The 46,434-nt window shown below is 73.5% G+C and carries 27 protein-coding genes (1 of these 27 cut by a window edge); 12 read left to right on the top strand and 15 right to left on the bottom strand.

Features of this window, described 5'->3' with window-relative positions:
• The 3 genes from rny to recA form a co-directional block, all read right to left on the bottom strand.
• Positions 1-1,021, bottom strand: partial view of a ribonuclease Y gene (rny, locus tag ACZ6RT_RS17260; protein ID WP_470154599.1) — the 5' portion only. The gene continues 542 nt to the left of window position 1, outside the view; 1,021 of the gene's 1,563 nt are visible here — the first part of the coding sequence; the start codon lies at positions 1,019-1,021; the stop codon falls past the left edge of the window.
• A gap of 340 nt (positions 1,022-1,361) precedes the next feature.
• Positions 1,362-1,991, bottom strand: a complete 630-nt coding sequence (locus ACZ6RT_RS17265) for a regulatory protein RecX (RefSeq protein WP_470154601.1) — start codon at positions 1,989-1,991, stop codon at positions 1,362-1,364.
• 611 nt (positions 1,992-2,602) lie between these two features.
• Positions 2,603-3,742: a recombinase RecA gene (gene recA / locus ACZ6RT_RS17270; protein WP_470154602.1), complete on the bottom strand. Its 1,140-nt coding sequence runs from the start codon at positions 3,740-3,742 to the stop codon at positions 2,603-2,605.
• Positions 3,743-4,282: 540 nt separating this feature from the next.
• Between recA and ACZ6RT_RS17275 the strand changes: the two genes are divergently transcribed.
• Positions 4,283-4,567 (top strand): hypothetical protein, encoded by a 285-nt coding sequence (locus ACZ6RT_RS17275; protein WP_399190699.1) that lies wholly within the window; start codon positions 4,283-4,285, stop codon positions 4,565-4,567.
• Positions 4,568-4,595: 28 nt separating this feature from the next.
• Here ACZ6RT_RS17275 and ACZ6RT_RS17280 read toward each other — a convergent pair whose 3' ends face one another.
• Positions 4,596-4,790: a DUF3046 domain-containing protein gene (locus ACZ6RT_RS17280; RefSeq protein ID WP_344905084.1), complete on the bottom strand. Its 195-nt coding sequence runs from the start codon at positions 4,788-4,790 to the stop codon at positions 4,596-4,598.
• 93 nt (positions 4,791-4,883) lie between these two features.
• Complete coding sequence (locus ACZ6RT_RS17285) at positions 4,884-5,372, bottom strand: VOC family protein (RefSeq protein ID WP_399190697.1); 489 nt, start codon at positions 5,370-5,372, stop codon at positions 4,884-4,886.
• A gap of 686 nt (positions 5,373-6,058) precedes the next feature.
• Between ACZ6RT_RS17285 and ACZ6RT_RS17290 the strand changes: the two genes are divergently transcribed.
• On the top strand, positions 6,059-11,422 hold the full coding sequence (locus tag ACZ6RT_RS17290) for an Lhr family helicase (RefSeq protein WP_470154604.1): 5,364 nt from the start codon (positions 6,059-6,061) through the stop codon (positions 11,420-11,422).
• A gap of 93 nt (positions 11,423-11,515) precedes the next feature.
• Here the strand turns inward: ACZ6RT_RS17290 and ACZ6RT_RS17295 are convergent, their stop codons facing one another.
• The 6 genes from ACZ6RT_RS17295 to ACZ6RT_RS17320 all read right to left on the bottom strand — a co-directional run bounded on the left by ACZ6RT_RS17295 (position 11,516) and on the right by ACZ6RT_RS17320 (position 23,550).
• Complete coding sequence (locus tag ACZ6RT_RS17295) at positions 11,516-17,098, bottom strand: amino acid adenylation domain-containing protein (RefSeq protein ID WP_470154606.1); 5,583 nt, start codon at positions 17,096-17,098, stop codon at positions 11,516-11,518.
• Entirely contained in the window at positions 17,095-18,522 is a 1,428-nt protein-coding gene (locus ACZ6RT_RS17300) for a 2-oxo acid dehydrogenase subunit E2 (protein ID WP_470154607.1), read from the bottom strand. Before ACZ6RT_RS17300 ends, ACZ6RT_RS17295 begins: the two co-directional genes overlap by 4 nt.
• Positions 18,515-19,498, bottom strand: a complete 984-nt coding sequence (locus ACZ6RT_RS17305; protein WP_470154608.1) for an alpha-ketoacid dehydrogenase subunit beta — start codon at positions 19,496-19,498, stop codon at positions 18,515-18,517. The genes ACZ6RT_RS17300 and ACZ6RT_RS17305 overlap by 8 nt, the downstream gene beginning before the upstream one ends.
• A complete protein-coding gene (locus ACZ6RT_RS17310) occupies positions 19,489-20,526 on the bottom strand; it encodes a thiamine pyrophosphate-dependent dehydrogenase E1 component subunit alpha (protein WP_470154610.1) in 1,038 nt (345 codons plus the stop codon). The genes ACZ6RT_RS17305 and ACZ6RT_RS17310 overlap by 10 nt, the downstream gene beginning before the upstream one ends.
• Entirely contained in the window at positions 20,519-21,973 is a 1,455-nt protein-coding gene (locus ACZ6RT_RS17315) for a condensation domain-containing protein (protein WP_470154612.1), read from the bottom strand. The genes ACZ6RT_RS17310 and ACZ6RT_RS17315 overlap by 8 nt, the downstream gene beginning before the upstream one ends.
• Before the next feature lie 122 nt (positions 21,974-22,095).
• Positions 22,096-23,550 carry a class I adenylate-forming enzyme family protein gene (locus ACZ6RT_RS17320; protein ID WP_399190683.1) on the bottom strand — a complete coding sequence of 485 codons (1,455 nt, stop codon included), beginning with the start codon at positions 23,548-23,550 and terminating at the stop codon, positions 22,096-22,098.
• 363 nt (positions 23,551-23,913) lie between these two features.
• Here ACZ6RT_RS17320 and ACZ6RT_RS17325 point away from each other — a divergent pair, with 363 nt between their 5' ends.
• The 7 genes from ACZ6RT_RS17325 to ACZ6RT_RS17355 all read left to right on the top strand — a co-directional run bounded on the left by ACZ6RT_RS17325 (position 23,914) and on the right by ACZ6RT_RS17355 (position 36,536).
• Positions 23,914-30,198: an amino acid adenylation domain-containing protein gene (locus ACZ6RT_RS17325; protein ID WP_470154614.1), complete on the top strand. Its 6,285-nt coding sequence runs from the start codon at positions 23,914-23,916 to the stop codon at positions 30,196-30,198.
• 114 nt (positions 30,199-30,312) lie between these two features.
• The gene (locus ACZ6RT_RS17330; RefSeq protein WP_399191266.1) at positions 30,313-30,573 is read left to right on the top strand and encodes an acyl carrier protein; all 261 of its coding nucleotides are present in this window, start codon (positions 30,313-30,315) and stop codon (positions 30,571-30,573) included.
• A gap of 26 nt (positions 30,574-30,599) precedes the next feature.
• Positions 30,600-31,979 (top strand): hypothetical protein, encoded by a 1,380-nt coding sequence (locus ACZ6RT_RS17335; RefSeq protein ID WP_399190679.1) that lies wholly within the window; start codon positions 30,600-30,602, stop codon positions 31,977-31,979.
• Between the two features lie 145 nt (positions 31,980-32,124).
• Complete coding sequence (locus ACZ6RT_RS17340; RefSeq protein WP_470154616.1) at positions 32,125-33,990, top strand: N,N-dimethylformamidase beta subunit family domain-containing protein; 1,866 nt, start codon at positions 32,125-32,127, stop codon at positions 33,988-33,990.
• Between the two features lie 122 nt (positions 33,991-34,112).
• On the top strand, positions 34,113-35,006 hold the full coding sequence (locus ACZ6RT_RS17345) for an aliphatic sulfonate ABC transporter substrate-binding protein (RefSeq protein WP_470154618.1): 894 nt from the start codon (positions 34,113-34,115) through the stop codon (positions 35,004-35,006).
• Between the two features lie 37 nt (positions 35,007-35,043).
• Positions 35,044-35,802, top strand: a complete 759-nt coding sequence (locus ACZ6RT_RS17350) for an ABC transporter permease (RefSeq protein WP_470154619.1) — start codon at positions 35,044-35,046, stop codon at positions 35,800-35,802.
• Positions 35,775-36,536 (top strand): ABC transporter ATP-binding protein, encoded by a 762-nt coding sequence (locus ACZ6RT_RS17355; protein ID WP_470154621.1) that lies wholly within the window; start codon positions 35,775-35,777, stop codon positions 36,534-36,536. Before ACZ6RT_RS17350 ends, ACZ6RT_RS17355 begins: the two co-directional genes overlap by 28 nt.
• Here the strand turns inward: ACZ6RT_RS17355 and ACZ6RT_RS17360 are convergent.
• The 4 genes from ACZ6RT_RS17360 to ACZ6RT_RS17375 all read right to left on the bottom strand — a co-directional run bounded on the left by ACZ6RT_RS17360 (position 36,500) and on the right by ACZ6RT_RS17375 (position 42,845).
• Positions 36,500-37,675, bottom strand: a complete 1,176-nt coding sequence (locus ACZ6RT_RS17360) for an FAD-dependent monooxygenase (RefSeq protein ID WP_470154622.1) — start codon at positions 37,673-37,675, stop codon at positions 36,500-36,502. The genes ACZ6RT_RS17355 and ACZ6RT_RS17360 overlap by 37 nt on opposite strands.
• 77 nt (positions 37,676-37,752) lie before the next feature.
• On the bottom strand, positions 37,753-40,968 hold the full coding sequence (locus tag ACZ6RT_RS17365) for an ATP-binding protein (protein ID WP_470154624.1): 3,216 nt from the start codon (positions 40,966-40,968) through the stop codon (positions 37,753-37,755).
• Between the two features lie 39 nt (positions 40,969-41,007).
• The gene (locus tag ACZ6RT_RS17370) at positions 41,008-41,652 is read right to left on the bottom strand and encodes a M15 family metallopeptidase (RefSeq protein WP_399190666.1); all 645 of its coding nucleotides are present in this window, start codon (positions 41,650-41,652) and stop codon (positions 41,008-41,010) included.
• Positions 41,653-41,663: 11 nt separating this feature from the next.
• On the bottom strand, positions 41,664-42,845 hold the full coding sequence (locus ACZ6RT_RS17375; RefSeq protein ID WP_399190664.1) for an ROK family transcriptional regulator: 1,182 nt from the start codon (positions 42,843-42,845) through the stop codon (positions 41,664-41,666).
• A 216-nt stretch (positions 42,846-43,061) separates the two neighbouring features.
• On the opposite strand from ACZ6RT_RS17375, the gene ACZ6RT_RS17380 reads away from it, so the two are divergent.
• From ACZ6RT_RS17380 to ACZ6RT_RS17390, 3 genes are read left to right on the top strand one after another with little or no spacing between them, the layout of a single operon-like run.
• Positions 43,062-44,399, top strand: a complete 1,338-nt coding sequence (locus ACZ6RT_RS17380; protein WP_470154626.1) for a sugar ABC transporter substrate-binding protein — start codon at positions 43,062-43,064, stop codon at positions 44,397-44,399.
• Positions 44,400-44,401: 2 nt separating this feature from the next.
• A complete protein-coding gene (locus ACZ6RT_RS17385; RefSeq protein ID WP_399190660.1) occupies positions 44,402-45,415 on the top strand; it encodes a carbohydrate ABC transporter permease in 1,014 nt (337 codons plus the stop codon).
• On the top strand, positions 45,412-46,308 hold the full coding sequence (locus tag ACZ6RT_RS17390) for a carbohydrate ABC transporter permease (RefSeq protein WP_470154628.1): 897 nt from the start codon (positions 45,412-45,414) through the stop codon (positions 46,306-46,308). The genes ACZ6RT_RS17385 and ACZ6RT_RS17390 overlap by 4 nt, the downstream gene beginning before the upstream one ends.
• The last annotated feature ends 126 nt before the right edge of the window (positions 46,309-46,434 follow it).

The following is a 46,434-nucleotide window of genomic DNA, read 5'->3' on the forward strand; positions in this document are numbered from 1 at the left end:
TGAGGTGGCCGAGGACGTTCTGCCCGTAGGAGGTGCGGTAGCGGAGCTGGCCGAGGAGGGTCACCAGCTCGGGATGCATGTCGGTGATGCCGAGCTCCACCAGGGCGTCCTCACCGGCGCGCACGCAGAGCTCCTGGACCTCGGCCTTGCTGCGCTCGTGCGCCTCCTCGATGCGCTGGGGGTGGATGCGGCCGTCGAGGACGAGCTTCTCGAGGGTGAGCCGCGCGGTCTCGCGGCGTACCGGGTCGAAGCAGGAGAGCAGCACGGCTTCCGGCGTGTCGTCGATGATCAGATTGACGCCCGTGGTCGACTCGAAGGCGCGGATGTTACGGCCCTCACGGCCGATGATGCGGCCCTTCATCTCGTCACCCGGCAGGTGCAGGACGCTCACCACGGACTCGGCGGTCTGCTCGGTGGCCACCCGCTGGACCGCCAGAGTGACGATCTTGGTGGCCCGCTTCTCGCCCTCCCTGCGGGCCTCCCCCTCGATCTCCCTGACGATCAGCGCGGCCTCGCGCTTCGCCTGGTTCTCGATCTCCCGAACCAGTTCGGCCCTGGCCTGCTCGCCGGTGAGCCCGGCCACCCGCTCCAGGACGGCCCTGCGTTCCTCGGCGACCCTTTCGAGGTCCTCACGCCGGTCGGCCAGCTCGGTCTCGGTCTCGGCGAGCTTGCGGGCCCGCTCGGCCTGCCGCCTGGCCTCCTCGTCGAGGCGCTGCTCCCGCTCGGCCAGCCGGTTCTCCCGGCGTTCGAGGTCGGCCCGGAGCTCCTTGAGCTCGTACTTCAGGACCTTGCCCTCGGCCTCGGCCTCCTTGCGCATCTCGGCCGCGGCCTCGACCGCCATCTCCGACCTGCGCAGCAGCTCTCCGGCGTCGTTCTCGGCCTTGGCCCGGATCCCGGCGGCCTGACGCCTGGCCTCCTCCAGCTCGGCCTCGACCTCGGCCTCCTGCTCGGGGGTGGGACGCTTCGGCGCGGCCCCGGCTCCACCGATGCGACGCAGCAACACGACAAGCACGGCTGTCATCACGGCAAGAGCCACAACCGCCACCGTCAACATGACGACCACGACCGGATCCATGCGCGCCTCACCTTCCTCGCGTCGCAAATATCAGGCACACGAGGCGTCACACGCACGGCACGGAAAGCTCAAGCCTCGGCGCCATCGAAACGACGATGAACCCGCGGAGAAACGGCACCCGGTTTTTCCCACCGGTTCCGTCGTCGCGTTCCCATCCGCCAAGCCTGCTCGTCCGTAATAAACCGCTATGACAATCCGTACTGCACGGAGTAACTCCTCACTGCGTTGAGATTAAGCGTCAGAGAGGTAACGAGCAAGCAAAGACAGGCTGTCAAGGCGCTTTGAACTAATCGAGGGGATAGTCCGGGTCCTCCGGGAACGAGGACGCCTCCGTCTCCGCCTCCTCCAGCACTTCGCGGATCACGCGGAACGCCAGCCCGGGACCGTACCCTTTTCGGGCGAGCATCCCCGCCAGCCTGCGGGTCCTCACCGCGGGCTCCAGGGAGCGCGTGGAGGAGAGCTTGCGCCGCACCAGGGCGCGGGCGGTCTCGGCCTCCTGCTCGGGGTCGAGCTGCTCCACCGCGTCCTTCACGGTCTCCTCGTCCACGCCCCGGTGGCGGAGCTCGGAGGCGAGCGCCTTGCGGGCCAGGCCGCGACCGGCATGGCGCGAACTCACCCAGGCCGCGGCGAACGCCTCGTCGTCGATGAGCCCGACCTCGGAGAAGCGGTCCAGCACGGCGTCCGCCGCCTCCTGGGGCACCTCACGCTTGCGCAGCGCCTCCGCGAGCTGTGCCCGGGTACGCGGCGCCATGGTCAGCAGCCGCAGGCAGATCCCCCGTGCCACCGCCTGCGGATCGGCGTCGGCCCTGCGGCTCGCCGGCGTCCTGCCGCCGAATCCCGCGGAGCCCGAACCCCAGGCGCCCGAACCCCCCGGGCCCGAACCAGCGGCACCCGGAAGCAGGTCGTCCGGACCCACCGCGCCCCATCCGGTGGCACCGGATCCACCGGTCGCGTCATCGCCCGCCCCACCGGCCTCACGAGCCGAGGTGTCCGGGAAAAGCCCCGAGGATCGGCCTCCCGAGGAGCGTCGTCCGCCCCACCCTCCGCCGCCCCGCCGGCCTTTTCCCCCACCGGTACGCTCACCGTCGCGTTCACCACGGCGCGAGGCACCGCGTGAACCGCGACGTTTCCCGCCCGACGAGCCGTTCTCGGAATCGCCGAAACCGCTGTCTCCTCCGAACATGGCCGGAGAAGGAGGAGAATCGGCCTCCCATCCGCTCGGGGAGGCGTCCGAGCCGTCCTGCCGATCGGTCTCCGAGCCGGACGAACCGGCCCGTCGCCCGCGCCCGGAGGCGGACGAGCCGCCGCCACGGCGCCCTCCCGGACGCCCCGGGCGTCCCGGGCGTCCTGAGGCGGACGGGTCACCGTCCCAGAGGTTCTCGGACGCGGGCGGGTCGCCGTCCCGCCCGCGTCCGCTCCCGGGCGACGAGTCGTCCCGGGTCACGTCGGGCCAGGCTCCCCAGTCTCTCGGCCCGGCCGCGTCGGCCGGACCGGAGTCAGGTCCCGTCGTCATCGGTCAGGCCCGGGTCAGGCGTCACCCGGCTTGGGGGCGGCGGCTGCCTTGGCCCCCCTGCCGGCTCCGGCCGCGACCGGGGTCGGAGCGGCACTCCGGCCGGAGGGAGCCGAAGCCGGAGCGGCGGCGGCCGGCGCCGGAGTCGCCGGGCTGTCGACGCGCGGGCCGACACCGAGCTTCTCCTTGATCTTCTTCTCGATCTCGTTGGACATGTCGGGGTGGGTCTTGAGGAAGTTCCGGGCGTTCTCCTTGCCCTGACCGAGCTGGTCACCCTCGTAGGTGTACCAAGCGCCGGACTTCCGGACGAAACCGTGCTCGACGCCCATGTCGATCAGGCCACCCTCGCGGGAGATGCCGACGCCGTACAGGATGTCGAAGTCGGCCACCCGGAAGGGCGGGGCCATCTTGTTCTTGACGACCTTCACCCGGGTGCGGTTGCCGACCGCCTCGGTGCCGTCCTTGAGCGTCTCGATGCGGCGGATGTCGAGACGGACCGAGGCGTAGAACTTCAGCGCCTTTCCACCGGTCGTGGTCTCGGGCGAGCCGAACATGACGCCGATCTTCTCGCGGAGCTGGTTGATGAAGATCGCGGTGGTGCCGGTGTTGTTGAGCGCGCCGGCGACCTTGCGCAGCGCCTGGGACATCAGGCGGGCCTGGAGGCCGACGTGGCTGTCGCCCATCTCGCCCTCGATCTCGGCCTTGGGCACCAGGGCCGCGACCGAGTCGATGACCAGCAGGTCGACGGCGCCGGACCGGATCAGCATGTCGGCGATCTCCAGCGCCTGCTCACCCGTGTCGGGCTGGGAGACGAGGAGAGCGTCGGTGTCGACGCCCAGCTTCTGGGCGTACTCCGGGTCGAGCGCGTGCTCGGCGTCGATGAACGCGGCGATGCCGCCGGCGCGCTGGGCGTTGGCCACCGCGTGCAGGGCGACGGTGGTCTTTCCCGAGGACTCGGGACCGTAGACCTCGACGATGCGGCCGCGCGGGAAGCCGCCGATGCCGAGGGCCACGTCCAGCGCGATGGAGCCGGTGGGGATCACCTCGATGGGCGCCCGGGTCTCGTCGCCCAGGCGCATGATGGAGCCCTTGCCGAACTGCCGCTCGATCTGAGCGAGCGCGGTCTCGAGCGCCTTCTCGCGGTCGTTAGCTGCCATGGGAGCCCCCCTGGAGGGTCGCGGGTTGGATCGGTTGCCAGCAAGCTACGGGGTGCCGCCGACAATTTCGGGAGGGCACGCCAGGAGTCTCGGCCTGTTCAATATAGCCGAACGATTGTTCGATCGCTGCCCGTCGGCAACACGCGTCGCGGAAGCCCCGGTACGCCCCGCGGCGGCCGTCGCGGGAAGCCCTGGACGACGGTTCGCGGCGGGCGCGGGACCCGCCGGACCGCTGTCCGTCGGGGCGACGTCCATCGGACCGGTGTCCGCAGGAGGGGGCCGAATCCCGGCCCCCGCCGTCGGCGTCCCCGCGGACGACGCCCCTCCTCCCGGTGGGAGCGGCATGGGCCCTCCCCGTACGTCCCGGGTCGTCTCCGGGCCCGGTGCCCGGGTAGCCGGACCTCGCCGTCAGGGTCTCACCGTCCCGACGGGGAGCGCCGCGCCCCCTCCTGGCGGAGACATTCACGGGAATTGCCATGGCCTTGTTGTCACCGGGCTGACCTGGAGTGATCCTGAGAGAAACGATCCGAGGTGCCCGACGTGCCCGACGCGTTCACGCAGCAACGCCTAGTCCATCTCGACTCCCTGGCCGCCGAGCTCAGGCGGCGAGGGCTGGCGAGCCGCACCCTGGGTGGCGCCACCCCGGTGCTGTGGGTGTGGCATCCGGACAACGGCAGGCAGACGATCGTCTTCGCCACCCCCGCCAGGGACGGCTGGCTGTTCGTGTGGTCGCCGGACGGTCAGCAGAGCGCCGACGACCCCTCGCGCACGGCCGAGGCGGTGGGAAGGCTTCTGGGCCCGCCCGCGGGGCCGGATGCGTCCTGAACGGGACCGGCACCCCGCCGGGCCCCCGTCAGCGCAGGCGCGGGGAGACGTCGGTGACCCCGCACACGGCGTGCCAGACCTCCTTGGCCCCGACACCCTCGGCCAGCGCCTGGATCACGGTCCGGCCCCCCAGGTCGGCGATGATGTAGTCCTGGGCCCACGACTCGGCGTACTGGTCACCGAAGTGCAGCTTCATCCGCTTCCAGAAATCCGACAGGCGCATGCCCCCAAGTATGCGTCCGGGCCGGGGATGCCGGGTCCCGTACCGGCGCGCCGGCGATGGGCACGGGCGCGGTCCGGCGCGGCGGGACCGGGCTCAGAGCACGCGGGAGCCGTACATCTCCCCCAGCGGGTCGGCGAGCAGTTCCAGCCGCGCCCCGTCGGGGTCGGCGAAGTAGACGGAGGCGCCGCTCTCGACCTGGTGCGGTACGCCCTCCGCCTCCAGCTTGCCGCACAGGCGTTCCCAGGTGGAGGGGTCCACCGAGATGGCGATGTGGTGGAGCCCGCCGAGAACCTCCCGGTAGGGCCCCAGGTCCAGGCCGGGAAAGTCGAAGAAGGCCAGGAGGTTGCCGTTGCCGATGTCGAAGAAGAAGTGGTTCGAGCCCGGGTAGTCACGGTTCTCGATGATCTCCGTGAGCGGGAACTCCAGGAGCTCCTGGTAGAACGCGATGGTCGCCTCGACGTCGGAGGAGATCAGCGCGAAGTGGTGCAGCCCCCTCGCGCTGCTCGGCGGCCGGTGCGCCCTGAGGTGCTCCGCCTTGATCCGCTCGCGTGCCGCCCGGACGGCCTGATGGTCGATGCTCACCGCTAGCTCACCACTCAATGCGTTGTACGTCCGTCAGGGTCATGTCCGTGACGACAGGGGGCCAACCTATCCCGGACGCCACGCGACCGGGACGACACCTCGGCCGGCGGACGGGATCAGGACGGTGCCTCGGCCGGCGGACGGGATCGGGACGGCGAACCGGCACGGGCACGGGCATCGCGGAGCCCGTACGGGTGTCACGGGACGCCGGGAGAGCCCGCCGCGCTCCCCCGCCGGGGTTGCCGGGCTTCACCGGGTCTCCGCGGGACGGGACCGCAGGAGCCCACGAGAGGCGCGCCGGAGACCCACCGGGATCCGCCGGGATTCGTCGCGAGCCCGGATCCGTCGCGAGCCCGCCGGGATCCGCCGAGGACGTACCGGGGGCCTGCCGGGGCTTCTTCAGGACCGGTCGGGACCAGTCGGGATTCGCGGGAACTCGGGGGACCTCGGGGGACCTCGGGGGACCTCGGGGGACCTCGAGGGGTCCGGGCCTCCGGGGATCCGCCGAGGTCCGGTGCGGCCTCACGGTGGGTCCATCGGATCGTGGCGTCCCTGCCCGCAGGTCGCGGACCGGCCCGCCGGCCACCTTTCCGGCCTGGTCGGCGGGGACGGATTCTGTCGGTGGGGCCGGGCAGTATGGATGACGGACCCGGCAGGTCGGCCGAGCCGGAGCTAGGGGGCAGTCGATGAGCGAGACCAGCGGGACGGACGGGGCGCTCGGGCGCTTCACCCCGATGACCAGGGAGTGGTTCACCGGGGCGTTCGCCGCGCCGACAGCCGCCCAGGAGGGGGCCTGGTCGGCGATCGCCCGGGGCGACAACACCCTGGTGGTCGCGCCGACCGGTTCCGGCAAGACGTTGGCCGCGTTCCTGTGGTCTCTCGACCGGCTGGCGGCCGAGCACTCGGCCACCGACGCCGGGCAGGCCGCCGCACGGACGGGTGACGGGCGGCCCCTCACCGGCAAGGTCGGCACCGGGCGGACGGGTGACGGGACCGCCGGTGACCCCACCGGTGGCGAGCGGGCGAGCGGCGTAAGGGCCGGTGGCGGGCGGCGCCCGCGCGGGGACGGCGAGCCTCCCAGGCTCTGCCGGGTCCTGTACGTGTCCCCGCTCAAGGCCCTCGCGGTCGACGTCGAGCGCAACCTCAGGGCGCCGCTGGCCGGGCTGGAGCAGACCGCGCGGAGGCTCGGTCTCCCGGTGCCGCGGATCTCGGTGTCGATCCGCTCCGGGGACACCCCGGCCGAGGAGCGGCGCCGGTTCGCGACCAAACCGTCCGACATCCTGATCACCACCCCCGAGTCGCTGTTCCTGCTGCTCACCAGCCAGGCTCGCGAGGCACTGCGCGGCGTGGAGACGGTCATCGTCGACGAGGTGCACGCGGTGGCGGCGACCAAGCGCGGCGCGCACCTGGCCCTCAGCCTGGAGCGGCTCGACGCCCTGCTCGAACGGCCCGCGCAGCGCATCGGCCTGTCGGCGACCGTGCGGCCGGTGAGCGAGGTGGCCGCCTTCCTGGGCGGTTCACGCCCGGCGACCGTGGTCCAGCCGCCCTCCGAGAAGCGGATCGAGGTCGAGGTGGTCGTCCCGATCGAGGACATGACCGAGCTCGACACCGCCCCCGCCCCACCACCCCAGGACGATGACCGCTGGCTGACCGAGACCCCCGCCAGGCGGTCGATCTGGCCGCACGTGGAGGAGCGGCTCCTCGACCTGATCGGAGCCCACCGCTCCACGATCGTGTTCGCCAACTCGCGCAGACTGGCCGAGCGGCTCTGCACCCGCCTCAACGAGCTGGCGTGGGAGCGACGGTCCGAGGGCACGGAAGGGGCCGCAGAGGACGCCGGGCAGGACCACACCGACCGGACCGGCCCCGGAGGAACCGGACCCGGAGGGGTCGGCTCCGGACGGGCCGGTCACGATCGGTCCGATCCCGAAGAGGCGGATCACACAAAGGCGGGCGGGACGGCGAGGCGGGCGCGTCCGGCCGCGGGGTCCCCTCCGGCGTCCACCTCCACCCCGGCGGCCATGATGGCGCAGGCAGGAGCGGCCAAGGGGGTCGTCCCGGAGATCGTCCGGGCTCACCACGGGTCGGTGTCGAAGGAGGAGCGCTCGCAGATCGAGGAGGCGCTCAAGTCCGGCCGGCTGCCCGCCGTGGTCGCGACCTCCAGCCTGGAGCTCGGCATCGACATGGGGGCGGTGGACCTGGTGGCCTGCGTGGGGGCCCCGCCGAGCGTGGCGAGCGGCCTGCAGCGGATCGGCCGGGCCGGGCACCAGGTGGGAGCCGTCTCACGCGGTGTGATCTTCCCCAAGTACCGGGGCGATCTGGTCCAGACGGCCGTGGTGGCCGAGCGGATGCGAAGCGGCGAGATCGAGGACCTCCGCTATCCGCGCAACCCGCTCGACGTCCTCGCCCAGCAGATCGTGGCGATGACCGCGCTGGACGAGTGGACGGTCGACGAGCTCGAGGAGGTCGTGCGCCGGGCCGCCCCCTACCGGACGCTGCCCAGGAGCGCGCTGGAGGCCACGCTCGACATGCTCGCGGGGCGCTACCCGAGCGAGGAGTTCGCCGAGCTGCGCCCGCGCATCGTCTGGGACAGGGTGACCGGCACCCTGCGGGGCCGTCCGGGGGCTCAGCGCCTGGCGGTCACCAACGGCGGCACGATCCCCGACCGCGGCCTGTTCGGTGTCTTCCTGGTCGGGGAGAAGTCCTCCCGGGTGGGCGAGCTGGACGAGGAGATGGTCTACGAGTCGCGCGCCGGGGACGTGTTCGTGCTGGGCGCGACCTCCTGGCGGATCGAGGAGATCACCGCCGACCGGGTGCTGGTCACGCCCGCTCCGGGACAGCCCGGCAAGCTCCCGTTCTGGCACGGTGACACCGCGGGCCGCCCGGCCGAGCTGGGCAGGGCCATCGGCGCGTTCCTCCGCGAGATGTCGACGGCGGGCGCGGACACGGCGGGCACCACGGGCACGGGCACAGCAGGCGCGAGCACCTCGGGCACGGGCACCTCGGGCACGGGCACCTCGGGCACGGGCACCGCGGGCTCCGGCACCGCGGGCTCCGGCACCGGAACCAAGACCGGGACCAGGACGAGCGGTGCGGCGGACGGCGCCACGGGTGGCGCGACGAGCATGGTGACGGGTGCCACGACGGACCCTGCCGAAGACGACGCCTCGACGGATCCCGCAGTCGGCACCGCGACCGGCACCACGACCGGCGGCGCGGCCACCACGGCCACCACGGCCACCACGGCCACCGCCGCGACGGGCGCCACCGCCGCGACCACCGCCGCGAGCACCGTCAAGGGCGGCTCCGGGAAGGCGCGGGCGGGGAAGCGCGGCGCCGAGGACCTCACCCGGGACGATGCCCTGGGCAGGATCAGGGCGGCGGGGCTGGACGAGTTCGCCGCGGCCAACCTGCTCGCCTACCTGGCCGAGCAGCGGCAGGCCACGGGGTACGTGCCCGACGACCGGACGCTGGTGGTCGAGCGGTTCCACGACGAGCTGGGTGACTGGCGGGTGGTGGTCCACTCCCCGTACGGGGCGCGGGTGCACGCGCCGTGGGCGCTGGCGATCGGGCGGAGGCTGCGCGAGCGTTACGGCGTCGACGTGCAGGCGGTGCACTCCGACGACGGGATCGTGCTGCGCATCCCCGACGCGCTCTCCGATCCCCCCTCGGACATCGCGATCTTCGACGCGGACGAGATCGAGCGGATCGTCACCGAGGAGCTGGGCGGCTCGGCGCTGTTCGCGGCGCGGTTCCGCGAGTGCGCCGGGCGCTCCCTGCTGCTGCCGCGTCGTACGCCGGGCAGGCGGTCGCCGCTCTGGCAGCAGCGGCAGCGCGCGTCCCACCTGCTCGGGGTGGCCGGCCGGTACGGGTCGTTCCCGGTGGTGCTGGAGACGATGCGCGAGTGCCTCCAGGACGTCTTCGACGTGCCGGGGCTGGTCCGGCTGATGCGCGACGTCGAGGCGCGGCGGATCCGGCTGGTGGAGGTCGAGACCGAGAAGGCCTCCCCGTTCGCCGCGTCGCTGCTGTTCAACTACATCGGCGCGTTCATGTACGAGGGGGACGCCCCGCTGGCCGAGCGTCGCGCCCAGGCGCTCGCGCTCGACACGAGCCTGCTGGCCGAGCTGCTGGGCCAGGCGGACCTGCGTGAGCTGCTCGACCCCGATGTGATCGCCGACACCGAACGGGAGCTGGCCCGGCTGGATCGCCCGCTGCGCGACGCAGAGGACCTGGCCGACCTGCTCCGCTCCCACGGGCCCCTGCTGGCCGAGGACGTGAGCGTGCGCGAGGGCGACCCCGCGTGGCTGGCCGAGCTGGAGGGCTCCCGCCGGGCGATCAGGGTGCGGGTGGCCGGGCAGGAGCGGTGGGCCGCGATCGAGGACGCGGCCCGGCTGCGCGACGCGCTCGGTGTGCCGCTGCCGGTGGGGGTGCCGCACGCCTTCCTGGAGCCGGTCGACGACCCGCTGGGCGACCTGCTCGCCCGGCACGCCCGCACCCGCGCCTCCTTCCCGGCGAGCACGGCGGCGACCCGGTTCGGCCTCGGCCCGGCGGTCGTCGTCGACGCGCTGCGCAGGCTGGCCGCCTCCGGGCGGGTGGTGAGCGGGGAGTTCCGGCCGGGTGGCCGGGGCGAGGAGTGGTGCGACGCCGGGGTGCTGCGGACGCTGCGCCGCAGGTCGCTGGCCAGGCTCCGCAAGGAGGTGGAGCCGGTTCCGGCGGAGACGCTGGCCGCCTTCTCCCCCGCCTGGCACGGCATCACCGGCTCCCCGCAGCGCGGCAGGCCGCCGATCGACGCGCTGGTGGGCGCGATCGAGCAGTTGCAGGGCGCGGCGGTACCCGCGTCGGCGCTGGAGACACTGATCCTGCCCGCGCGGGTGCCCGGCTACGATCCGTCGCTGCTGGACGAGCTGACCGCCTCCGGCGAGGTGATCTGGGCCGGGCAGGGGTCCCTGCCGGGCGGTGACGGGTGGGTGTCGCTCTACTTCGCCGACACCGCGCCGCTGCTGATGCCCGCTCCGGCCGACATCACGCTGACCCCGGTGCACGAGGCCGTGCTGGAGGTGCTGGGCGGCGGGGGCGCGCTGTTCTTCCGCGAGCTGACCAACCGGGTCGGCACGCTGCTCGACGGTTCCGTGCCGGACGACCGGACGCTCTCGGCCGCCGTGTGGGACCTGGTGTGGTCGGGCCGGATCACCGGGGACACCCTGGCCCCGCTGCGGTCCACGCTCGGGACGGGGCGTCCTGCGCATCGCCCGGCCCCGACCCGGCGCAGGCGCGCGGTGCTGCCGACCAGGAGCGGCCCGCCCACGGTGAGCGGGCGCTGGTGGGCACTGCCCGATCTCTCGCCGGAGAGCACCCAGCGTGCCCACGCCCAGGCGGAGGTGCTGCTGGAACGGCACGGTGTGGTGACCAGGGGCGCGGTGACGGCCGAGCGGCTGCCGGGTGGCTTCGCCGCCGTCTACCAGGTTCTCCGCGCCTTCGAGGAGAGCGGCAGGTGCCGCAGGGGGTACTTCGTGGAGGGTCTGGGCGGCGCCCAGTTCGCCCTTCCCGGTGCCGTGGACCGGATGCGCGCCGCCTCTCCCTCCGAGCAGCGGGGCCCGGCACCCGAGTCCGAGCCGTGGGGCGCGGCCCCGGCACCCGCCCCGTGGGAGACGCGGAGACCGGAGCGGCGGCACGCAGGGGACGTCCGGCGGGCGGTGGTGCTGGCGGCGGCCGATCCCGCCAACCCCTACGGGGCGGCCCTGGCGTGGCCGGCCCGGCCCGAGCAGGCGTCCCACAAGCCGGGCAGGAAGGCCGGGTCCCTGGTCGTGCTCGTCGACGGGCACCTGATCCTCTACGTCGAGCGCGGCGGCAAGACCCTGCTCTCCTTCTCCGCCGACGACCGCCTGCAACCGGCCGTGGACGCCCTCGCGCTCGCGGTGCGCGACGGCGCTCTCGGGAAGCTGACCGTCGAGCGCGCGGACGGCACCGCCATCAACGACTCCCCGCTGGGCGCGGCCCTGGAGTCGGCGGGCTTCCATCCGACCCCCAGGGGGCTGCGCCTTCGGGCATAGGGGGCAGGTGGTCACGGGACCACCTGCCCTCCCCGCCCCTTCGCCGTCCTCACGACCACCGTTCTCACGAGGGCCGTCCTCACGACGGTCGCCTCAGCTCCCGACGGTGACCACCTCGCCGTCCCGCTCCCGGCGCCTCTGGATGGCCTGGAAACCGACCAGGTCGTCCGGGAGCGCGTCGGGGACGTCCACGTCGAACCGGGACAGCGTGCGGGTCCGCATCGCGACCAGCGCGGTGACCGCGATGGCGACCGCGAACAGCACGTACATCAGGCCGACGCCCCGGCCCTCGCCGGTGCCGAGCACGAGGCCGACCGTGTCGGCCAGCGGCCCGCCGGGGACCAGCAGCGGCTCGAACATGGCGCTGCCGTACGGCGCGACCAGTCCGAAGCCGATGGGCAGGGTGGACCAGGCGACGAGCGTGTTGAGCGCGATGACCCGGCCGTGGAAGCGCTGCGGCACCTTGACCTGGATGATCGTGGCGTAGACGCCGTTGAGCATGGTCAGCCAGAACGACATCCCGAAGGCGCCGACCGCGATCAGGATCAGATTCTGCTGCAGTCCGGTGACCAGGCAGAACACGCTCAGGGCGAGGGTGGAGAGCATGACGCCGCGCAGCCTGCGCCGGCGCGGTCCTCCCCAGACGGTCATGGTCAGGCCGCCGAGGAAGACCCCCAGGCCGCCGAAGAAGGAGATCCGGCCGACGTCCTCCAGCGTGGCGAACCCCAGGACCAGCGGCGAGATGAGCAGGAACAGCGGGGACAGGAAGATGTTCAGCACCGCGAAGAAGAAGAGCATGCCGCGGAATCCGCGGTTGCCCCAGGAGAACCTCCAGCCCTCGACCATCTCGGCGACCAGCGACTCCCTGCGCTTCCACGCCATGGTCCGCGGGAAGCGGACGAACAGCAGCACCCCGATGGCGAAGGCGTACGAGACGACGTCCAGGACGAGGATACCCTCCAGCCCGATCACCGACATCAGGCCGACCGCGACCAGCGGGACGACCAGCTGGGCGGTGCCGGTGACCATCTGGACCACGCCGTTGGCGTGGCCGAGGAAGCGCTTGGGGACCAGCTGCGGGATGGCGGAGTTGTAGGCGAGGCGCTGGAAGGTCAGCGCGATCGACAGCACGACCAGGAGCGGGTAGACGTGCCAGATCTGCAGGTTGCCGGTCCACAGCAGGACGCCCAGCGCCAGCTGGGTGCCGAACGCGCCGACGTCCCCGGCGAGCATGACCCTGCGCCGGTCGTAGCGGTCGACGAGGGCTCCGGCCAGGGGGGACACCAGCATGCCGGGGACCAGCGCGAGCACGGAGAACAGGGCGAACCTGGCCAGCGAGTCGGTGGTGATGTAGATCCACAGCGGGATGGCGAACTCGGTCAGCGACGACCCGATGATCGAGACGAGCTGTCCGGCCGCCACGGCGGCGAACCGCTTCATGCTGGGCGGTGGGCCGGACCGCGCGGGGGGACCCGTCGTGACCGGGTGTCCCGTTCCCGGTGGCGCCCCGCCCGTGCCGGTGGAGGCGGACGCGGCCGGTCCCGTACCGGGGGGAGCGGCCGCGGGGGCGAGCGGTCCCGCGCCGGTGACCGCGGGTGCCATCGTCACCGGGGAGATCTCCGCGACGGCGTCCTGGGTGGAGACGCCGCCGAGCCACCAGGTGGACCTGTCGGTACGGGCCAGCTTCGCCGTGTCGCCGGAGGCGATGGCCCGGTGGGTGCCGGTGACGATGTCGGCCAGCTCCTCCGCCCGATATTTCAGGAAAAAGTGTCCGGCTTCGTCGAGGACGACCACGGCCGTCGCGTCGGTCAGCAGGTGCCACTCGCGGTAGCGCTCCTGGTAGAACTCGGTGGCCGGGTCGCGGTCACCCGCCACGGAGATGATCGGCGCCTTGAGCGGCTCGACCCCCTCCTCGAAGAGGCGGGTGAAGTAGCGCTCGGCCTCCTTCGTCCCCTTGCGGCGGTTGTCGATCATCAGCTTGAGCTGGTCGCGTTCCAGGTCCTCCACGTCGAGACCGGCGGCCTGCAGGGCGTTGGCCCAGACCTGGTCGCTGCGGAGGCGGTCGGTCAGGTTCGACAGCCTGGCCAATACCGACGAGGGTCGCGCGAACGGGAAGATGCCGCCCAGGTAGATGGCCTCGACCGGCCGTCCCGCGGCCTCCAGGCGCCGGGCGATCTCCACGGTCAGCATGACGCCGAGCCCGCAGTGCCCGTACAGGGTCAGCGGTCCCCGGACGTCCTTGAGGATCTCCTCGACGCACCCCTGCGCGACCTCCGCCACCGGCCGGGTCTCCTCGATCAGGCCCATCTCCTGACCGGGGACGGCGACCGCGTGCAGCGCCCAGTTCTTCGGCAGCGTGTCGGCCAGCGGCTGGTAGATGGCCGCGCTGCCTCCCCCGTACGGGACGCAGACCAGGGTCGAGGTGGCGGCGCGGGTGGGGGTGAGCCGGTGCAGGAGCATGCGCGGGCCGTCGTCGCCCGCCTCGACGAGCCGCGCGAGCGCGCGGACGGTGCGGTGCTTGAACAGGTCCAGGATGGTGACCTGGCGCCCGCCGGCGGGGATGACCTTCCGCAGGCGGGCGACCACCTGCGCGGCGAGCAGCGAGTGCCCGCCCAGGTCGAAGAAGTCGTCCAGCACGCCGACCTGGACCAGTCCGAGGACCGTCGCCCACACCTCGGCGACGGCCTCCTCCAGGGGCGTCTCCGGCGGGACGAAACCGGCCTCCTGGTCGGGGCGCGCCTCGTCGGGTTCGGGCAGGCTCGCCCGGTCGACCTTGCCGTGCGACTTCAGGGGCAGCTCGTCCAGCCAGACGAACCGTCCCGGGATCATGTACTCGGGCAGGTGCTCGCCGAGCCGGGCCCGCAGCTCGCCCACGGCGACCTGCTCCCCGGCGTGCTCGGCGACGACGTAGGCGACCAGCCGGTCGGCGCGCAGCTCGACGACGGCCTGGGCGATCTCCGGCTGGCCGGCGAGCACCGACTCGATCTCCGGCAGCTCGACCCGGTAGCCCCTGACCTTCACCTGCAGGTCGCGGCGGCCGAGGAAGCACAGGTCACCGGAGGGCAGCCAGCGGCCGAGGTCACCGGTCCGGTACATGCGGGCGCCGGGCCCGCCGTAGGGATCGGGCAGGAACCGCTCGGCCGTCAGGCCGGGCCGTCCGAGGTACCCGCGGGCGAGCCGGTCGCCGCCGAGGTAGATCTCCCCGGTCATGCCGGGCGGGACCGGCCGCCGGTGCTCGTCGAGCACGTAGACCGCGGCTCCCGGCAGCGGCCTGCCGATCGGCAGGTTCGACGACCGCTCGTCCTCGCCGGTGACGACGTGGGTGGAGATGCCGACCGTGGCCTCGGTGGGGCCGTAGTGGTTGACCACCGGGGTGTACGCGGCCAGCTCGCGGGCCCAGCCCCACCGGGAGGCCTCGCCGCCGAGGATGAGCAGCCTGCGCGGGAGCACCTCGGCCGGCTCGTCCACCCCGGCCAGCAGCGAGGCCAGGTGGGAAGGGGTCATCTTCAGGTAGTCGGTGCGGTTCAGCAGCCCGGCGAGCTCCTCGACGGGGGCCTGCGGATCGGCCAGGTGCAGCTCGCCGCCGGTCATGAGCGACAGGTAGAAGATCGTCACCCCGAAGTCGAACGAGAGCGACTGCAGCAGCGTGTACACCGCGCCGGGCTCGACCGCGAAGCGCTCCCCGACCCCGGCGAGGTAGGTGAGCACCTGCCGGTGCTGCACGCCGACGCCCTTCGGCCGCCCGGTGGTCCCCGAGGTGTAGATCACGTACGCCAGGTGGTCCGGCGAGAGGCCGGGGGGCGCGAACCCGGTCTCCTCCAGCGGCTCGGCGTCCAGCAGGACGGCTCGCACCCCGGGCACGTCGGACACGACGTCGCGCAGGGCCGAGGTGGTCAGGACGGCGACCGCCCCGGCGTCGGCGAGCATGTACGCCAGCCGGTCGCGCGGCTGCTTGGGGTCGAGGGGCACGTAGGCGCCACCGGCCTTCAGCACGCCGATGACGGCCGCCGCCAGGTCGGTGGACTGCTCCAGGAAGACGCCGACCCTGGTGTCCGGGCCCACGCCGTGGTGGTTCCTCAGCAGGGCGGCGATCCGGGTGGAGCGCTCGTCCAGCTCGGCGTAGGTCAGCGAGCCACCGGCCGGGGAGGGCGCGCCGGTGGGCGCGGTGCCTGCGGAGGGCGAGACCTGGTGGACCACGGCCGTCGCGCCGGGGGTCAGCGCGGCCTGCGCGGTGACCAGGTCGTGCAGCAGCCCGTGGCCGGACGGCCTCACGGCCGGTCCCGTCGCGAAACCCAGGACCAGCTCGCGCTCCTCGGCGGAGAGCAGCGACAGCTCCCCCACCCGTGCCCGCGGGTCGGCCACGATCGAGCGCAGCAGCGTCTCGAACCGCGCGGCCATCAGCTCCACGGTCTCCGCGTCGAACAGGGCGGTGCCGTAGGAGAGGTGGCCGAGCAGCCCGTCCGGGCTCTCGAACAGGTACAGGCCCAGGTCGAACCGGGTGGTCCTGGCCGGGAGCGTCAGGTAGGAGACGCGCCCGTCCTCCTGGCCCGCCTTGAAGTTCTGCAGCGCGAACGTGACCTGCGCCAGCGGGGACCTGCTCACGTCGCGGGTCACGTTCAGCTCGGTGACCAGCCGGTCGAACGGGAGCTCCTGGTGCGCGAAGGCGTCCAGCGCGGCCTCGCGGGTGCGGTCCAGGAAGGTGGTGAACGGCGGGTCGTCGGCCAGGTCGGCGCGCAGGACGAGGGTGTTGACGAACATGCCGGCGACCCCGTCCAGCTCGGGCAGCCCGCGCCCGGCGACCGGGGAGCCGACCGCGAAGTCCGTCTGTCCGGAGTAGCGGTACAGCAGGACCTGGAAGGCGGCCAGCAGCGTCATGTAGGGCGTGGCCCCGGCCGCGGCGCCCAGCTCGGTCAGCCGCCGGGTGAGGTCGGCGTCGATCCGGACGTCCAGCGCGGCGCCCTCGTGGCGCTGCTCGGCCGGTCGCGGCCGGTCGGTGGGCAGCTCCAGGGCGGGCAGCCCGGCAAGCCGGTCGCGCCAGTGGGCGATCTCGCGGGTGTGGTCGCGGCCCCGCTGCCACAGGGCGTAGTCGCCGTAGCCGACCGGCACGGGCGGCAGGGGGTCGCCGTCGTGCAGGGCGAGCAGCTCGCGGATGATCAGGTCGCTGGACCAGCCGTCGATGACGGTGTGGTGGGCGGCCAGCAGCAGGACGTGGTCCTCGGGTGCGATCCGCGCCAGCACTGCGCGGAGGAGCGGGCCGTGCTCCAGGTCGAAGGGGACGGCCAGGTCGGCGTCGAACAGCTCGATCGCGTCGTCGACACCGGCCGCCTCGACGACGCGCAGCTCCGCGGGACGGGGATCGTCCACGACGAGCTCGGGGGTGCCGTCCTCGGTGGTGAGGAAGCGCATCCGCAGGGCCTCGTGGCGGACGACGACCTCGTCCAGCGCGCGGCGCAGCGCGTCCGCGTCCAGGGTCCCGCGCAGCCGCACCGCGACGGGCACGGTGTAGACGGTGGTGCCCGGCCGGTACTGCTCCAGGAACCACAGGCGTTCCTGGGCGTGCGACAGGGGCGGGACGGTTCCGGGCGCGCGGGCGACGACGGCCCGCGACTCCCCCCTGCGCCGCAGCCGCTGGGCGAGCAGCGCCTTCTTCGCGTCCGACAGCGTGGTCTCGGTCATGCGTTCAGCTCCATCCGGAGGGCCGCGAGGAAGAGCGCGGCGTCCCGGCCGTTGATCAGTCGGTGGTCGTAGGCGAGGCCGATGCAGGCGACGGTCCTCGACGTCACCGTGCCGTCCTCGGCGAAGGCCGGTTCGCGCTGCGGCGAGGTGATCGCGAGCGCGCAGACCGTACCGGGGAAGATGAAGGGGATCGCCAGGACGACGTCGGCCTCGGTGTGCAGGGTGACGGCGATGGTGGCGCCGGTGAGGTCCCGCTCCCGGAAGTCACCCTCGACGGCGGCGAGCCGGTGGCGCATGAGCGTGTCGGCGATCGCCTTGAGCGAGCTCGTGTCGTGGACGACCGGCACGTACAGGCCCTCGCCCATGTCGAACGTCACGCCGACGCGCGGGGCGTCGGCGGGGCGGACCCGGTCCCCGTCGAGCGAGGAGAAGAAGAGCGGGAACGCCGGGTGCAGGGCGGCCACGGCCTGGACGAACAGCTCGGCCAGGCCGACCGGCCTGCGGACCTCCCGGGTGAGTCCCCTGGCGCGCTCCAGCAGCGGGCCCACGTCGAACTTCACCGCGGTGTAGGCGGCCGGGATCGTGTCGTGCGAGACGGTGACGGCGCGCGCGACGGCGCGCTGCACCCGCGACAGGCGGTGCGTGCCCGCCTGCGACCCGGCCCCGCCCCCCGTGGCCTCCGTGGCCTCCGGGGCCTCCGGGGCCTCCGGGGCCTCGGACATCGCGGACGTCCCGGATAGTGCGAGCATTTCGGATGTCGCGGACGTCTCGGACGACGCCGATCCGGTACGGGGTCCGGTCGGCGCCTGTGCGTCGCCACCGGGTCCGGCCTGCGCCTGCGCGTCGGCGCGGCGGGCGGCCAGGGCCTCCACGTCGGTCCGGCGGACGACGGCCAGGCCCAGCGAGGCGATCTCGGCCTCGGAGACCCCGAGGTCGTCCATGGCGGCGCGGGCGGGGTCGGTGACGACCGGCTCGACGGCCGGAGCCTCCCGGCGCCCGGCCGCGTCCCGGGACTCCCCGGCTCCCCCGGCTCCCCCGTCCTCCCAGAAGTCACCGGGCACCGCCGGCCCGGCCGCGCCGGACAGACCGGACACCGTACCGGGCACCGCGCCGGACAGACCGGACACCGCGCCGGACGTACCGGACACCGCGCCGGGCACCGCGTCGGACGCCGGGGCGGGCGGCGGGGCCGCCTCGGCGGTGACGCGGGCCAGGAGCGATCCCGGGGCGACCCAGGTGTCGAGGGCGGCGGCGTGGTGCAGGTACCCCGCCTCGGGCGCCTCCAGCTCGTCGGCGGCCTTGGAGGTCTCCAGCACGGCGATCGCCTCCCCGGCCGCGACGGGCTTGCCGTCCCCCACCAGCCAGGCGACGACCAGGTACTCGGTGTCGTTGTCGTTGAGCTTGGGGACGCGGATGTCAGCCACGCAGGGCCTCCCGTACGGCGTGGTGGATCGTGGACTCCCCGGCCAGGACCTCGTCCTCCAGGTGCGCGGCGGTGGGGATCACCGCGTCGCGCGAGTGGACCAGGCGGACCGGCCCGCGCAGGCGTCCCCACAGGCGGGCGTGCAGCAGATGGGCGACCTCGCTGCCCCAGGTGCCCCCGGGGGTGCTCTCCTCGGCGACCACCACGACGTCGGTCAGGTGGGGCAGCAGCGCGTCCGCGTCCAGCGGGTAGAGCCGGGAGGGCACCAGCAGCCGGGTGACGATCTCCTGCTCCATCATCAGCGAGCGCATCGCGCCCAGCGCCCGGTGGGCCATCCCGCCGGGGGCGATGACCACGCAGTCGGGACGCTCACCGGCGTCCCGGACGTCCACCACGGCCAGGTCGCCGTCACGGCGCACCGCGAACAGCGGGTCGACCCGTCCCATCTGCCGGGTGTAGAGGACCTTGTCCTCGAAGAACACGCAGGGCTCGCCCGCCTCCAGCATCGCCGCGAACACCGCGCGGTTGTCGTGGAAGGGGGACATCTCGTACAGCGAGAGGCCGGGCATGCCGATGAAGTGCTTCTGCAGGCTCTGGCTGTGCGTGGGACCGTAGCCGCGGCCTCCCCCTGTCGGGCAGCGCACCACCATCCGCAGCGGCACCCGCTCGCCGTACATCGACACGGACTTGCTGGCGAAGTTGCACAGCTGGTCGAAGGCGAGCGTCACGAAGTCACCGAACATGATCTCGGCCACGGCCGTGTTGCCGGTCAGCGCCAGGCCCGCCGCGACGCCGGTCAGCGCGCCCTCGCTGATCGGGGTGCCGATCACGCGCCCGGGGAACCGGGTGGACAGCCCTTTGGTGATCTTGAAGGCGCCGCCGTACGGGTCGAGGACGTCCTCGCCGAGCAGGTAGGCCGTGGGGTCGTCCTCCAGCAGGTCGTGCAGGGCCGCGTTGAGGTTCTCGGCTACGCGCACGGTTCCTCCCAGCGGGACGGCGGCCGGGCCGCGACCTCGTCGGCGACGGCCCGGATCTCGTCCCTGACCGCCCCGTCGAACCGGTGGAAGTGCTCGGGGTGGTCGTGGGCGTAGCGGCCGTACCAGTCGCTCTCCCTGGCGGCCCGCACGATCTCGGCCGGGCGGACGTCGTCGCCCTTGCTGTGCGGCCCGAGGCGATGGGTGACGAACTCGACCACCAGCGGGACGCCCTCGCGCACCCGCGCCACGTCGGCCTCCAGCGCCATGCGGATCTCGTTGACGTCGGCGGAGACGACCAGACGGTGCGGGACGCCGAACGCGGCCGCGCGTCCGGCCACCGTGCCCGCCATCTGCGACGCGGTCGGGGTGGACTGGGCCACCCCGTTGTTCTCCACCACGACCAGCAGCGGGAGCCGCCAGAGCGCGGCGAGGTTCAGCGCCTCGTAGACCGCGCCCTCGCCCCAGGTGCCGTCGCCGATGTGCACGCAGGCCAGGGCACCGGGCTCGGCACGCTTGAGGTGCAGCGCCACCCCCGCGGCGACCGGCATGCTCTCGCCCTGCACGCCGGTGGACAGGTAGCGGTCGCGCCGGATGTGCTGGCTGCCGCCCACGCCGCCGCAGATCGCGCCCTGCCTGCCCATGACCTCGGCGAGCAGGCCGTGCGGGTCGCGGAAGCGGGCCAGGTAGTGGCCGTGCCCCCGGTGGTTGCTGAAGACGTGGTCGGCCGGGCCGAGCAGGGGCCGCAGCGCGACCGGGACGTACTCCTGGCCGAGGCAGGTGTGCGTGGTGCCGTTGAGGTCGCCCCTGGCGTACAGCTCCAGGAGCTTCAGCTCGAAGTGCCGGATCGTCAGCAGCAGGCGCAGGTCCTCGTCGGCCAGGCGGGAGAGGCGGGGTCCGGCGGTGCCCGTGGTCGCGGTGGTCGCGGTGGTCGGCGTGCCGGCGGCGGTCGAGGGAGCGGCGGCGGTCGAGAGGGCGGCGGTGGTCGCGGTGGCGTCGGTGGCGGCGGTGGCCGCGGTGGTCTCAGTCATCGCCGAGGGAGTCCACGATCCCGGCGATCGTCGGGGTGTCGAAGAAGGCGTCCAGGGAGACCTCGATGTCCAGGCGCTTGCGCATGCGGGCGATGATCTGCGTGATGGTCAGCGAGTGACCGCCCAGGTCGAAGATGTCGTCGTGGTCGTCGATCGGCGAGATGCCCAGGACCTCCTCCCAGATCTCGCGTATCTGGTCGGTCAGCGTGGTGACGGAACCCATCTCGTTCTCCAGGATGTCGTGCAGTGACAGGTCGGGGTGGCGGGTGGCGCGTTCCAGGACGCGCCGCAGGTCGCCGGCCACCCGGGCGGCGTCGGGAACCGTCTCGGGGTCGTACCGCATGCTGATCTCCAGCCCGCCGGGCCCGGCCACGCACTGCAGGTGCAGCGCGCCGCGGACCGCGTGGTTGAAGGCGGTCCACTCCACCGTGGCGTCCAGGCCGGCGAAGACCGGATCGGCCTCGCGTCGGGTCCGGTAGCTGACCGAGACGGGCACCAGCGCGGCGTGCGGCCGTACCCGGGGCATCGCCCGGGAGAACGGCACCTGACGGAAGCGGTAGATCTCCCGCAGCTCGCCGCGGAGCGCGGTGGCGAACTCGCGGAAGGTCTGCCGGGGCGAGGGGGCGGAGGCGACCGGGAGCTCGTTGACGAACGGTCCCACGTGGTCCGCGGCCTCGGCGGGACGGGTGGACAGGTCCACGGCGGTGGTCACCGCCGCGTTGCCGTAGCCGAGGAGCAGGGTGTGCAGCGCGGCGAGCAGCACCTCGAACCCGGTCAGGCCGGGGACCGGGGCGACCGGCGCGCCGAGGGCGAACCTCAGGACCCGGCCCTCGCCCGCCCGCCGGGACCTCAGCGGCCGGCCGAGCACGACGGTCTCGCCCGGGTCGCGCCAGCGGGGCCTCCAGAACTCCCGGGCGGCCGGCAGCAGGGCGGCCACCCGGTCGCGTTCGGCGCGGCCGTGGTCGACCCTGGGCAGCGGGAGCGGCGTCCCCCCGTTGTAGAAGGCCGCCAGGTCGCGTACCAGGACGTCCTTGGAGCCGCCGTCGAAGACCAGGTGGTGGGCGACGAAGACGAGCAGGTGCCGGCGGGGGCCGGTGCGGAACAGGGTGAACCTGGCCAGCGGCCCGGTGTCCAGGTCGAACGGGCGCAGGATCTCCTCGCGCACGGCCCGCTCCCACGTCTCCTCCCCGAGGGCGGGACCCGCGTCCTCCACGTGGCGTACCGGAACCTCGGCGCCGGGTACGAGCCGCAGCTCGCCGTCCACCTCGGCCACCACGTCGCCCAGCATCGGGTGCCGGTCCGCCACCGCCGCGCAGGCGGCCAGCAGCGCCCCGGTGTCCAGGTCGCCGTCGAGGTGGACGAGCAACGGCATGTGGTACGCGGCGCCCCCGCCACCCGCCTGCTCGGTCACCCACATGCCCTGCTGGGTGAACGTGACCTCGGGCATGCTCCCGGACACGGGACCGGGAGTGGACCCGGCCCCGGACCCGGCCCCGGACACGGACACGGACGCGGGGTCGGTGGATGCGGACATCGGCGCGGACGCGCTCCCGGGTACGGAAGCGGGCCTCATCTGCTCTCCACCCTTCCGCGCAGGGCCCTCTTGTCGACCTTGCCGCCGTCGTTGCGCGGCAGCGCGTCGACCGTCAGGACGTGCGCGGGCAGTTCGTGCGGGGCCAGGCGGTCCTTGAGGAAGATCCGCAGTTCCTCGGGGGCGAGCGGTTCCCTGGCGGCGAGGGCGACGGCGACGACGGTCCCGAGCACCGGGTGGGGCACCCCGAACGCGGCGGCCTCGATCACGGCCGGATGCGCGTGGACGGCCTCCTCGACGTGGATCGTGGACACCTTGAAGGCCCCCGACTTCACCACGTCGCTCTCCCTGTCGACGAGGTACAGGTACCCCTCGTCGTCGATCCGGCCCAGATCGCCCATCCGCACCCAGCCGTCGCGGAAGGTCGTGCTCTCCGGGTCGCCGTAGTAGGCGCGCGGTGCGGCCGGGGAGCGCATCCAGACCTCCCCGACCTCCCCCGCGGGCAGCGGCTCGCCCTCGGGGGTGGCGATCCTGACCCGTCCCCCGGCGATGGCGCGGCCGACGCTCCCGGGGCGGTCCGGGTCGAACATCATGACCGTCTGGGCCGGTGCGGCCTCGGTCGAGGTGTAGTAGTTGGTGATCGTCGCGTTGGGGAAGGTCGCGGTGAGGGCCGTCGCGACGGCCGAGGGCAGCGGCGCGGCGGCCGAGCCGAGCAGCAGCACGCTGGAGAGGTCGTGCCGCTCCCCCACCCCGGCGTTGATCAGTTCGATGGCCATCGCGGGGACCAGGAAGACCGTTCCGGCGCGGTAGGACTCGATCAGCGCGGCGAAGCGCCCCGGGGTGAAGCGCGGCAGCGTCACCACGGCCGGATGCGCGTCCAGCGCGTTGACCAGCATGGTCTGCCCGGCGTTGGTGCCGATCGGGAAGGCGTGCGCCAGGTGCCGGGAGTGCGCGAACGGACGGCGCCTGCCCCCGCAGCCGTAGGTCAGGTTGGCATGGGTGGCCGTGACCCCCTTGGGACGGCCGGTGGTGCCGGAGGTGTAGAGGATCTGGGCCGGATCGCCGGGCGCCGGAGGCTCGGGAGCGGCCTTCTCATAGGACGTTTCGGCCCGCAGGTCCTCGATCGTGGCGCTCCAGCCGACGTCGGGCACGGCGAGCCCGGCACCGTGCACGACCCCGGCCGCGCCGCAGTTCTCCAGCATGAGGCGCAGGTCACCGGGGGCGAGGCGGTCGGAGAGCGGTACGGCCACGGCGCCTGCCGCCAGGACCCCGCAGAACGCCACCGCGTAGTCGGTCCAGTCGGCGGCGCCGAAGACCAGCCCCACCCTGTCGCCCCGGCCCACACCGCGTCCGACCAGGCGGTTCGCGAGTTCGGTGGAGCGCTCGTGCCACCGGCGGTAGGTGAGCGGATCCGAGCCGTGCACGATCATCGCGGCCCCGTCGGGGTCGGCGAGGGCCCGGTCGTGGAGCAGCTGGGAGACGGTCAGGTTCACCGGGTGAACCTCCCACTAAAGATCGGATGTATATGCGCTCGAAGCGCGAGGGCGCCGAAGGCGCTACAGGAAAGAATCTTTACTATTCAAAAGCGAGCGTCAGTCTTACATGATCGCAACAGCCGCGCAAGCCCTTCGGCGGGGTTCGATAGCGTGACGAAATCGTCCTGAAAGAGGGCCTTGCGCCCCCGTCAGGGAGGTGTAACACTGACGACCCAGAACTAACTGAAAGGTTTCTTTCCAGAAAGAGACCTTTCTCTGCGCCCGCCCAACTGGGCATATATGCACGGAGCGGGCTTTTCTATCTCATTCCCCGTGCGATCGCGTGCGTCATGGACCCGCGGCCGGTAGAGGAGCCCCAGAGTGTTCCAATCAGAGACCGTTCCGACCGGCCAGCCGGGGACCGAATACCCCCTCTCGCACGGTCAGCGGCGGCTCTGGTTCCTGCACCGGCTCGATCCGGAGGACTCCGGCTACAACACCTCCTATGTTTACAGATTGAAAGGTCGTCTTGACAGGGACGCCCTGGCGGCGGCGTTCACCGCGGTGTCGGCCCGGCACGAGAGCCTGCGGACCCGCTTCGCCGAGGTGGACGGACGGCCGGTGGCGATCGTCGAGCCGCCCGCGCCGGTCACCGTCGAGCGCCTGCGCGCCCGGGACGACGCCGAGGCCGCCACGCTGGTCTCCGCCCTGTCCAACACGGCCTTCGACCTGGCCGCGGCACCGCCGTTCCGGGTCTCGCTGATCGAGCTCGGCCCCGGCGAGCACGTGCTCTGCGTGGTCCTGCACCACATCAACGGCGACGGCTGGTCGCTGAACGTGCTCCGGTCCGAGGTCGCCGCCCACTACGGCAGCCGGGGAACCGCCCCGCTGCCCGAGGCGCCGCTGCAGTACGGCGAGTACGCGCGTTCCCTGCGCGTCTCCGAGGACGACCTGCGCTGGTGGACCGAGCGGCTGTCCGGGGTGCCGGTCCTGGAGCTCCCCACGGACCGGCCCCGTCCCGCCCGGCGGAGCGGAGCCGGCGCCGAGGTCGAGTTCCGCATCGAGCCCGGGACGGCCGCCGCGATCGGCGCCCTGGCCCGCCGCGCCCGCTGCACCCCCTTCATGGTGCTGTTCTCCGCCTACCAGGTGCTGCTCCACCGGCACACCGGGCAGAGCGACTTCTGCGTGGGCATCCCCTCGGCGGGCCGCGGCCGTACCGAGCTGGAGAACATGATCGGTTTCCTCTCGACCACGCTGGCCCTGCGCTGCGACCTGTCCGGCGACCCGGCCTTCGACGAGCTGCTCAGGCGCACCCGCCGGGTCGTGCTGGACGGGCTCTCGCGGCAGGAGGTCCCGTTCGAGCGCCTGGTGGCCGACCTCGACATGGAGCGGGACCTCAGCCGCACCCCGCTGTTCCAGACGCTGTTCGCCCTGCACACCCACGGCGACGAGGCCGACCCGCTGCCCGGCCTGGAGGCCGTCCCCTTCCCCAACGGCTGGTCCCGGGCCCGGCTCGACCTGTCGATGGACATCTATCCCGACGCCGACGGCCTGCTGACGGGCGTGGTCATCTACAGCACCGACCTGTTCGACCACGAGACCGTGGAACGCCTGGTCGCCCGCTTCCAGGAGCTGCTCGCCGCCGTCGTGGCCGATCCCGGCTCGCCGGTGAGCGCCCTGCCGATGCTGCCGGACGCCGAGCTCGCCCTGCTGCGGCAGTGGAACGACACCGCGGCCGAGCTGCCGGAGGTCACGCTGGTCGACCTGCTGCTGGAGCAGGCCGCGGCCACCCCCGGCGCGGTCGCGGTACGCGCCGGGCACGCCGGGCTGACGTACGCGGAGCTGGCCGGGCGCGCGGCCGAGCTGGCCGGGAGGTTGCGCGCGGCCGGGATCGGGCGCGGCTCGCTGGTCGCGGTCCGGATGGAACGCGGCGCCGACATGCTCGTCGCGCTGCTGGGGGTGGCGATGAGCGGCGCGGCCTACCTGCCCGTCGACCCCGACTACCCCGAGGCCCGCGTCTCGTACGTGATCGAGGACTCCGCCGCGGTCCTGGTGCTGACCGGCCTGGACGACCTTCCCCCGGCCGGCGCCGCGACCGCGCCCCGGCCGGCGGACCGGCCGCTCCCCGATGACACCGCGTACGTGCTCTACACCTCGGGTTCCACCGGGCGCCCCAAGGGCGTGGTGGTGCCCCACCGCGCGCTGACCAACTTCCTGCTGGCGATGCGCGCGCTGGTGCGGTCCTCGCCCGAGGACGTGTGGCTGGCGCTGACGTCGCTCTCGTTCGACATCTCCGCCCTGGAGCTGTACCTGCCGCTGGTGACGGGCGGCAGGGTGGTCGTCGCCGACGCCGAGACGGCCCGCGACGGCGCCCGGCTCGCCCGCCTGGTCCGGGACGAGGGCGTCACCCACGTCCAGGCGACGCCCTCGGGGTGGCGGGTCCTGCTCACCGGGGACCTGCCGCGCGTGACGGGGCTGACCGGCGGCGAACCGCTCCCCGTGCGGCTCGCCCGCGAGCTGCGCCCGCGCCTGGACCGGCTCGTCAACGTGTACGGGCCGACCGAGACCACCATCTGGTCGACGGCCTGGGAGGTCCCCGAGGACCCGGCCGAGATCGTCATCGGTCACCCGATCGCCAACACCGTCGTGCACGTCGCGGACGCCTCCGGCGGGCCGTGCCCGATCGGCGTGGCCGGGGAACTGCTCATCGGGGGCGCCGGGGTCGCCACCGGCTACCTGGGCCGCCCGGCCCTGACCGCCGAGCGCTTCGTCCCCGGCCCGGACGGCTCGCGGCACTACCGGACGGGAGACCGCGTCCGCCACCGCGCCGACGGCGCCCTGGAGTTCCTCGGCCGTACCGACGGCCAGATCAAGCTGCGCGGTCACCGCATCGAGCTGGGCGAGATCGAGGTCGTGCTGGACGCCCACCCCGGCGTGCGGCAGTCGGTCGTCGCGGTGCGCGGGGACCGGCTGGTGGCCTTCGTCGTACCGGCCGCGCAGGGACGCCCGGGTGCGGGCCCGTCCGGGGACGGCGAGGCGCTCGGCGGCCTTCGCGAGCACGCCGCCCTCCAGCTGCCCGGCTACATGGTTCCCGGCGTGTTCGCCGAGGTGGAGGCGCTGCCGCTGACCCCCAACGGGAAGGTCGACCGCAAGGCGCTCCCGGAGGTGGACCACGCGCCCGAGCGGGACGCGACCGCTCCCCGCACCCCCGCCGAGCGGACGGTCGCCCGGGTCTTCGCCGAGGTGCTCGGCACGGACGGGGTCGGCGCGTACGACGACTTCTTCTCCCTGGGCGGGCACTCGCTGCTGGCGACCATGGTCACCGCGCGGCTGACGGCGCTGTCCGGGCGCGAGGTGCCGGTCAGGGAGGTGTTCACGCACCCGACGGTCGCGGGGCTGGCGGAGTGGCTGGAGGGGTCGCCCACCGGATCGCCGGACGGGACGCGGGAAGCATCCGAGGTCCCGGTCACCGGCGCGACGGCCGGGCCACGCCCCCGCCCCGAGGGGACGGTCCCGCCGCTCTCGCACGGCCAGGAGCGCCTCTGGTTCCTCAACCGGCTCGACCCGGACGACGCGTCGTACAACATGTGCCTGGTCAGGCGGTTGCGCGGGCCGCTGGACCGGCACGCCCTGGCCGGGGCCCTGTCCGGCGTGGTCGCCCGGCACGAGAGCCTGCGCACCCGCTTCCCCGAGGTGGACGGCGTACCGGTCGTGGTCGTCGACCCGCCGGGCCCGGTGACCGTCGACGAGGTGACCGTCGACGAGGTGACCGTCGACGAGGCGTCCACCGGCACCGGGGCCGCGCCGTCCGCCGAGGCCCGGGCGCTGGAGCTGGTCGCGACGCTGACCAACACGCCCCTGGAGCTCGCCGGCAGGCCGCCCCTGCGCGTCACGCTGATCGGGCTCGCCGAGGACGACCACGTGCTGTGCGTCGTGCTCCACCACATCCTGGGCGACGGCTGGTCGCTCAACCTCGTCCTGGACGAGGTCGCGCGCCTGTACTCCGGTGACACCGCCCTGCCCCCGGTCCCCCTGCAGTTCGGCGACGTCGCCCTCTGGCAGCGCGGACGCGACCTGGAGGGCCTGATCGGCCACTGGCGCCAGCGGCTGGCCGACCCCACCCCGCTGGAGCTGCCGGTCGACCGGCCCCGTACGCCGGGGACCGCCAGGCGCGGCGACGTGGTGGAGGTCCGGCTGGACGCGGCCGAGGCCGCCGCCCTGACGCGGCTGGGCAGGGAGCACGGCGCCACCGTGTTCATGGTGCTGCTCGCCGCCTACCAGGTGCTGCTCGCGCGGCACACCGGCCAGAAGGACATCCTGGTCGGCACGGCCGACGCGGGCCGGGACCGGATGGGGCTCGAAGCGGTCGTCGGGTACCTCAGCGACACCCTGGTGCTGCGCGGCGACCTGTCGGCCGACCCCGTCTTCACCGACCTGCTCGGCGCGGCCCGGGGAGAGGTCCTGGACGCCTTCTCCCACCGGAGCGTGCCGTTCGAGGAGCTGGTGGCCGCCCTCAGGGTCGAACGCGACCTCACCCGCACGCCGCTGTTCCAGACCATGCTCATCCTGCACAGCCAGGACTCCGGCCGGACCCGCGACACCTTCACCGGGCTGACCACGAGCGTGTTCGAGCACGGCATGCGGCAGGCCAAGCTCGAACTCATGCTGGAGGCGTGGCAGGACGAGCGCGAACTGCTGATCACCTTCGTCTACGACGCCGGGCTCTTCGAACGGGCCACGGTCGAGGCGATGGCGGCCCGGTTCCGCCTGCTGCTCACCGCGCTGCCCGCGGCGTCCGGCGAGCGCGTCTCGGCGCTGCCGCTGCGCACCGCGGCCGACGACGCCCTGCTCGCGCGCCTGTCCCGGGGCCCGGCCGGGCCGGTCGCCCCCCTCGTCCCCGAGCTGTTCGCGACGGCCGCGCGCGCCCGGCCGGACGCGGTCGCGATCGGGTGCGGGGACGCCACGCTCGACTACGCGCGCCTGGACGCCCGCGCCGGCGAGCTGGCCGCGCTGCTGCGCGAGCGCGGGGTCGTCCCCGGTGACGTGGTCGGCGTCTGCCTGGGCAGGTCGCCCGACGTCGTGGCGGCGCTGCTCGCGACCTGGCGGGCCGGGGCGGCGTACCTGCCGCTCGACCCCGACCATCCGGCCGAGCGGCTCGCCTTCGTGCTGGAGGACAGTGCCGCCCGCCTGGTCCTCACCTCGGCCGACCTGGCCCACCGGCTGCCCGGCACCGCCCGGCTCGCCCACGTGGACGCCACCGCCACCGCTCCCTTGAACGCCGCCACCGCTTCCGCTTCCGTGAACGGCCACGTCCCGGTGAGCGGCCGGACCGCGCCGGACGACGCCGCCTACGTGATCTACACGTCGGGTTCCACCGGGACCCCCAAGGGCGTCGTGGTCTCGCATCGCAACCTGGCCGCCCGCGTCGCCTGGATGCGCGAGGCGTACGATCTGCGGCCGGACGACCGGGTCGTCCAGTTCGCCTCGCTGAGCTTCGACACCCACGCCGAGGAGATCTACCCGACCCTGGCCTCCGGGGCCCGGCTGGAGCTGCTGCCCGACGGCGGGGTCAGCCTGCCCGACCATCTCGGCGGGGTCACCGTGCTCGACCTGCCCACCGCGTACTGGCACGCGCTGGTGGACGAGATCGACGAGATCGGCTGGCCGCCGTCCCTGCGCCTGGTGATCCTGGGCGGCGAGCAGGTGCACGAGGCGGCCGTGGCCCGCTGGCGGGAGCGCTTCGGCGACCGGGTCCGGCTGGTCAACACCTACGGCCCGACCGAGACGACGATCATCGCGACCACCGCCGAGCTGGACGGCTCCCCCGGGCGCCCGCCGATCGGCACCCCGATCGGCGACACCTCCGTCCTGATCCTGGACGGCGACGAGGCGGTGCCGCCGGGGGCGCCGGGCGAGCTGTGCGTCGGCGGGGCCGGGGTGGCCGTCGGCTACCTCGACAGGCCGGACCTGACCGCCGAGCGCTTCACCGTGCTCGGCGGGGAGCGGATCTACCGGACCGGCGACCGGGCGCGCTGGCGGGCCGACGGGCGGCTGGAGTTCCTCGGCCGCCTCGACGACCAGGTCAAGGTCCGCGGTTTCCGGATCGAGCCGGGCGAGATCGAGGCGCGGCTGCTGACCTGTCCCGGCGTCGGCCAGGCCGCGGTGGCCGTCCACCGGGAGACGCTGGTCGGCTACGTCGTCGGCGAGGACGCACCCACCGGTGAGGAACTCGCCGCGCGGCTGGCCGCCGTGCTGCCCGCCCACATGGTCCCCGCGCTCTGGGTGAGCCTGCCGGGCCTGCCGCTGACCGCGAACGGCAAGCTCGACCGGGCCGCGCTGCCCGCGCCCGAACTCGGGCCGCTGACCAGGACCGCCCCGCGCGGCGACGCCGAGGAACTGGTCGCCGAGATCTTCGGCGAGGTGCTGGGCATCGAGGGGGTCGGCGCCTTCGACGACTTCTTCGCCCTCGGCGGGCACTCGCTGCTGGCCACCCGCGCCGTCGCCAGGATCCGCGCCGCCGTCGAGGTGGACGTGCCGATCCGTACCCTGTTCGCGCGGAGCACCGTGGCCGGGCTCGCGGCCGCGGTGGAGGAACTGCTCGTCGCCGAACTCGCCGGGCTCTCCGACGAGGAGGCCGAACACCTGGTGGAGACCGGGAACCGATAGGGGGCGCCGCGTCGTGGGCCGCCACGAGGAGCGGCACCCGAACCTTCCGGCCGCCGAGCGGCCGGACCGCAGTCCCGGCGAACGGCGTACGGGACGCAACGAGAGGGGTTGGCGATGGTCAGGGAACGGCTGGCGGCGATGGTGGCCTCGGCGTCCGACGGCGCGGTCACGGCCGGGGAGGCGCTGACCACCACGGTCCCGCTGTCCGCGCTGGGGTTCACGTCCCTGGCGCAGATGCGGCTGATCGACGCGGTGGAGACCGAGTTCGGCGTGGAGATCGACCTGTCGGGTGACGGGCTCGACCTGCTCGACGACCTGGACGCCCTGGAACGCCACATCAACGAGGCACGGGGCGCGCGGGGCGCGCGCCCCTGATCCTCATTCCTGAACGGGGAGACGACATGGAGATCCGGTTCTCGGGGAGCCGGCCGGACACGGCGCCGCTGACCTGGGGGCAGCGGGCCATCTGGGACACGATCCGGAAGACGGCACCGGACGACCGCTACTTCAACTTCGGCCGCGTGCTCGCCGTGCCCCGCCGGGCCCGGCCGCTGACCGTGGCGCGGGCCGCCGAGGTGCTGGGCGCGCTGGTCGAGCGGCACGGATCGCTGCGGACCCGGCTGGGCCGGGCCCCGTACGGGACGCCCGGGACGGACGACGGGCGGCCGGGCGGCGCGGGAGCCGACGGCGCGGAGCCGTGGCAGGTGCTCTCGACCGCGGGCGCCGTCCCGGTCACGGTCTCGGACGGCGACCCCGAGCGGCTGCGCGACGCGCTGGCGGAGACCGCCTTCGACTACGAACGCGAGTGGCCCCTCAGGGTGGGGCTCGTCGTCGAGAACGGCGAGGTCGCCCACATCGTGCTCGTCTTCTGCCACCTGGCCGCCGACGGCCTGGGCGCCGAGGCGGCCGTCAGGGACCTGCGGCTGCTCCTGCTGCGCGGATCCCTGGCGGGGCCCCCGCCGCCCTCCCCGCTGGACCTGGCCCGCTGGCAGTGCTCGGAGGCGGGCCGGAAGGTCGCGGACGCCGCCGCAGAGCACTGGGAGAGCGGGTACCGGCGCATCCCGCCGACGATGTTCGACCGGCGGGTGGCCGCACCCCCCGGGCCTGCCGGCCCTCCGATCTGGCGGGCCCGGCTCGTCTCCCGGGCGATGGACCTGGCCGTGCAGCGGATCGCGGCCGTGTACGGCACCAGCACCTCGACCGTGCTGCTGACCGCCGCCTCCGCGCTGGCCGGGAGCGTGACCGGTCACGACGTGTGCGCGATGCTGCCGATCGTGGGCAACCGGTTCCGCGGCGACACCGCCACCGCGGTCACCACGCTCTCCCAGGAGGGCCTGTTCGTGCTGGACCTGCACGGGGGCGGTTTCACCGACCTGCTGCGCGCCGCCCGGCCCGCCGCGCTGCGCGCCTACCGGTCCGCCTACCACGACCCCCGCGACCGGGACCGGATCGCCGGGCGGGTCGGCCGGGAGCGGGGCGCGACGATCCACCCCTACTGCTGCTTCAACGACATGCGCTTCGCCGACCGGGTGGACGCCTCCCCGGACGAAGCGACGGTGCGGCGGGCGCTGGAGGAGACGACCCTCACCTGGCCGCTCAGCCAGGAACGGCTCAACTGCAGGTTCTGCCTGCACGTGACCGGCGAGCCCGGCGGGCTGGGCGTCTCGCTCACCGCCGACACCCGTCACCTGCCGCGCCCGGCCATGGAGCGCTACCTGCTGGACCTGGAGTCCCTGCTGGTCGAGGCGGCGTTCCGCGAGGTACTGGAGCCGGTCGGTTGAGCGCCTTCCCGCCGAGCGCCCCTCCGCGATCCGGGACCGGCCGGCCGGCCGCCCGTCCCGCGACCGGGACCGTGACCGGAACCACGACCGCGCCCGAGCGCAGGACCGGGCCCCTGCCCCGCGGACCGCACGCCGGAGATGACCGATGACCGTCCACGCCTACGCCGAGTCGACGTCCTGCGTGCAGGGCGGCGCGCTCCGCTTCCACCTGGCCCGCGGCTCCCGTGCCCCGCTGCGCGGCTCGGTGCTGGTCGAGGACGTGGCCACGGGCCTGCCCGTGCTCGACGCGGCGTTCACCGGCCCGCTGTGGACGCTCGACGTCCCCGAGTCCTGGTCCAGCTCGCTCTACCGCGCGGTCTTCACCGCCGACGAGGAGGACGGCGAGGTCCACTTCGCCGTACGGGCCGCCCGGCCCCGCTCGCCGATCCTGCTGTCGATCCCGTTCCCGACCTGGCAGGCGTACAACCTGGCGGGCATCCCGGGCGAGTCCATCTACTGGACCGAGGAGCCGACCCGGGCCGCGCGCGTCTCCTTCGACCGGCCCGGTGGCGGCCCGCCGCCCGAGCGCTGGGAGGAGGGCATGATCCGCTGGCTGGGCCCGGCCGGCTACGAGGTCGACTACTGCTCGGCCCTGGACCTGCACGAGGGGCGCGAGCTGCTGTCGGGCTACCGGCTGCTGGTGGTCAACGGCCACGACGAGTACTGGTCGGCCGGGATGCGCGACAGCGTCGAGGAGTTCGTCCGCCGGGGCGGCAACCTGGCCGTCTTCTCCGGCAACACCTGCTGGTGGCAGTTCCGCCTGGAGGACGGCGGGCGCACCATGGTCTGCCACCGCGACGCGGTCACCGACCCGATGGCCGCCCGCGACCCCGCCCTGACCACGGTCGAGTGGTCCAGCGCGCCGGTGAACCGGCCGGAGAACGCCCTGATCGGGGTCAGCTTCCGGCGCGGCGCCGGGACCTGGGGGCCGTACATGCACCTCATGCACGAGGAGTCCTACGTCGCCCGCTTCCCCGGGCACTGGGCGTTCGAGGGCACCGGGCTGGCCGAGGGGGACGCGTTCGGGCGGGGCGCGCTCGGCTACGAGACCGACGCCTGCGACTTCGTCGAGGAGGACGGCGTCCCGGTGGCCACCGGCCGCGACGGCACCCCGCCCTCCTTCGTCATCCTGGCCACCGCCGACCTGCGGCACTGGCACCGCTACGGCCAGGGCGGCATGGCCACCATGGGCGTCCTCGGCCTGGGCGCCGGGACGGTCTTCACCGCCTCCACCGTCAACTGGGGCAACACCCTGCACGACCCGACGGTGGACCGGATCACCCGCAACGTGCTGGACCGCCTGTCGGTGCGCACGGGCGGCTGGGAGAGCGTCGGCGACGCGGACGAGGTGCGCGCGCTGACCGTGTTCGACTCCCTGCTGTACGGCGCCGCCCCGGACGGCTCGCTGCTCACCCGCGCGGTCTCCGGCCAGAACCTGCGCTGGCGCGCGGCCTCCCCCCAGGGCACCGGCGGGGGCACCGGCGCGGGCACCGGCCCCGCGCTGGTCGCCCTGGCCACCCCCAGGGAGGCCACCGTCACCCACCCGATCGGCCTGTACGGGCTCACCGCCGACGACCGGCTCGTCCGGCACGAGTCCGGGCGCGGCTGGATCACCCTCGCCGGCGCGCCGCGCGGCGGGGTCGGCCTGGGCATGGTGAACGGCGAGCTGTTCGCCGCCGCCGCGGACGGCCTGTGGCTGCTCGACGCGGAGTCCTCCACCTGGAGCCTGGTCGAGCCCGGCACCGGGGCCGTGGCGCTGACCGCGATGAACGGCCGGCTGTACCTGGCCGACGCCGGCGGCCGGATCCGTACCCGGCTGCCGGTGGCGTCCCCGGCCGGATGGGCCGATCTGTGCGACGCGGGCGGCTGCACCGTGCTGACCGGGCACGCGGGCACGCTGATCGGCACCGGCCCCGGCCGCCCCCTGCTGCGGCGGGTGTCCTTCCTGGAGGAGGGCCCGCCCGCGCGGTGACCCGTAGCGGGCGGGTCCCGCGCTCATGACATGCGGCTCCGATCCCCACTAAACCTATACAAAAGGTAGGAATTTAGGGATACTTGCGGGCGCTCGTCATGTTCCACTCAAGAAGTCCCCCCGTGCGCCGCGTCATCGCCCTTCTCGGCATCCTCGTCCTCGTCGGCAACCTCACCGCCTGCGGGGGAGGTGAGGCCAAGGCCGACAAGGAGCAGCTGCGCGTCGGCTACCAGCGGTTCGGCGGGCGGAGCCTGCTCAAGGCCAGGGGTCTGGCCGAGAACGCCACCTGGTCGCTGTTCGAGAGCGGTCCCGCGCTGACCGAGGCGTTCAAGGCGGGCGCCATCGACATCGGTCAGACCGGTGAGGCCCCGCCGATCTTCGCCGCGGCCGGCGGCATCACGTTCAAGATCATCGCTACCTCCGAGCCGGTGCCCAAGGGCGAGGCCGTCCTGGTCAAGGAGGACAGGGGCTTCACCTCCTTCAAGGACCTCAGGGGCAAGAAGGTCGCGCTCAACAAGGGCTCGAACGTCAACTGGCTGCTGGTCAAGCTGCTCGAGGCCAACGACATGAAGATCACCGACATCCAGGTGCAGTACCTCAAGCCGGCCGAGGCACGTCCCGCGTTCGACAACGACCAGGTCGACGCCTGGATCATCTGGGACCCGTACTTCTCCCTCGCCGAACGGCCGGGCGTGAAGGTCCTCGCCGACGCCACCGGCCTGGCCGACAACCGCGAGTACCTGCTGGTGTCCCCCGAGGCCCTGAAGAACAAGCCCGGCCTGGTCCGCGACTACCTGAAGGTCTACCGCGAGGTCACCGACTGGGGCATCGCCGACCCCGAGGAGCGCGTGAAGATCCTCGCCCCCGAGCTGAAGATCTCCGAGGACGTCGCCCGCCGCGCCCTGGCCCGCAGCGCCCAGCCGCTCGCACCGGTGGACGCCTCGATCGGCGAGGAGCTGCAGCAGATCGCGGACGGGTTCACCGACCTCGCGCTCATCCCCGCAAGGTCGACGTGAAGAGCCTCGTCGACCCGGCCTTCTCGGACGTCCTGAAGTGACGTTCAGACCACGGCGGCTGATCACCCCGATCGCGCTCGTCGCCGCGTGGGAGGGCACCGCGCAGGCCGGCGTCCTTCCGCCCGACAAGCTTCCCGCGCCGAGCGTGGTCGCGGCGGCGGCCTGGCGGCTGTCCCTGGACGGGTCCCTCGGCGCGCACCTGCTGGAGTCGGTGCAGCGGGCCGCCCTGGGGCTGCTCATCGGCGGCTCGCTCGCCCTCGTCCTGGGCGCGGTCGCCGGACTGCTCAGGAACGGCGACGACCTGGTGGACCCGCCCATCCAGGCCGCCCGGATGCTGCCGCATCTCGGGCTCGTCCCGCTGCTCATCATCTGGGTGGGCATCGGGGAGTCGCTGAAGGTCACCCTGGTGGCGCTGGGCGCGTTCTTCCCGATCTACCTCAACACCTACGCGGGCATCCGCGACATCGACGAGAGGCTGGTCGAGGCCGCCCGGACCTGCGGTCTCACCCCGCTGGAGCGGATCCGGCACCTGGTGCTCCCGGGCGCGATGCCGTCGCTGTTCATCGGCCTGCGGCTGGCGTTCGCCGCGGGCTGGCTCAGCCTCGTCGTCGGCGAGCAGGTCAACGGGCAGAGCGGGCTGGGCTTCATGATGATGGAGGCCCGCGACTTCAGCCAGACCGAGATCGTCGTACTGGGCCTGGTCGTGTACGCGACCCTGGGCCTGCTGTCCGACCTGGGACTGCGCATGGCGGAAAGGAGGACGCTGTCATGGCGTCGCGGCCTGCGGGCGTCGTAGCCGCCACCGGGGTCAGCCGGGTCTTCGGCGGCACGACGGTCCTGGACGGTGTCGACCTGCGGATCGGGCGGGGCGAGGTCGTCGCCCTGCTCGGGGAGAGCGGGTCGGGCAAGAGCACGCTCCTGCGGATCCTGGCGGGGCTCGACGGGGAGGCGTCCGGTGAGCTCACCACCTCCGGGTCCAAGGCCGTGGTGTTCCAGGAGCACCGGCTGCTGCCGTGGAAACGGGTGGCCGACAACGTGGCGCTGGTGGTGCGCGGCCGGGACGCCCGGGAGCGCGCGGCGAAGGCGCTCGGGGAGGTCGGGCTGGCCGACCGGGGCGGCGCCTGGCCGTCGGAGCTGTCCGGCGGGCAGGCCCAGCGCGTGGCGTTCGCCCGGGCCCTGGTCCGCGAACCGGACCTGCTCCTGCTCGACGAGCCGTTCGGCGCGCTCGACGCGCTGACCAGGCTGAAGATGCAGGCCCTGTTCGGCAGGCTCCGCGCCAGGCACGGCTTCGCCGCCCTGCTGGTGACGCACGACGTGGAGGAGGCGATCCTTCTCGCCGACCGGCTCCTGGTGCTGGACCGGGGCCGCATCGCCGAGGAGATCGAGGTCGGCCTCGGTCATCCCCGCGCCGTCGACGTCCCCGGTTTCGGCGACCTCCGCCGCCGTCTCCTCGCCCTCCTGCACGTCCCGGCCGATCCCGAGGAACCCGTTCCTCACGGCGCGGCGGAGGTACCGACGAGCGCCGGGTAGTCCTCGAGCCTGATGTCGGTGGCGAACATGTCCGTCGTCCTGAGCATCGCCCACAGCAGGAACCGGCTCCTGAACAGCAGGTTCCGCATCCGGATCCCCCGCCGTGTCGCGGGGGCCAGGAAGGAGCCGGCGCCGCCCTGCCGGGCCACCCTGGCGTAGCCGCGGAAGGCCTCCTCGTACGCGCGGAACGCCGTCCGGTGGTCGCCGCCGGCCTCCGCCAGCTCCCCGGCCAGCACGTACGCGCCCACGACGGCCAGGCCGGTGCCGAAACCGCCCAGGGTGTTGCCGTAGGCGGCGTCGCCGAGCAGCACCGTCCTGCCCCTGGCGTAGTGGTCGATCCTGACCTGGCTGATCGAGTCGAGGTGGACGTCACGCGCCTCCGGCAGCGCGGCCACGATCTCGGGGACCCGCCAGCCCATGCCGCGGTAGGCGTCGGCCAGGATGCGCCTGTGCTGCTGCGTGTCGTAGCGGTCGTGGTCGAGCCGTCCGGAGGCGAAGACGAGGAACGCCGACGACGCCGACGACGCGGATCCGCCGAGCGCCGCCATCCGGCCGGGCTCGTTGTACATCCCTGCGCCGAGATCGACGCCGAGGTCGGCCAGCGCGTAGTGGTACCCGAGGAAGCGCACGTAGGCGGACTCGGGGCCGAAGGCCAGCCTCCGCACGGTGGAGTGGATGCCGTCGGCTCCCACCACCAGGTCGAAGGTACGCGGCGCGGCGCGCTCGAAGGTGACGTGCACGCCGCCCGCCGTGTCGGTCAGCGAGGTGACGGAGTCACCGAAGACGTACTCGCAGTCCGCCTCGGTACGCTCGTACAGCAGGGCGGAGAGGTCACCGCGGAGGATCTCGACGTCGCCGCCGGTGAACGCGGCGGGCAGGACCGCCAGCGGCCTGCCGTTCGCGTCGACGATGGTCTGGTCGGTCCCGCCGGTCTGGCGCCGCCGCACCTCGTCGAGGATCCCCATCCGCTTCAGTACGAGGAGCTGGGTCTCACCCTTGAAGTCGACGGCCTGGCCGCCGGGACGGAGCGCGGGCGCCTTCTCGACGACGGTGACGGCGTGGCCGGAGCGGCTCAGCCAGTAGGCGAGCGCGGGCCCGGCGATGCTCGCGCCGGAGATGAGGACGGTGGTGTTCTTCATGGCCACGAGCTTTCAGGGAGGCGCTGACGGATCGCCTACCGTCGGCTGACGGCCGGACGCCCCCATACCGGGTCCCGTCAGTACCGGGGCTCCACGGGCTCCGCGAACTCCGCGAGCACCTCCTCGCGGCGCATCGCGGCACCCCGGGCGTACGCCGACGCGAACGCCTCCGCCCCGGCGAGGTCGCGGGCGCCCGCGGCGACCCGGGCGACATCGCGGTCACCGGCCACGACCGTCCCGCGCACCGCCACGGCCATGCCGAGCAGCAGGGCCGCCCGCGTCCCCGCCTGTGCCCGCGCCGCCGCCTCCGTCCCCGTCCCCGTCCGCGCCCCTGCCCGCGCCCCTGCCCCTTCGAGCAGGACGGCTCCCGCCAGGCCCTCGACGGCACCGGCCAGGTCCATCGCCAGGGGCGACCCGCACGCGCGGGCCGCCGCCCGGCGATGGTGGAGCAGGGCACCGGCGAGGTCGCCCTCGGCCTCGGCCAGCCGTCCCAGCGCGGTGAGCGCGCGCGTCCGCACCGACTCCGCGCCGAAGGCCCCGGTCTCCGTCCCCTCGAGGGCCAGGCCGATCCTGCGGCGGGCCTCGACGAGATCACCCTCGAACCGTACGATCTCCCCCAGCCCCAGCTGCGTCACGGCGGGCACCCCCGGCAGGCCCGCCTTCCGGGCGAGCTCCCCGGCCCGCCGGTGGTCGGCGGCGGCGGCGCCGAGGGCGCCCTCGCGCGCCAGCGCCTCGGCCCGGTGCCCCAGCACGTCCACGGTCTCCTCCAGGGCACCGAGCTCCTCCAGCAGCTCCAGCGCCTCCCGCCACAGGTCCCGGGCTCGCTCCCACTCCCCGCGCCACCCCGCGGCCAGGGCCAGCCAGTCGAGCCCCTGGGCCGTCCCCCAGCGCTCCCCCAGGGCCCTGAAGCGGGCCAGCACCTCCGCCAGCTCCCGCTCGCCCCCGGCCGGATCACCGCCGAGCATCCTCAGCAGGGCGCGGCCCAGCCCGGCCAGGGCCAGGCCCCAGGGATCGGAACCGAACAGCCGGTCGGTCTCGGGCCCCGGAGGCGGCGCCGTCTCCGGCGGCCCCGCGGACATGCCCCACAGTGCCTGGACGAAGGGGTACCGCAGCGGCCGGTCCCGCGACCGCATGATCTCCCCGGCCCGTTCCCAGTGCTCGGGAAGCGCCCGCGGCACGGCGTGCGCCACGCACATGACGTACTCCTCCTCCAGCCCGGCGAGAGGACGGCCGGTCGCCTCCAGCAGCTCGGCCGCCGCCTCTCCCGCGTCGCCGCGACGGCCGCCCAGCCACCAGTACGCCGCCAGCGCGGCGACCAGCCGCAGCCCCGTCTCCCTGTCGGAGCGCGCGGCCCAGCGCAGCGCGGCCGTCAGGTCGGCGTGCTCGGCCGAGAGCCTGGCCAGCCACCGGAGCTGCCCGGCCCGGCGCAGGTGAGGATCGGCGCGCCCGGCCAGGTCGAGGAGGTGGCGGGCGTGGCCGCCGCGCATGCGGTCCTCCTCCCCGGCCTCGGCCAGCCGTTCGGCGCAGAACAACCTGATCGTGTCGAGCATCCGGTAGCGGTCGCCGTCCGTCTCGACCAGCGACCTGTCCACCAGGTCGGCCAGCAGCCCGGCGGCGTCCTCCACCTCGCAGACCGCCTCGACCGCCTCCAGGGACGCACCCCCGGCGAACACGGAGAACCGCCTGGCCAGCACCTGCTCGTCGGGCGCCAGGAGGTCCCAGCTCCACTCCACCACCGCGCGCAGGGTCCGGTGGCGGGCCGCGGCCGTGGGGTCGCCGCGCGACAGCAGCCGGAACCGGCCGTGCTCCGCCAGCCGCGTGACGATCTCCTCGACGGTGAAGGAGCGCAGCCGCGCGGCCGTCAGTTCGATGGCCAGCGGCAGCCCGTCCAGCGTGGCGCAGATCCGGACGACCGTCTCCACGTTGGCCGGCCGTACCTCGAATCCCGGCCGTACGGCCGCCGCCCGGTCGGCGAACAGCCGCACGGCCGGGCAGGCCAGGGCCTCGGAGGGCGAGGAGCCCGGGGGCGGGGTCTCCAGCGGTGCCAGCGGCACCAGCGTCTCGCCGGTGATGCCGAGCGGTTCGCGTCCGGTGGCCAGGACGGCCAGCCCGGGGCACTCCCCGAGCAGCCTGCGGGCCAGGGTGGCGGCGTCGTCGTTCACGTGCTCGCAGTTGTCGAGGACCAGCAGCAGCTCCTGCCCGGCGAGCGCCGCGACCAGGTGCTCGGTGAGGTCGGCCGGGCGCGGCGGGTGGAACCCGGGCTCGCGCAGCCCGAGCGCGCCGAGCACCGCCCTGGCCACCCGGTCACCGCCACCACCGGGCGGGACGTGACCGCCGGACGAGCGAGGGCCGCCGGGCGACGCGGAGCCGTCGAGCGGGGAGAGGTCGACGAAGCACACCTCGCGCCGCCCGCGCCCGGCCGCCTCGATCGCCAGCCGGGTCTTGCCCGTGCCGCCGGGCCCGGTGATCGTGATCAGCCGCGAGCCGTGCAGCGCGCCGATCCGTTCCAGCTCGCGTTCGCGTCCCACGAAGCTGGTGAGCTGAGCCGCGAGCCCTCGCCGTGGCGGCGCGGGCCGTTCGGCGCGCAGGACGGCCAGGTGGATCGCGGCGAGCTCGGGTGAGGGATCGGCGCCGAACTCCTCGGCGAGCAGCCGCCTGGTCTCCTCGAACACGGCCAGTGCCTCGGCCTGCCGCCCGGCCGCCCGCAGGGCGAGCATCAGCTGCCCCCTGAGCCGTTCCCGCAGCGGGTGCGCGGTCACCAGCCGCTGCAGCTCGGCCACCGAACCGCCTCCGGGAAGGGCGGACTCCGCCTCGGCGAGGTCCTCCGTCGCCGTCAGCCGGAGCTCCTCCAGCCGGGCCGCCCGTGCCCGCCCGTGGGGCAGGTCGGCCAGCGCGGGCCCGCGCCACAGGCCGAGCGCCTCGCGCAGCGGACCCGCCGCGACCGCGTGACGGCCCTCCGCCAGCAGCCGCCGCCCCTCGCGGGCCAGCCGTTCGAACCGGTGGGCGTCGACGTCGTCGGGGTCGGCCGCGAGCCGGTACCCGGTCCCGTGGAACTCGATCACCTCCGCGGGCAGGCTGCGGCGGAGCCGGGAGACCTGGGCCTGCACCGCGTTGGCGGCGGCCGCGGGGGGATCGTCACCGTACAGGCCGTCGATCAGGCGCCGGAGGCCGACCACGCGGCCCGCGTCGAGCAGCAGCAGCACGAGCAGGGCGCGCGGCCGGGGCCCGCCCACGGAGAGCTCCTCCCCGGTGGGGGACCGCACCTGCAGGGGGCCCAGGACACCGAACCGCATGGCCCCGATTGTCCCCCACGGACTCCCGGTACGGAGAGGTCACAGGGCGCGGGGACCGTAGAGGGCGGCCGGGGCGCCGACGGTCATGGCCCAGTAGCGGTCGCCGTAGGACCAGTGCCACCACTCGGTTGGGTAGTTGACCAGCCCGGCCGTCTCCAGGGCGGTGCCGAGGAGCTTGCGGTGGTGGCGGGCCTCGGGGGACAGGCCCGGGGCGTCGGTGTAGCAGGCGCCGCCGCTCTGCTCGGGGGTGGCGTTGAGCGGGGTGCCCATGTCGAGCTCGGTCCCGTCCTCGGCGCACAGGGTCAGGTCCACCGCGGCCCCGGCCGTGTGCGGGGCGATCTCGACGGGCGAGACGTAGCGGCTCGCCGCCGCCCGCAGCCGTTCGGGTGACAGGTCCGGGTACAGGGCCTTGAGCTCGGCCGAGTACCCGTCGAAGATCTCCTTCTGCGTGGCCGGGGGCCGGTAGCCCTCGACCACCAGCAGCCGGTACCCCGCGGGCAGCTGCGCCTGCGCCGCCTCCAGCCGGGTCAGCAGCCCGAGCCGCAGGTGGGCGAAGGCTCCCGCGGGGTCGGCGAGCCGGTCGTCGGTCCGCAGCCGCCCGCGTACGTCGACCAGCCGCTCGCCGGACTCCTCGACCGGGATCGCGACGACTCTGGCATCGGAGATCAGAACGATGTCACGCATGACGGCAATTCTCACACCGTGTCGGAGAAGACCTGCTCCCGAGCCTGCTGCAGGGCCGAGACCAGGGCGCCGCGCAGCACGGGGTTGCCCTCGACCCGAGAGACCACGACCCTGGGCCGGCTGGGGCAGACCCGGGCCACGCACTCCTGCACCCGGGCGGCGAGCGCCTCTCCCCCGGCCCTGCCGACGTCGCCGCTGAGCACGATCAGGCCGGGGTCCAGGATCACGGTGACCGCGGCGACGCCGACCGCCAGCCGCCCGGCCAGCTCGTCCAGGAACGCCTCGGCGCCCTCCTCGACGGCAGCGCGGACGTACTCGCCCAGCGAGCCGTCCGGGTCCCGGGTGGGGGCGGAACCGATGCCGTGGGCGCCGGCCAGCCCGGCCACGGCGTCGCCGCCGACCAGGCGCTGGAACGACCCCGACTGGGGCTCGCTCACGTCGGTGGGGAGCGGCTCGCCGGGCACCGGGAGCCAGCCGATCTCGCCCGCGCCTCCGGTGAAGCCGCGGTGCAGCCGCCCGCCCAGCATGACGCCGAGTCCCTGGCCGACCCCGGCCCACACCAGCACGAAGTCGTCGACGTCGCGGGCCGCGCCGTGCGCGCGCTCGGCCAGCGCGGCCAGGTTCACGTCGTTCTCGATCGTGACCGGGACGCCGAGGCCGCGGCGGAGCTCGGCGAGCACCCCGTTGTGCCAGGAGGGCAGGTCCAGGGAGAAGCGCAGGTCGCCCGTGGCGGGGTCGACGACGCCCCGGGTGCCGATCACGAAGGCGCGCAGCCGCTCGGCGCCGACGCCCGCGGACGCGCAGGCCCGGCCGACCGCGCCGCGCACCAGCCGTACCGGGTCGTCGTGCTCGCCGAACTCGGCCGAGACCTCGGCGACCAGTGTGCCGGTGATGTCGGCGATCCCGGCGGCGATCCGGCCGGGAAGGACGTCCAGCCCGACCACGTACGCGCACGAGGGCACCACCCCGTAGAGCGCGGCGTTGGGACCGCGCCCGCCGGCCTGCTCGCCGACCACGGTGACGAGGGCGCGTTCCTCCAGCCGTGCGAGCAGCTGTCCCGCGGTCACCTTGGAGAGCCCGGTGTGTTCTCCCAGTTCGGCCCTGGTCAACGGGCCGCCGGCCAGCAGGAGTTCCAGTGCCGCGCGGTCGTTGAGCTGGCGCAGCAACCGGGGTGTCCCCGGGCGTGTGGACAAGGTTTCCCTCCCCGTCACGATCCGCTAACGATCGTTTCTTTTAAGAAAGTTTCTTGTTAGTTTAGCCCCAGCCGGCCCGCAGGCAAGTGATCGGAACCGCGGGTCACGACAGTTCCGGCCGCTCCCAGTCGAATGCACAGTGCGGAGGGTCTCGGGGGACCCCGGCCATAACAGATGAGCGCAAACCCCGGCGAAAGCCTGAAAGGGAGAACTCCAGTGAAGTTCGCGAGAATCGCCACCACGACGGCAACCACCGCCGCCCTCGCCCTGGGCCTCGCCGCGTGTGGCAGCAGCGAGCCCGCCCCGGCCGCCGGTACCGGCGCGGCGTCGGCGCCCGCCGCCTCCGGTCCCAAGTTCGCGGGCCAGACCCTGACCGTCTGGCGCCTCGGCGCTCCGGACGAGAAGCAGAACAAGCTGATGGCCGACCTGAACGCCAAGTTCAAGGAGACCACCGGCGCCGACGTCAAGCTCCAGTGGGTGCCCTGGCCCGACGCGCAGGCCAAGTGGACCGCGGCGCTCGCCGGCGGCGAGGGCCCCGACGTCACCGAGTTCGGCAACGACCAGGTCGCCGCCTGGGTCGCGCAGGACGCGCTCGTCGACATCACCGACGTCGTCAAGGCCACCCCCGACTTCCAGCAGATCCCGCAGAACCTCTGGGGCTACGAGACCGTGGACGGCAAGATCTACGCCGCCCCGTGGGGCGGCGGCACCCGCGCGGTCCTCTACCGCAAGGACTGGTTCGAGGACCTGAAGATCGAGATCCCCAAGAACTGGGACGACCTCGTCGCGGCGGGCAAGAAGATCGTCGCCGAGAAGGGCAAGGACGTCGACGGCTTCGCCTTCAACGGCGGCTCCGACGCCAACATGTCGCTCTCCCCGTTCGTCTGGTCGGCCGGTGGCGACTTCGCCGCGTCCGAGGGCGGCAAGTGGGTCGGCAAGCTGACCGAGCCCGGCTTCAAGGAGGGCTTCCAGTACTACACCGACCTGGTGACCAAGCACGGCGTCTCGCGCAAGTCCGCGCTCACCCAGAACTCGGTGGACATCGCGACCCGCTTCGCCAACGGCAAGGTCGGCATGTACGTGACCGGTGGCTGGGACATCACCACCATCACCGAGCAGAGCGGCGGCAAGGTCGACGAGAAGAAGATGGCCTTCTTCTCGCTCCCGGCCAAGGACGGCAGCGGCCCGGCCCCCGCGTTCCAGGGCGGCAACGACATCGCCATCTGGAAGGACACCAAGAACGTCGAGCTGTCGGCCGAGTACGTCAAGCTCGCCGCCGGCAAGGAGTTCGGCACCCGCTACGCCAAGGAGGGCGGCCTGCTGCCGCTCTACCCCGAGGCGCTGAGCGAGTACGCGTCCGACCCGGTGCAGGCGCCGTTCGCCGAGACCTTCAAGGTCGCCAAGGGCTTCCCGAACGACACCAACTGGGCCGAGGCCAACGACACCAAGGCCGTCCTGCAGAGCGCGGCCCGCTCGGTCATCGAGGGCAAGAAGGACGTCGACACCGCGCTGGCCGACGCCAACAAGGAACTCGAAGAGATCCTGAACCAGTAGCCATGGCGAACACCTCAACCATCGCCCGGGACGGGGGCTCACCCCCCGTCCCGGCGCGGGGGCACCGAGGCACCACGCCCCCGCGCCGGTCCAAGGGACTGCCCACCTGGGTCCTCCCCTACGCGCTGCTCGTACCCGGCCTGCTGGTCATCGCCGGACTGCTGCTCTACCCGCTGTTCCAGATGGTCGTCATGTCCTTCCAGAACGTGGGGCTGCGGCAGATCCGGGGCGTACCGGCCGAGTCGGTCGGCATGGAGAACTACACCAGGCTCTTCGAGTCCGAGCTGTTCTGGACCTCGCTCCGCAACACCGTCGTCTTCGCCGTCGTCACCGTGGCGCTCACCCTGATCCTCGGCACGCTGGTCGGCCTGCTCCTGCACAACCTGGGCAAGAAGATGTCGACCTTCCTGATCGTCGGCATCATGGCGGCCTGGGCCACCCCGCAGATCGCCACCGCGATCATCTGGCGCTGGCTGTTCGACGCCGAGTCGGGCGTCATCAACTGGGCGCTCAACGCGCTGCCCGACTGGCTGTCCTCGCTGCTGTTCGGCCGCTCCGACTGGACCGGCGAGCCCTGGCTGAACGACGCGTTCACCATCTACATGGTGCTCATCATCGCGGTGGTCTGGGCGTCGTTCCCGTTCATCGCGGTCTCGGTCCTCGCCGGGCTCAAGAGCATCTCCCAGGAGCTGTACGAGGCGGCCAGGGTCGACGGCGCCCGTTCGTGGCGGATCTTCTGGCAGATCACCTTCCCGCTGCTCAAGCCGGTCTTCGCGGTGCTGACGGTGCTCTCGGTGATCTGGGACTTCAAGGTCTTCACCCAGCTGTTCGTCCTGGCCGGGGGCACGTCCAACCGGGAGGCGTTCAACCTGTCGCTGTTCGCCTTCACCCAGGCGTTCAGCGCGCCGCCCAAGATGGGCATGGGTGCGGCCGTCGCGGTGGTGCTGACGCTGATCCTGCTCGTCATCACCTTCTTCTACGTCCGCCAGATCGTGAAGACGGAGGACGTCCGATGACCACCACCCACGAGGCCCCGCGCCTACGGCCCGTGACGAGGAAGCCCCCGAAGAAGCGCAAGCGGCGCGGGCGGTTCGCGCTCAACACCGCGGCCGTCGCGGTGTTCATGTTCGCCGTGTTCCCCGTCTACTGGATGGTGTCCACGGCCTTCAAGAGCCGCGAGCAGATCTTCACGACGGACTTCATCCCGTTCCCCACCGACCCCACGCTGGAGCACGTGCAGCGGGTCTTCACCGAGGGCATCGCGGGCCACTCCATCTGGCGCTACCTGCTCAACAGCTCCATCGTGGCCCTCGGCACCGTGCTCATCGGCGCGGTCTTCGCCCTGCTGGCGGCCACCGCGGTGGCCCGCTTCCGCTTCCGCGGGCGGACCTCGTTCCTGATCCTGCTGCTCATCGTGCAGATGGTCCCCGGCGAGGCGCTGCTCATCCCGCTGTTCCTGATGGTCCGGCGGGCCGGGCTGTACGACCAGCTCCTCGGCCTCGTCGTGGTGAACGTGGCGATGACGCTGCCGTTCGCCATCTGGATGCTGCGCACCTTCGTCGCGGCGGTGCCCAAGGAGCTGGAGGAGGCCGCCTGGATCGACGGCGCGAGCCGGTTCTCCACCTTCTGGCGGGTGCTGTTCCCGCTGGTGGCCCCCGGGCTGGTGGCGACGAGCATCTTCTCGTTCATCACCGCGTGGAACGAGTTCGTGTTCGCGCTGACGCTGATCGGCGACCAGGGCAGCTACACCATGCCGGTGGCGCTGCGCTTCTTCGTCAGCCAGCGGTCGGTGGACTGGGGCGGCATCATGGCCGCCTCCACCCTGATGACCATCCCGGTCATCGTCTTCTTCCTCCTGGTGCAGCGGCGGATGGTCTCCGGCCTCGTCGCGGGCGCCGTCAAGGGCTGATCCCCGCAGGCGCCGGGGGGGGGGGGGGGGGGGGGGGGGGGGGGGGGGGGGGGGGGGGGGGGGGGGGGGGGGGGGGGGAGGGGGGGGGCGTCGTCCTCCTCCCCACGAGGCAGACAATCACACCAC

This window comes from Streptosporangium sp. NPDC050148 (genome assembly GCF_055586505.1).

Bases quoted from the DNA above. Each gene is read 5' to 3' on its own strand.
- ACZ6RT_RS17370 (WP_399190666.1), bottom strand. From the start codon at position 41,652: ATGCGTGACATCGTTCTGATCTCCGATGCCAGAGTCGTCGCGATCCCG.
- ACZ6RT_RS17295 (WP_470154606.1), bottom strand. From the start codon at position 17,098: ATGACCGAGACCACGCTGTCGGACGCGAAGAAGGCGCTGCTCGCCCAG.
- ACZ6RT_RS17310 (WP_470154610.1), bottom strand. From the start codon at position 20,526: ATGACTGAGACCACCGCGGCCACCGCCGCCACCGACGCCACCGCGACC.
- ACZ6RT_RS17340 (WP_470154616.1), top strand. From the start codon at position 32,125: ATGACCGTCCACGCCTACGCCGAGTCGACGTCCTGCGTGCAGGGCGGC.
- ACZ6RT_RS17280 (WP_344905084.1), bottom strand. From the start codon at position 4,790: ATGCGCCTGTCGGATTTCTGGAAGCGGATGAAGCTGCACTTCGGTGAC.
- recA (WP_470154602.1), bottom strand. From the start codon at position 3,742: ATGGCAGCTAACGACCGCGAGAAGGCGCTCGAGACCGCGCTCGCTCAG.
- ACZ6RT_RS17355 (WP_470154621.1), top strand. From the start codon at position 35,775: ATGGCGTCGCGGCCTGCGGGCGTCGTAGCCGCCACCGGGGTCAGCCGG.
- ACZ6RT_RS17315 (WP_470154612.1), bottom strand. From the start codon at position 21,973: ATGCCCGAGGTCACGTTCACCCAGCAGGGCATGTGGGTGACCGAGCAG.
- ACZ6RT_RS17290 (WP_470154604.1), top strand. From the start codon at position 6,059: ATGAGCGAGACCAGCGGGACGGACGGGGCGCTCGGGCGCTTCACCCCG.
- ACZ6RT_RS17360 (WP_470154622.1), bottom strand. From the start codon at position 37,675: ATGAAGAACACCACCGTCCTCATCTCCGGCGCGAGCATCGCCGGGCCC.
- ACZ6RT_RS17330 (WP_399191266.1), top strand. From the start codon at position 30,313: ATGGTCAGGGAACGGCTGGCGGCGATGGTGGCCTCGGCGTCCGACGGC.
- ACZ6RT_RS17335 (WP_399190679.1), top strand. From the start codon at position 30,600: ATGGAGATCCGGTTCTCGGGGAGCCGGCCGGACACGGCGCCGCTGACC.
- ACZ6RT_RS17390 (WP_470154628.1), top strand. From the start codon at position 45,412: ATGACCACCACCCACGAGGCCCCGCGCCTACGGCCCGTGACGAGGAAG.
- ACZ6RT_RS17385 (WP_399190660.1), top strand. From the start codon at position 44,402: ATGGCGAACACCTCAACCATCGCCCGGGACGGGGGCTCACCCCCCGTC.
- ACZ6RT_RS17365 (WP_470154624.1), bottom strand. From the start codon at position 40,968: ATGCGGTTCGGTGTCCTGGGCCCCCTGCAGGTGCGGTCCCCCACCGGG.